Source organism: Amaricoccus sp. (assembly GCF_017995835.1).
GTDB lineage: Bacteria > Pseudomonadota > Alphaproteobacteria > Rhodobacterales > Rhodobacteraceae > Amaricoccus.
On sequence record NZ_JAGOID010000015.1, the window covers coordinates 1 to 41,789 of the forward strand.

The following is a 41,789-nucleotide window of genomic DNA, read 5'->3' on the forward strand; positions in this document are numbered from 1 at the left end:
GTCGAGCACTTCGGAGGTGGAGGGCTTCTTCTTCAGCCCCGGCGTCTCGCGGATCTCGAAGAACTGCGTCAGCGCGGCGCGCACCAGGCTGTGCTTGATGCCGGGGAAGTGGACCGCGACGATGCGCTCCAGCGTCTCGGGGTCGGGAAAGCGGATGTAGTGGAAGAAGCAGCGACGCAGGAAGGCGTCGGGCAGCTCCTTCTCGTTGTTGGAGGTGATCACGACGATGGGGCGGACCTTCGCGACGATGGTCTCGCCGGTTTCGTAGACGAAGAACTCCATCCGGTCGAGCTCCTGGAGGAGGTCGTTCGGGAACTCGATGTCGGCCTTGTCGATCTCGTCGATGAGCAGGACGATCTTCGCCTCGGCCTCGAAGGCGCGCCACAGCGGGCCCTTGCGGATGTAGTTGGCGACGTCGTTCACCCGCTCGTCGCCGAGCTGGCTGTCGCGCAGCCGGCTGACGGCATCGTATTCATAGAGGCCCTGCGCGGCGCGCGTGGTGGACTTCACCGACCATTCGATCAACGGCAGGCCGAGCGCGCGGGCGACCTGGCGGGCGAGCTCGGTCTTGCCGGTGCCCGGCTCGCCCTTGACGAGCAGCGGCCGCTCCAGCGCGATGGAAGCGTTGACGGCCACCGCGAGGTCGGGCGTGGCCACGTAATCGGCGCTACCGGCGAATCTCATTCTTTTTCCGCCCGTTGCCCCGGGTTGCTCGTTGGCAACCTAGCAGGCGTGAGCCGTTAGGCAACATCACAATACTTCCACGTGACATCCGCCAGGAATCCCTATAACGGGGGCGCACGAAGATCGGGGCCAGCCTCCAGCCGGGTCTTGCCGGGGATTTCGGGCAGGCCCTGATCGACCAGAGGTGGCGTAACGCATGAAGCCCGAGACCAAGTTCGACGTCGAGTACCAGCCCAGCGAAGACGAACCCTTCATGAACCCCCGGCAACTGGACTACTTCCGGCGAAAGTTGCTGACATGGAAGGCTTCTATCCTTGCAGAGAGCAAGGGAACGATCGAAACGATGCAGGCGGGGACTCGGAACATCCCCGACGTCGCCGACCGAGCCAGCGAGGAGAGCGACCGCGCGCTCGAACTCCGGACCCGCGACCGCCAGCGCAAGGTCGTCTCCAAGATCGACGCCGCACTGCGTCGGATCGAGGACGGCACTTACGGATATTGCGAGGAGACGGGCGAGCCGATCTCGCTGAAGCGTCTCGACGCCCGCCCGATCGCGACCCTCAGCCTCGAGGCGCAGGAGCGCCACGAGCGCAAGGAGAAGGTCCACCGGGACGATTGAGGCCGGCTGCGCTCGTCGCCCGGAGGCGTCCCGCCGTATCGGCGACGCCGGAATCCCGACAGGCTTTCCACCGATCGGATCGACCCGCCGCCCGAACAGGCGGTCCGTCCGCTTGCGGAGCCAGCCGCTCACGCGGCGCGAGGACGCCTTGGAACTCCGTCGGTGCGGTTTTCGGCACGGCCGAACGAATTGCGCCCCCTCTCGGGGGAAAGAGGGGGCGCGTATCCTGACGAGAAGGTCTGAGGGTCTTGCAAGCAGCAGTCCCTTCCCGGGACGCCCTCTTCCTAACGAGTCAGTGGTTACCGAAACCTTAACGGATCGCCGTTAACTCTCCCATAAGGAGAAAAATGGTGAGGAGGAATCAACCGCCGCCACCGGTCGGTCGGGTCATGGGGAAGACCTCGCGCACGGCGGCGTAGTCGCGGTATCCGAGCCGCGCCAGTGGCGCGTAGCGGGTGACGTCGACCATGCCGTCGACCAGGGCCGCGTCGTCGATGTGGACGCCGACAACCTCTCCGATCGCCAGGACGTTGTGCGCGCCGGGCAGGTCGATCAGCTTCCAGGCGCGGCATTCGAGCGACGCCGGCGCCTCGGCGACACGGGGCGCTCGCACGACGTTGCCGGCGACCGGCGTGAGCCCGGCATGGGCGAACTCGTCCACCTCGGGCGCGAGGCTCGCGGAACTGGCGTTCATCGCCTCGCGAAGCTCGTAGGGCACGATGTTGACCACGAACTCGCCGGTGGCGCGGATGTTGGTTATCGTCTCCTTGGCCTCGTCACGCCCGCCCTTGCGGCCCGTCGTCGCGTACATGACCATCGGCGGCGTGTCGGAGAGCGCGTTGAAGAAGCTGTAGGGCGCGAGGTTCCGCCGACCCTCGGGGTCGAGCGTCGAGATCCAGCCGATGGGGCGCGGGGCGACCAGCGCCTTGAACGGGTTGTGGGCGAGCCCGTGGGAGTCGACGCCGGGACGGTAGAACATGCGGGACTCGCGTCGTTTCGCGTTGGCCGGACCTTAGGAGCGTGCTAGGGGCCTGTCGAGCCGCCCCCCCTCCCGCCCCTCTCCCGCCATGCTCCGAATCCAGTCCGAGACGCCGAAGGACGGCGCCGAAGTCGAAACGCTCTTTGACCTCGCCTTCGCCCCGGGGCGCACGGCGCTGTCGTCCTACCGCCTGCGCGACGGCGTGCCGCCGGAGACGGCGCTGTCGCTCGTCGCGCGCGACGAGTACGACGCTGTCGCGGGGGCGATCCGCTACTGGCGGGTGCGGGTCGGCGTGGCGGGCAGCCCGGCGCTGCTGCTCGGGCCGGTGGCGGTGCACCCGACCCGGCAGGGCGAGGGGCTCGGCGCCCTGCTGATCGCGGACAGTCTCGAACGCGCTGCGGCGCTCGGCTGGACGCGGGTGATCCTGGTCGGCGACGAGCCCTATTACCGCCGCTTCGGCTTCACCCGAGACGCGGGGCGGGCGCTCGAATACCCGCCCCCGACCAACCCCGACCGCCTGCTCGCGCGCGCGCTCGTCCCCGGGGCGCTCGACGGCGTGGCCGGGATCGTGCGGCGGTGGACGGACGAGGGAGAGACCGGGCAGGCGTAGAGCCTCGGCGGGCTGAGGATCGGCGAGAACCGCCGAGCCGACCCGCCCGACTCCCCGACAGGCTCCGGATCGCGCGCCGGTAGTTTTCATCTATGTGGCGGCCGAATGTCGTGGTATGTTTGATCGTTGCCAATCACTGTGCGGTCGTGGCGCAGCTGCTTTAGTATTCGCGCCTGCATTGAGTGAATGTCGCTGCCATAGACAAGAATGGGGGGTGACGTGGATCTCCTCGAACGAAGGCCCGTTCTGGCGCTGGCCTGCATCGTCGTGCTCGCGGGGTGCATGCACGAGCGGACGGGAGGCCCTGTGACCGCCTCGATCGGCCTCGACTACGCCAGCACCAGCCTTGGGTTCCGGAACTCCGGCGCGCTGTCGCCGGGGCGGTTGATGCTGTGGGACACGGCGGAGGGCGAGCTCGTGGACCTCGAGCGCGGCATCCCGATGGCCGTGGGGTCGACGACGACCCCGACCGATATGCAGGCGCGGGACGTCAACGGCGTCACGATCGCGGCGGCCGGCGGCGACATCGGTAGAGCGGCGAACGGCCAGATCCGCGCGGCGGTCTCGCGGGACCTCGAGATCATCGTCCGCGAGGTCGCGACACGGACGGCGCTGTCGCAGGCATATGTCGCTCGCCGGAACGAGGACGCCGACCCGGAGCGCGCCTGGCGCGTCGCGGACGCGACCGGCGATCCGGCGCGGTATCACTACGTCCTGCTCGTCGATCCGGTGCGCGCGTCGAGCGAGCAGGTCCGGTTCGTGACGGAGACGGGCGGGTCGGTCGGCGTAAACATCGTCAACACGGCGCAGGGCGACATCTCGGTCCGCGTCCCCACCGACACACAGGCGAGTTGCGCGCAGTCGAGCGGCGACCGCCCGATCTGCTTCATCAACGCCGAGGTGCTGAAGGTGTTCTTGAACGCCAACCGGAACCTCGACTATGAGCCTGTGGGGTATTCCAGGGCCGCGCTGTCGGACGCCTTGCGCAGGAAGTAGGGCGCCGGCGGGGCGCAGGCCGAGGGACCGCTAGACGACGAACCCCATCCGCCCGAGCAGCGCCTCCAGCGCCGGGCGGGCGGTGGCCGCGGCCTCGTAGCGCGCGGCCTCGATGGCGGCGCGGGCCTCGCTGAGGTCGACCTGACGCAGCAGCGCCTTGACCGGGCCGATGGAGGCCGGGCGCATCGAGAGCTGGCGGAAGCCGATCGCCGCGAAGGCAAGCGCCTCGAGCGGGCGGCCCGCGTCCTCGCCGCAGAACGACACCGGCGTCCCGTGCGCGGCGCAGCGCGCGACGATCCCCTCGAGGAAGCCAAGGTAGCTGATGCTGAGCGCGTCGTAGCGGCGGCGCACCAGCTCGTTCTCGCGATCGGCGGCGAAGAAGAACTGCTTGAGATCGTTGCCGCCTATCGAGACGAAGTCGACCATCTCGAAGAAGCGGGCCGAGGCGAAGGCGAGGCTCGGCGTCTCGAGCATCGCGCCGATCTTGATGTCGGTCGAGACCGGTCGCTCGAGGGCGCGCTCGCGCGCGACTTCCGTCACGATGATCTCGCGGCCCTGCTCGAACTCGACCGCCTCGGCGACGAAGGGGAACATGATCCGGAGCGGCCGGCCTTGGGCGCCCCGAAGCAGCGCCTGCACCTGCATCCGCATGATCCCGGGCCGGTCGAGGCCGACCCGGATCGCGCGCCAGCCGAGCGCGGGATTCGGCTCGTCCTGACGCTTCATGTAGGGCAGCACCTTGTCGGAGCCGATGTCGAGGGTGCGGAACGTCACCGGTTTGCCGCCCGCGCTGTCGAGGATGCGGGCGTAGAGCGCGGCGAGATCGGCGCGCTTCGGCACGGTCGAGCGGATCAGGAACTGCAGCTCGGTGCGAAACAGCCCGACGCCCGCCGCGCCGCATTTCGGCAGGCTCGGCAGGTCGGCCATCAGGCCCGCGTTCATGTAGAGATCGAGCGTCACGCCGTCGCGAGTCGTCGCCGGGCGATCACGCAGCGCCGCGTAGGCCTGTTGCGCGCCGGCCAGCATCTCGACCTTCTCGCGGAAGGCGCGCGCCACGCCTTCCTCGGGCCGGAGATGGACGGCTCCGACGTCGCCGTCGACGAGGATCGGGTCGCCGTTCTTGGCCTCGCGGGTGATGCGTTCGGCGTGGATGACGAGCGGGATCGCCAGCGCGCGCGCCACGATCGCCGCGTGCGAGCCGACGGAGCCTTCCTCCAGCACCACGCCCTTGAGCCTGCGGCCGTAGTCGAGCAACTCGGCCGGGCCGATGTTGCGGGCGACAAGGACGGCGTCGTCGGGAACCTCCCGCCCGCTGATGGCGTCCACCCCGGCGAGCAGTCGCAGCAGCCGGTTCGACAGGTCGTCGAGGTCGTGCAGCCGCTCGCGAATGTAGGGGTCGGCGATCCGGCTCATGCGCGCCCGGGTCGCCGACTGCTCCTTCTCGACGGCGACTTCCGCGGCGAGGCCGCTCTCGATCGAGGCCTCCATGCGGCGGACCCAGCCCTTGTCGTGGGCGAACATGCGGTAGGCCTGCAGCACGTCGCGATGGTCGCCAGCCTTGCTCAGGTAGTCGGCCGCGAGCATCTCGTCGACCTCCTCGCGCAGCCGTTCGATGGCGGCGTGGAGGCGGGCGTATTCGCGGGCCGGGTCATCGCTGACCGGGTTCGAGACGACGATCTGCGGTTCGTGCAGCAGCACGCGACCCTCGGCGACGCCTTCCTGGCCGACGAGGCCGCGCACGAAGAAGGGGAGCCGGTGCTGGGCCGCGATCTCCATGGCGCCGGGGCCGACGAAGGCGCCGAGTTCTGCCATCTCCGCCAGCACCATGGCGATGACCTCGAGCGCGTAGATCTCGTCGTCGCTGTACTCGCGATGGTCACGGTTCTGCACCACGAGGACGCCGAGCACCTCGCCGAGGCGCTGGATCGGCACGCCGAGGAAGGAGGAGAACAGCTCCTCGCCGGTCTCGGGCATGTAGCGGAAGCCGCGGGTGTTCGGGGCGTCGCGGGTGTTGATCGGCTCGGCGCTGTCGGCGATGCGGCCGACGAGACCCTGGCCGACCTTGAGCCGGGTCAGGTGGACCGCCTCCGCCTTGAGCCCGAACGTGGCGCAGAGCTCGAGCCAGTCCTCCTCGCGCTTGAGGTAAACCGAGCAGACGTCGGCGACGAGACCGCCGGCGATCAGCCGGACGATGCTGTCGAGTCGCTCCTGCCCGCCGCCCGGTTCGGCCAGCGTATCACGCAGGCGGCGCAGCAGCACGCGGCTGTCGACGGCCTCGGAATAGGGCATCAGTTCGGCCCCCAGTGATCGCCCGTGGTTTCAGCCGGCCTTGTCGAGATCGAAGGCATCATGCAGCGCCTGCACGGCCAGTTCCAGATATTTGCGGTCGATGAGGACCGACACCTTGATCTCGGAGGTGGTGATCGCCTTGATGTTGACGCCCTCGGCCGCGAGGGCCGCGAACATGCGGTGGGCGACGCCGGAATGGCTGCGCATCCCCACGCCGACGATCGAGACCTTGGCGACGTCGTCGTTGGTCTCGATCTTCGCGAAGCCGAGCCCGGCGTTCTGGCGGGCCGCTTCCAGCGCCCGGGTGGCGCGGGAGATGTCGTCGGCAGGGACCGTGAAGGTCATGTCGGTCTTGCCGTCGGCCGAGACGTTCTGGACGATCATGTCGACGTTGACGCCGGCCTCGGAGAGCGGCCCGAAGATACCGGCGGCGATGCCCGGACGATCCTGGACGCCGGAGACGGTGACACGCGCCTCGTCGCGGGTGAAGGCGATGCCGCTGACGACCCTGCTTTCCATGATATCCTCCTCGTCGCAGACGAGCGTGCCCGGCTCGTCGCTGAAGCTCGACAGAACCTGAAGCGGCACCTTGTAGCGCATGGCCAGTTCGACCGAGCGGGTCTGCAACACCTTGGCCCCCGCGCCGGCGAGCTCCAGCATCTCCTCGTAGGAGACGCGGGCGAGCTTCTGCGCCTTCTTGGTGATGCGCGGGTCGGTGGTGTAGACGCCGTCGACGTCGGTGTAGATGTCGCAGCGCTCTGCCTCGAGCGCCGCGGCGAAGGCCACGGCGGACGTGTCCGAGCCGCCGCGGCCGAGCGTGGTGATCCGCCCCTCCGGACTGATGCCCTGGAAGCCGGCGATCACCGCGTGGAGCCCCTCACCGAACTTCTGCACGAGCCGGGCCGTGTCGATCGACTCGATGCGCGCCGCGCCGTGGGTGGAGTTGGTTCGCAGCGGCACCTGCCAGCCCTGCCAGCTGCGCGCGGGAACGCCCATCTCCTGGAGCGTGAGCGACATGAGGCCGGCGGTGACGTTCTCGCCCGAGGCGACGACCGCGTCATACTCGCGCGCGTCGTAGAGCATGGAGGTGTCGCGCACCCAGCCGACGAGTTCGTTGGTCTTGCCGGCCATGGCGGAGACTACGACGGCTACGTCGTAGCCGCGTTCGACCTCGCGCCGGACCTTCTCGGCCGCGCCGCGGATCCGCGCCAGATCGGCGACGGAGGTGCCGCCGAACTTCATCACGAGACGAGGCATTCCGGCGCGCCCCTCCCCCGGGTCAGCCAAAGACGCGCCCCCTTTATCCGGCGTGCGAGGGGGCTGCAAGGCAGGCGCGGCGCGGGCGCGCGCCATCGGCTTGGCGGCGCGCGCCGCCCGTGGCAGGCTGGTCGGAAAAGCGGAGGAGCGCCCGATGACCCGAGCCCCCGAGCCGCCCCGTCGCCGGGGCGCGGCGATGACCGCCGATCCGGGCGCGGCCCTGCGGGCGCTGCACCGGCCCGGCGCGCCCTTCGTGCTGGCGAACGCCTGGGACCGCGGTTCGGCCCGGGTGCTGGCCGCGCTCGGCGCGCAGGCGATCGGCACCACCTCGGCCGGGTTCGCCTTCACCCGCGGCCTGCCGGACGGCGCGCGGGTCACGCTCGACGACACGCTCGCCCATTGCGCCGACCTCGTCGGCGCGACGCCGCTGCCGGTCAGCGGCGATCTCGAGAACGGCTTCGCCGAGGCGCCTGAGGGCGTCGCCAGGACCGTGCGTCTGGCGGCGGAGGCGGGGCTTGCGGGTTGCTCCATCGAGGACACCGACCTCCCCGGCGACGGCGCCTACGCCTTCTTCCTGGCCACCGAGCGGATCCGCGCCGCCGCGGCGGCAGCGCGGGCGCTGGCGCGCGATTTCGTGCTGGTCGCCAGGGCCGACGGGTTGATGACCGGCGCCTACGGACTCCGGGAGGCGATCTCGCGGGCGCAGGCCTTCGCCGAGGCCGGGGCGGATTGCGTCTACGTGCCGATGCTGCCCGATCTCGGCGCGCTCGCGACCTTCTGCCGGGCGGCGCAGGCCCCGGTGAACGCGCTGGCCGCCGGCCCGCTCGCCGCGGCGACGCTCGCCGACTTCGCCGCTGCCGGCGCGGCGCGGATCAGCATCGGCTCGGGCCTCGCGCGGGTCGCCCACGGCGCACTGGCGGCTGCGGCGCGGGAGATCCTGGCTGACGGCCGTTTCGAGAGCCTCGGCCGCGGCGCGAAGGGCGCCGACATCGAGGCGCTGCTCATCCGCGGGGCCGGCGGCAGCGACGACGATCCGTAGGCGGCCGGGTGACCCCTCACGCCCCGTCCGCCCAGTCTTCGGCGTCGAGGCCGACCGCCTCGGCGACCGAGGCGAAGCCGTCGGCGGCCAGGAGCGCGTCGAGCCCGGTCAGGATCTCCCGCACCAGTCCGAGCCCGGCGTAGACGAGGCCGGTATAGAGCTGTGTCGCCGAGGCGCCGGCGCGAATCTTGGCGTAGGCCTGCGCCGCCGAGGCGACGCCGCCGACCCCCACGAGCGGAACCCGTCCCTCGGTCAGCATGTAGGTCCGGGCGAGGACGCGGGTCGAGCGGGCAAAGAGCGGCGCGCCGGAGAGGCCGCCGGCCTCGCCGCGATGCCGGCTGGAGAGCCCGTCGCGCGCCAGCGTGGTGTTGGTGGCGACGATCCCCGCCACCCCCCGCTCCAGCGCCACCGCGATCAGCTCGACCAGCTCCGCGTCGGACAGATCCGGGGCGATCTTGAGCAGGACCGGGACCGGCCGCGCGAGTGCGGCGTTGGCCGCCATGACGCCGGCGAGGAGCGCGTCGAGCGCGTCCGCCCCCTGCAGGTCGCGCAGTCGTTCGGTGTTCGGCGACGAGACGTTGACCGTGGCGAAGTCGACGAGCCCGCCGACCGCGGCGAGCACCTCGGCGAAGTCGGCGGCGCGGTCGGCGCTTGCCTTGTTGGCCCCGAGGTTCAGTCCGACGATCCCTGGCGGCCGCGGCGCCGCGAGGCGGGCGGCGATGGCGGCGGCGCCGTCGTTGTTGAAGCCGAAGCGGTTGATCGCCGCGCGGTCCTCCGCGAGCCGGAACAGCCGCGGCCGCGGGTTGCCGGGCTGCGGCTTCGGCGTCGCCGCGCCGACCTCGACGAAGCCGAAGCCGATCCGGAGCAGCGCCGGCAGCGCCGTGGCGTTCTTGTCGAACCCGGCGGCGAGCCCGAGCGGGTTCGGCAGCGCGAGCCCGGCGAGCGAGGTGGCGAGGCGCGGGCTCGCGAGCGGGCCGCCGGCCGGCCCGAGCCCGGCGCGCAGCGCCGCGAGCGCGAGCCCGTGCGCGCGTTCCGGGTCTATCCGGCGCAGCGCCGCGAGGCCGACGCGTTCGAGCCGGTCCCTCACGCGAGGTCGTCCGGAAAGACATGGCCGCCAGGCTCGAGCGGCAGCGGCCGCGCCCAGAGCACGTCCGCCCGCCCGAGCCGGCGATGGAGATGCGGGAACAGCGCCCCGTGCCGCGAGGGCTCCCAGCGGACCGCCTCGCCCATGGCGGTCTCGTCGCAGGCGAGCAGCCAGAGCCCGTCCTCGCCGGCGAAGTGGCGCGCCGCGGTCTCGGCGACCTGCGCGGCGGTGGAGAAGTGGACATAGCCGTCGGCGACGTCGACGGGCGCGCCGTCGGTGCTGCCGCGGGCGGCGAAGTCGGCCATCTCGGCGGCGCGGAACAGCTTGTAGATCATGCACTCACCCCTGCGGCGTGATGACCCGGCGCGCCTTCGCCCGCTCGATGCCGAGCCGGTGCTCGCGCCAGATGATGAAGAGCCCGGCGGCGACGATCAACGCCGCGCCGCCCAGCATCGAGGCGGTCGGCGTCTCCGCGAAGATCAGGTAGCCGAACGCCAGCGCGAGCACCATCGAGACGTACTCGAACGGCGCGATGACGGAAGTCTCGGCGTGGCGGTAGCTCTCGGTCAGCAGGATCTGGCCGACCCCGCCGAGCAGGCCGGCCGCGACGAGGAGCCCGGCCTCGCCGGCGGTCGGCCAGGCCCAGCCGAAGGGCAGGGTGGCGAGGGACAGGAGCGCGGCGGTCAGCGAGAAGTAGAACACGATCGCCGAGGTCTGCTCGCTGTGGACGAGCTTGCGCACGAACACCTGGGCGAGCGCGGCGAAGACCGCGCCGAGCAGCGCGGCCATCGCGCCGATGGTCTGGAGCTTGGAGGCCGCATCGACGTCGAGGACGGTCAGGCGCGGCGCGAGCACGATCATGACGCCGGCGAGCCCGAGGGCGACGGCGCCGAGCCGGAAGACCCGGACCTCCTCGCCGAGAAACATCGCCGCGAAGATGACGGTGAGCAGCGGCGCCGCGTAGCCGAGCGCGGTGACCTCCGGCAGCGGCAGGAGGCCGAGCGCCGTGAAGCCGAGACCCATGGCGGTGGTCCCGACGACCCCGCGCCAGACATGGCCCATCGGGTTCACCACGTCGAGCCCGCTCCCGAGCCGGCCGTTCCAGGCCAGCCAGGCGAGGATCACCGGGATCGCAAAGACCGAGCGGAAGAACACCGCCTGGCCCGGCGGCGCCGCGACGGCGACCGCCTTGATGCAGATCGCCATCAGCGTGAACACGGTGACGGACAGGATCTTCAGTGCGATCCCGCGAAGGGGGTTCATCGGGCAGGGTCCGGCTGGCTGAGGGCGCCACCCTGGCCGCGGGGCTCACGGGCGCAGGGGCGGGGCGGAGAGACGGCGCCGCGCGCGCCACGTCGCAGCGCGCCGCGGGCGCAACGGGGCAGCCCGCGCGACGTCGGCGCGGCGCCTCGGTCCGCCGGAGGGCGGCGGCCCTTCAGGGGCGCCGGTCGCCGGGGGAGGCGGCTCAGCGCAGGCAGCCTTCCGCCTTCGCCCAGGCGAGGGTGGCGTCGAGCGCCGCCTCGACGGGCGCGAACATCTCGTCGATCTCGTCCTCAGTGATGATCATCGGCGGGCAGAAGGCGAGCGAGTCGAGGATCGCCCGGGCGATCACCCCGCGCTCGAGCAGCTCCGCTGCAACGCGCGTGGCGACGCGGCCAGTCTCGGCGAAGCCGCGGGGCGACTTGTCGGGCGAGAACTCCAGCGCGCCGACAAGGCCGAGGTGGCGCGCCTCGCCGACGAGCGGATGCTGCGCCAGCCGGTCGAGATGTGCGGCGAAGCGCGGCGCGAGCGCGCGCACCCGGGCGGGCGCGTCGATGCGCTCATAGATCTCGAGCGCCTTGACGCCGACGGCACATCCGACCGGATGGCCGCCATAGGTGAAGCCGTGGCCGAAGGTGCCGATCCTGCCCGAGTTGCCCTCGATCGTCTCGGCCATGTCGCGGTCTATCGCCACCGCGGAAAGCGGGAAGTAGCTGCCGGTGAGCTGCTTTGCCATCGACATCGAGTTGGCGGGCAGTCCAAGGGTCTGGCAGCCGAACCATTCGCCGGTGCGGGCGAAGCCGCAGATGACCTCGTCGGAGATCATCAGCATGTCGTGCCTGCGGCAGACCTCCGCCATGGCCGGGAAGTAGCCCGCCGGCGGCACGATTACGCCGCCCGCGCCCATCACCGGCTCGGCGATGAAGGCGGCGACGGTTTCCGGCCCCTCGGCCTCGACCAGCGCGTCGAGATCGGCCGCGAGCCGCGCCACGAATTCCGCCTCGCTTTCGCCGGGCTCGGCGCCCTTCCAGTAGTGCGGCGTGGTGGTGTGCCGGATGCGGTCGACCGGCAGGTCGAAGTCGCGGTGGTTGTTCGCCAGGCCGGTCAGCGAGGCCGAGACGATGGTGACGCCGTGATAGGCCTTCTGGCGCGAGACGATCTTCTTCTTGTCCGGTCGGCCGCGGGCGTTGTTGTAGTACCAGGCGAGCTTGACCTGGGTCTCGTTCGCCCCGGAGCCGCTCGACTGGTAGAACACTCGCGCCATCCCGGGGGCGAGCGCCTTGATCTTTTCGGCGAGTTCGACCGCCGGCTCGTGGCTCTTGCCGGAGAAGAGGTGGTAGTAGGGGAGCTTCTCCAGCTGCTTCGTCGCCGCCTCGATCAGTTCGGCGTTGCCGAAGCCGAGGCCCGCGCACCAGAGCCCGGAGAGACCCTCGATATAGGACCTGCCCGACTGGTCGAAGACCCGCACGCCCTCGCCACGTTCGATGATCTGCGCGCCGGTCTCGCGAAGCGCCACGGCGTTCGCGTAGGGGTGCAGCAGCGCCTCGGCGTCGCGCATCTGGGAGTTCGACAGCGGTTTCGTCATGGATCGCGCCCCGGCATGGATGAGGCGGCCAACCTACAGGGCGGGCGCCGCAAGGGCAATTCGCGCATGCCTCGCCAAGCGGCCGTCACGGCGTTCGCGCGCTTGCGCGTCGCGTCGCCCGCCTGTCATGGTGGCCGGGCATCCTCGCTCCCGAGCCGCACCCATCCCGAGGGGAATATCGAATGACCCTGCGCACCCTGCTTTTCGCGTCGAGCGCGCTGGCGCTCTCGTCGGAGGCGAGCCTCGCCTTCACGCTCAACATCCTGCACGTCAACGACCAGCATTCCCGCATCGAGTCGGTGACGAAGACGGACTCGACCTGCGACGCCGAAGGCGAGGCCGCGGGCGAGTGCTTTGGCGGCGCTGCGAGGATGAAGGCGGCGATCGACGCGGCCCGGGCGGATCTCGAGGCGAAGGGCGAGGCGGTGATCGTGCTCGACGCCGGCGACGAGTTTTCGGGTTCGCTGTTCTTCACCACCTTCGGCGGCGCGGCCGAGGTCGAGATGATGAACCGCATCGGCTTCGACGCCATGGCGCTCGGCAACCACGAGTTCGACCGCGGGCCGGAGACGCTGGCCGAATTCGTCGCCAAGGCGGACTTCCCCGTGCTCTTCGGCAACGTCGACGCCTCGGGCGACAACCGCCTCGCCCCGCTCGCGAAGGACCACGTGATCCTCGAAGTCGGCGGCGAGAAGGTGGGGATCGTTTCCGGCCTGACCCCGGAGACGGCGGAGATCTCCTCTCCCGGGCCGAGCGTGACGTTCGGCGCGGTGGACGCCCATCTGACCGAGGCGGTCAAGGCGCTGGAGGCGGAGGGCGTGACGCGCATCGTCGCGCTCACCCATCAGGGCGACGTCGCGGACCTCGCGACGGCGGCTGCCGTGCCCGGAATCGACGCGATCGTCGGCGGGCATTCGCACACGCTGTTCTCGAACACGATCGAGGGGGCGGCGCGCCCCTATCCGGTGATGGTCGCGGGCGCGTCGGGCGCCGAGGTTCCGGTGGTTCAGGCCGGGTCCTACTCGAAGTACCTCGGCCACCTGCGGCTGGAGTTCGACGACGCGGGCGTGGTGACGTCGGCCAGCGGCGACACGAAGCTCCTCGACAAGAGCGTGACCCCGGACCCGGAAGTCCTCGCCCGGATCGAGGAGATGCGCGCGCCGATCGCGGCGCTGATGGAGGAGGTGGTGGCCGAGGTCGCCGCGCCGGTCGACGGCAGCCGCGAGACCTGCCGCGCCGGCGAGTGCCAGATGGGCAACCTCGTCGCCGAGGCGATGCTCGACCGGGTCAAGGGGCAGGGCGTCACCATCGCGTTGCAGAACGGCGGCGGCCTGCGCGCCTCGATTGACGCCGGCCCGGTGACCAAGGGCGAGGTGCTGACGGTGCTGCCGTTCCAGAACACGCTCTCGACCTTCAACATCCCCGGTTCGGCGATCGTGTCGGCGCTGGAGAACGGCGTGAGCCAGGTCGAGGAGGGCGGCGGCCGCTTCCCGCAGGTGGCGGGCCTGCGCTTCGCCTGGGACGCCTCGGTCGCGCCCGGCGAGGGGCGGATCAAGTCGGTCGAGGTCCGGGAGGGCGACGCGTGGGTTCCGATCGACCCGGCGAAGACCTACTCGGCGGTGACCAACAACTTCATGCGCAACGGCGGCGACGGGTATTCGGCGCTCCGGGACCAGGGCACCAACGCCTATGACTACGGCCCGGGGCTCGAGGACGTGCTCGGCGACTATCTGGCGGCGCAGGGGGACTACGTTCCCTTCACCGACGGCCGGATCACGAAGGTGGAGTAGCAGGGCCGTTCCACGTCCCGGGCAAGTCGGCGCAAAAGCCGCTTGCCTGGGCGGGGCGGGGCAAGCGGCGGAAAAGGCTGGATTCTATCTGGCCGGAACGCGGCTGGAATCGGGCTGGAATCCGCCTTGCCACTTTTTCAGGATTCGACAAGGATTCGGCGCGAGTCCGGCGGTCGGGCCGTTGGCGTCACCAGCCCGCCGCGGCCTTGACCGGGACGGTCGGATGGTCGACCTGCCAGGCGTCGACGCCGCCGGGGAACCAGGCGACAGCCGTGTAGCCGGCGAGGACGAGGCGCCTGCCGAAGTTCCAGCTCGCCCAGCAATCGGGCAGGCAGAAGACCACGACCGGCCGGGCCTGATCGCCCCCGGTCAGCTCGGCGATCCGGCGCAGCGACTCCGCGGCCCGTTCCGCGGACAGGTCGTCGCCGAGGCCCGCGCCCGGCAGCCAGACGGCGCCGGGGATCGAGCGGTGGGTGGGCAGCCACGGCCGGTCGGCCGGCATGTCGTCGGGCCGGACCGGCACGGGGCCCACGTCGACCAGCACCGCGCCGGCGGCGATCGCCGCCTCGAGCGCGGGAACGTCGAGAACCCGCGCGCCGGCCAGCGTCGCAGGAGTGGGCGCGCGCAGGACGCCGGTGCGATAGCCGGCGGGCTCCGGCGGGGGCGCGTCGCCGCCAAGGCCGGGGCCGGCCGCGAGAACCGCGGCCAGCGCCAGCGCGGCCAGCCGGCCCGCCTTCGGCCGGGACGCGGTCAATTCGCCAGTTCCGGCGCGGCGAAGTCCTGCGACCAGGTATCGCCCTTGCTGTCCGTCACCGAGACCGTGAAGGGCGCGTCCGAGCCGGTGCGGTAGAGGAAGTCGATCACCGGGTCGGTGGCCAGCGAGATGTCGCTCTCCATCGCGAGCACGAGTTCGTCGCCCCGCGTCACCTCGATGTCGGTGACGAAGCGCGGCGGCGTGTAGAGCCGCGAGATCTGGTTCATCTGCATCCCGTTGAAGTTCGGGTGGCGAACCATCAGCGTCGCCTTGCCGGCGCCGTCCGGGCCTTGCGCGAACTTCATCCGCATCTCGCCCATGCCGGCCATCGCCTCCTCGTCGCTGACCCCGATCGGCGCGGAGCAGCCGCCGGCGCCCTTCACGAAGACGGCGTTCCCGACCATCGAGCCATCGGCCAGCGTCGCGACCGCGTGGACGTTGGTGTAGCCGTCGATCCGCACACGCAGACCGAGCGCGCGCGGATCGCCCGCCGGGCCGAAGCGCACCCGGGCCGCGAGCGGTCCGGGGTTCTCGTCGACGATCAGGGCCACCCCGGCGACGGTGGGATCGGCGACCGCGACGGCCACAGGCACGAGCGCGGAGTCGAGCGCCCGCTTTGGCGCCTCGATGGTGACGACGTCCTCCGTCGGCGCGATCTCGGCCTCCTCGCCGAAGATCAGCGCGGTCAGGTCGTCCCAGCGGGCGAGCCGGTCGGGTTCGGTGTTGCCCGCCCCGAGCGCCGGCCCGGCGGCGAGGAGGGCTGCGAGGATCAGGCAAGCTCGCTGCATGGATGTCTCTCCTATTCCCACTCGAGTTCCTTGTAGGCCTGGGTGACGTTCCGGCCATTGTAGTCGTCGAAGAGCGCCCAGTCGCCGCGCTGCGACAACCCGGCGGTCGCCGTCGTCTCGACGAGGGTCCGCCCTTCCGCGATCGCGCGGCGCACGTCGTCGCGCAGCGTCGTGAGGTAGCGTCGCAGCGGCGCGATGGCGGCCGCGGTCTCGACGAGGGTCGGGCCGTGGCCGGGAACGGCGGCGCGGGCGCCGAGGGTCTCCAGCGCGTCCAGCTCGGCGAGCCAGCCCGGGAGGCTGCCGTCGAGCGAGGGGACGCGGCCGACGAAGAGCAGGTCCGCCGGGAAGAGCAGCCCCGCCCCGGCGTCGTGCATCGAGAGGTCCGAGCGCGTGTGCGCCGGCCCATGGCTGCGAAAGGTCAGCCTCCGGTCGCCGAGATCGACCGTCGCGCCCTCCGCGCCTACCGTGCGGGTCGGCATGACCACCGGCCCGGCCCTTTCCGGCCCGAGCAGCGCGGCGAGCTTCTCGCGGTAGAACTCGCCCCGGACCGCCAGCTCGTCGGCCAGCCGGGGATGTCCGATGAATTCCGGCGCGTCGCCGAGGAAGGCGCCGGCGCCGAAGGCGTGGTCGGGGTGGACGTGGTTGATGACCACGTGCCGGATCGGCCGGTCCGTGCGGGCGCGGATCTCGTCGCGGAGCCAGGCGCCGTCGGCGAGGCTGCCGCCCGGGTCGGCGACCAGCACCGCGTCGCGGCCGATGACGAAGCCGGCGTTGCCGATGCCGCCGAGGTTTCCGGCGGTGGCCTCCTGGTCCGGGCCGCGCCGGACGAAGACGCCACGGGCGACCTCGTCGAGGGTCGCGCCGAAGGCGAGGCCCGGCGCGCAACAGAGGGCCGTGGCGCCGACGAGGACGCCGCGGCGGGTCGCTGCGAAGGTTCGCGGTTCCGATGACATCCCAAGGGCCCTGCGCCAGAATCGCCGGTCGGGCCGAGGCGGTCAACTCGGCGGTTGGTATGATACCGGCGAGTCTACCAGGCCACCCGGCGCAGCACGGGCTAACACGCGTGATAGGTAGGGTAACTACCTGAGTACACACGATAAAAGTGCTAAGGCTCAAAAAGGTCCGCGAGTCGTTTCATGAGCCCGCCGGTATGATATGATGCCTTCTCCGCCTGATTGCCTTGGGCGCAACCTGCGGGAGATGCGCCCCGGATCGCAGGAGCGGGGCGCCTGTGGCGCGCCGCGCGATCCGGTCGCTTGGAGCGCGTGAGCGCGGAGAGCGAGGGGGGTTGAGCGTCTCCGTCGGCTTGCAATCGGGGCGCGCCTGCCTGGCGGGCGCGTCTATTGCGCCTGCCAAGGGGCAGGCAGGCGCGCCCCGATTTGTCGACGGACAAATCGGGGAAGTGAATGCGCAGACCGATGCAATCAGCGGATTTCGTACGATGCCGGCCGCCCCGTCGCCGGGCGGGTCGCGGCTATTCGAACGCATAGGCGAAGCCGTCGGCCCCGGCGGTCACCGTCACGCGGGCGAGCGGGCGGCCTTCCAGCGTGCGGGCGAGGACGCCGCGGCTGAGTTCGGGCAGGAGGGTGTTGGTCAGGATCGCGTCGATCATGCGGCCGCCGGACTCAAGTTCGGTGCAGCGGGCGCGGATCGCGTCGATCACGCCGTCGCCGATCACCAGCTCGGCGTCTTGCGTTTCGCGGAGGCGGCGGGAGATGGCGGCGAAGCGGTGGCGCGCGATCGTCTCGATCATCGCTTCGGACAGCGGATAGTAGGGGATCGTCACCACGCGGCCGAGGAAGGCCGCCGGGAAGGTTCCGAGGAGCGGGGGGCGCAGCGCGGCGTCGAGCGCGTCGATCGGGCCGCGGCGGCGGCCCTCGTCGGTGAGCCGCATGATCACCTCGGAGCCGACGTTGGAGGTGAGCAGGATCAGGCAGTTCTTGAAGTCGATGCGGCGGCCCTCGCCGTCGTCCATCATGCCCTTGTCGAAGACCTGGAAGAAGATCTCGTGGACGTCGGGGTGGGCCTTCTCGACCTCGTCGAGGAGGATCACCGAATACGGGCGGCGGCGGACGGCCTCGGTCAGCACCCCGCCCTTGCCGTAGCCGACATAGCCCGGGGGGGCGCCCTTGAGCGTCGAGACGGTGTGCGCCTCCTGGAACTCCGACATGTTGATGGAGATGAGGTTGTCCTCGCCGCCATAGAGCGTCTCGGCCAGCGCCAGCGCCGTTTCGGTCTTGCCGACGCCGGAGGGGCCGCAGAGCAGGAAGACCCCGACCGGCTTCTCGGGCGCGCCGAGACCGGCGCGGCTGGTCTGGACGCGCTTGGCGATCATCTCCATGGCGTGGTCCTGGCCGACGACGCGCTCGGCGAGGATCGAGGCAAGGGCGAGGGCCTTTTCGGTCTGGCTGGTCAGCATCCGCCCGGTGGGGATGCCGGTCCAGTCCTGCACCACCGCGGCGACGGCGTTGCGGTCGACGGAGGGCAGGATCAGCGGCGTCTCGCCCTGGGCCTCGGCGAGATCAATGGTCAGCGCGCGCAGGCGGGCGAGGTCGGCCGCGCGTTCGGCCGCCGGGTCGGGCGCCGGATCGGGCTCGGGTTGCTGCCCGGGCGCAGGTTCGGCGGGCGCCTCCGTCTCCGCGGTCGCGGGTTCCGGGGCGGTCTCGTCGGCGGGCGCGTCGAGGGGGGCGCCTTCGCCACGCAGCTTCGCGCGCAGGGCGAGGATCTCGGTCACGAGGGCGCGCTCGGCCTCCCAGCGGATCTCGGCGGCGGCCAGGGCTTCGTCGACCTCGGCGAGGCCGGCCGCGACCCGGGGGGCGCGCTCGCCGGTGTCGATGCCGATGGCGTCCTCGCGGGCGATGATGCCCTGCTCGACCTCGAGCGCGGCGCGGCGACGGCGGAGATCCTCGACCTCGGCCGGGGTGGCGTGCTGTGAGACCGCGACGCGGGCGCAGGCGGTGTCGAGCAGGCTGACCGCCTTGTCGGGCAGTTGGCGGCCGGGGATGTAGCGATGCGACAGGCGCACGGCGGCCTCGATGGCCTCGTCGAGGACCTGCACGCGGTGATGCGCCTCGAGCGTGGCGGCGACGCCGCGCAGCATCAGGATGGCGGGGGCCTCGTCGGGCTCCTCGATCTTCACCACCTGGAAGCGGCGGGTCAGCGCGGGGTCCTTCTCGATGTGCTGCTTGTACTCGGCCCAGGTGGTGGCGGCGATGGTGCGCAACTCGCCCCGGGCGAGCGCGGGCTTCAGCAGGTTGGCCGCGTCGCCGGTGCCGGCCGCGCCGCCGGCGCCGATCAGCGTGTGGGCCTCGTCGATGAAGAGGATGATCGGGGTTTCCGAGGACTGGACCTCGTCGATGACGGATTTCAGGCGCTTTTCGAACTCGCCCTTCACGCTCGCGCCCGCCTGCATCAGGCCGATGTCGAGAAGGTGCAGGGCGACGTCCCTGAGCGGCGGCGGCACGTCGCCGGCGGCGATGCGCAGCGCGAAGCCCTCGACCACGGCGGTCTTGCCGACGCCGGCCTCGCCGGTGAGGATCGGGTTGTTCTGCCGCCGCCGCATCAGGATGTCGACGATCTGGCGGATCTCGGGGTCGCGGCCGAGGACCGGGTCGATCCTGCCGTCGCGGGCGCGGGCGGTGAGGTTGGTGGCGTATCGGGCCAGCGCGCCGTCGCCGCCCGGTTCGCGCTTCGGGGCCTCGGCCGGCGGGCCGGCGGCGGGCGCGGCGCTCTCGATGGAGCCGTCGAGGACGTCCGGCAGGCGGGCGAGCATCGCCTCGGCGTCGATCCTGTCGAGCTCTGGGCTGATCTTGCCGAGGAGTGCGGCGAGGACGGGCGTGCGCAGGCAGGCGAGCAGGACGTAGGCCGAACGGACGGTCTCGTCGCCCCGCTCCAGCGCGCCGAGGCTCCAAGCCTCCTGGATGGCGTGGAAGATGTGGTCGGAGAACTCCTCGATCGAGGTGGCGCCGTAGGGGAGCCTGTCGATGGCGCGGGTCATGTCGGCGGCGAGGCGGCTGGCGTCGACGCCGGCCTCGGCAAGGATGAACTGCACGTCGGAGCGCACGGTCAGCGCGAGCTGCTCGATCCAGTGCGCGAGCTCGACATAGGGGTTGCCCCGCAGCTTGGCCGCGTCGGCGGCGGCGCGGAAGGCGCGCAGGCAGACTGGATCGAGCTTCGCCAGAAGCTCCTTGCGCTTGTAGGTCGCCGACGCGGGGCGCTGCAACATCGGGGAGCCTCCGGTCCAGCGAGACCAATTCAGTTGATCCGACGCCTCCTGCGCCGTAGCGTGCCATAATCGCGGCGCAATTGATAGCGCGCCGCGCCTCGCGCGTGAGGGCCCAATGGTCGATCCGCTTCCCGGGGACATCTTCCGCAAGGGGCAGGTGCTCAACAACACCTACGAGGTCGAGGGCGTGCTCGGGCGCGGCGGCACCGGCGAGGTCTATCGCGCGCGCAACCAGATCACCGGCCGGGTGGTGGCGATCAAGGCGCTGAACCGGCAGTTCTCGCAGAACGACGCCTATCTCGAGCTGATGAAGCGCGAGGAGGAGATGCGGAGCATCAGCCACGACGCGGTGGTGCATTACACCGACTGCAACCGGGCCGACGGGGGCGCGGTCTACCTGGTGATGGACTATGTCGACGGCGCGCCGCTGTCGGAGCTGATGCAGGGGCGCGGCGTCGGCGCGCGCGATCTCCTGGTGGTGGCGCACCGGGTGGCGGAGGGGCTGGTCGCCACGCATGCGCGCGGCGTGGTGCATCGCGACCTGTCGCCGGACAACATCATCCTGCGCGGCGGCGAGCCGGAGCAGGCGGTGATCATCGACTTCGGCATCGCCAAGGACAGCGGGCCGGGGGCGCGGACCATCGTCGGCAGCGGCTTCGCGGGGAAATACGAATACGCGGCGCCCGAGCAGATGAACGGGCGGGCGGAGCCGCGTTCGGATCTCTATGCGCTCGGGGCGTCGTTGCTTGCGGCGTTCCGGGGGCGTGCGCCTGACGTGGGGGCGAGCCCGGGAGCGACGCTGCGCGCCAAGGAGCGGCCGCTCGACGTCGAGGGCGTGCCGGAGCCGCTGCGGCGGCTGATCGAGGATCTCACCCAGCCGGATCCGGCAAGGCGGCCGCCGTCGGCGGCCGCCGTGGTCGCGGAGATCGACCGAATGCTGCGGCCGGTCTCCGCCGCGGCGGCGCAAGGGGCGCGGCCGCGGCGGCGGCTCGGCCCGGCGCTGGCGGTGCTGGCGCTGGCGCTGCTGGCGGGCGGGCTCTGGGCCGGCGGCGTCTTCGACCGGCTGCTCGCGCCGCCGCTGCCGGTGGCCCGGCCCTACCTGCTGACCGCCGGGGTGGACGTCGACGGCGTGGCGACGCTGACCGGAAACGCGCCAGATGCGGCGGCGCGGGAGGAGATCGCGCGCGGCTTCCGCTCGGTCTCGGGGCGCGCCGCGCCGGCGGACGGGCTGACCCTCGCCGACGGCGCCCCCGTGGCGGGCTGGACGGCGGCGGCGCAGACGCTGCTCGCCGCGGCGCAGGGGCTGGAGGACTGGCGGCTCGAGGTCGTCGACCGCGACGCGGCGCTCACCGGGACCGCGCCGGACCGCGAGGCGCGCGACGCAGCGGTGGCGGCCTTCGGCGCCGCCGCCGATGCGGGCGGGTTCTCCGGCCGAGCGCGCATCGCCGCCGGCCCGCGCTGGCTCGATGTCGAGACGGTGCGGGGATGGCTCGCGCCGCACGCCACCTGCGGGCCGCTGGAGGTGCGCGAGCCCGAGGGCGGACGCTTCCCGCTCGATGCGCGGATCGGCGTCACCGGCCAGGTCGCCGAGGCGGGCGCCGCCGGTCGAATCGAGGCGGCGATCGCGCCGCGCCTCGGCGACCGGACGCTGGCGCTCGACCTCGTCACGATGAACCCGGCATTCTGCGAGGTGGCCTCGGCCGTCCCGGGGACCGCGCCCCGGGTCGGCTCGTTCGCGCTCGGGCTCGGCGGCAGCCCGGAGCCGAACCTGTCCGGGATCTACGAGGTCGGCGACAACCCGGTCATTGACCTGGTGCTGCCCGTCACGCTCGACGCCGGACATCTGTGGGTGGAGATCGCCGACGTCACCGGCAACGCCTACAATCTCGTTCCGAGCGACAGCCGCCCCGACACGCTGCTCGCGAACCTCGGCGAAGTCGCCGGCGGGTTGAGGACGATCCGGGTCGCCTTTGCGGAGGACGAGGCGGGGCCCGGCAGGCCGGCGTTCCGGATCGACGCCACGTTCGGCAAGAGCCTGCTGCTCGCCCTCGTCACGGACCGGCCGCTCTTCGAGGTGGCGCGTCCCGTCGAGGAGACCGCCGCCTTCGGAGAGGCGCTGCGCGCACGGCTCGCGAGCGGAGCGGTCACCGTGCTCGCCGAGACGACGCAAGTTCTCGATTCGCGGAAGTAGCCAGCCGCGCAGGAAACTTGTGCGACTCGGTCGTCTGTGGCACGCTTTTTTCGGTCCCGGGCTTTATTTCGCGGGGTTTCCTGTTGTTCGAGTTGTCGCCTTGGCTTGCTCCCATCGATGGCTCCAATCCGTCCGGGGAGAATCTGCGCAACGATCACCGGTTCCACGAGCTCGAGAGGCTCATGGAGCGCCGCGTCGAGGTGATCCGCGACGAACGCAACGCCCCCGCCGGCCAGACCGTGCTCCCCATCGACTGGGCCGAGGTGCTGCGCCGCGCCGAGGCTCTGCGCGGGCAGGGCCGCGATCTCCGGCTGCTCGTGATAGTCGCACGCGCGCTGACCAACGAGCACGGCCTCGCCGGGCTCGCCGACGGTCTCGCGCTGATCGCCGGCAACATTGACGAGCATTGGGACACGATGCACCCCGACCTTCGCGAGGGGCTGCCGCCCCGCGAGGCGGCATTGCGGCGGATCAACGCGCTGGCCCAGCTCGAGAACGACCAGGACGGCCTCCTCGGAGACATCGCGGTGGCGACCTGGTTCGCGCCGCGCGGGCTCGGGCCCGTGACCGGGCGGGATCTGGAGCGGGGAATGCTGGACGTTCGCGCGGTTCTCGCCGAGGCGCCGGGCGGGTTGAGCCAGGTCGAGCTGGCGAAGATCGGGGCCGAGCAGGAACAGCTCGTGACCCGCGTGCGCGCGGCCTGCCTTGCCGCGCTCGACCAGTCGCCCGAAGAGTTCGCCGCGCTGCGCGCCGATGCGACGGCCGCCGTCGACGCGCTCGGCTCGCTGCAATCGTCGCTGGCGGCGCGGATCGGCGAGGGCGAGACCACGCCGCGGCTCGCGCGTTTCCTTGCGCGCATGACCGCGACGCTGACCCACGACCGGGGCGCGCCGGCGCCCGCGCCCGCCGCCTCGGCGGAGACGCCCGCGACTGACGGCGCGGGCCCGGCCGGTCTTGCGATGGCCGCGGCGGCGACCGGGGCCGGGGCGATCCCCGACCGCCTCGGCAGCCGCGAGGAGGTGATGCGCTGCCTCGATCTCGTCATCGCCTTCTATGACCGCACCGAGCCGGCGAGCCCGATCCCGCACCTGGTGCGGCGGGTGCGGCGCATGGTGCCGATGGACTTCATGCAGCTGATGGAGGAGCTCGCCCCGGCGGGCCTCAAGGAATTCAGGCTTCTCGCCGGGGTCGCCGACGAGAAGAAGAAGGGGCAATCCTGACGAGAGGGCGAACGGATGAGCGAAACCAAGGCCAAGGTGATCGAACGCAACCGCGCGCCGCGCGTGCAGATCGCCTATGAGGTCGAGCATTACGGCAGCCCGACCACCGTCGAGCTTCCCTTCGTCGCGGGCGTGATGGCCGATCTCGCCGGCGCCTCGCAGACGAGCACGGCGTTGAAGCCGGTGCAGGATCGCAAGTTCACCGAACTCGACGCCGGTTCCTTCGGCAAGTTCATGGAGGATCTCGGGCCCCGGGTGAAGGCTCGGGTGAAGAACGTCATGCCCAAACCCGAGGGGGCCGAGGCGGAGGAGGAGATGTTCATCGACCTGACCTTCGGCTCGATGGGCGATTTCGCGCCGGACAAGCTGGCCGAGCAGGTGCCGCAGCTCGCCGAGCTGCTCCGGATGCGCCGCCAGCTCGTCGAACTCCTCGGGTTCATGGATGGCCGGGTCGACGCGGAGAAGCGCATCGCCCAGCTCCTCAACAACGAGCCGCTGCTCCAGCAGGTCGCGGACGCGGCGGTGAAGGCGGAGGAATGAGCCATGGCCGATGACGAGAAGGAAGCGGCGGGCGCCGCGGTCGCCGAGGCCCAGGCCGTCGATCTCGACGAGTTCAGCGATCTCCTCGAGAAGGACTTCCGCGTCAGGAAGGACGACAGCGAGCGGCTGAAGGCGCTGGTCGCCAACCTCGCGATCGCGGCGCGCGCCCGGTCGGAGACGACGACGATCTCCTCGAACGCCATCAAGTCGATCAAGTCGCTGATCGCCGGCATCGACGGGCTCCTGACCGAGCAGGTCAACGAGATCCTGCATGCCCCGGAGGTCCGCGAGATCGAGGGGACGTGGCGGGGCCTGTGGTATCTCGTCAACAACACCGAGACTGATCAGAAGCTCAAGATCAAGGTGATGAACATCTCCAAGACCGAGCTTGCCGACACCCTCGAGGACTACGAGGGGCAGATGTGGGACAAGAGCCCGGTCTTCAGCAAGGTCTACACCGACGAATACTCGATGTTCGGCGGCGAGCCCTTCGGCTATCTGCTCGGGGCCTACGAGTTCTCGAACCATCCCAAGGACGTCGGGCTCTTGCGCAACCTTTCGGGCATCTGCGCCTCGGCGCATGCGCCCTTCATCGGCGCCGCCTCGCCGCGGCTGTTCCGGATGGACAGCTGGCAGGAGCTGCCGAACCCGCAGGACCTGCAGCAGATCGTCTCGAACCCGGCCTATGCCTCGTGGCAGTCGCTGCGCGAGAGCGAGGACAGCCGCTATATCGGGCTGACCATGCCGCGGGTGCTGGCGCGGCTGCCCTACGGCGCCGACACGGTGCCGGTGAAGGGCTTCTCCTTCGAGGAGGAGGTGGGGGGCGACCACGAGAAGTACGTGTGGATGAACGCGGCCTTCCCGATGGGCGTCAACATCAACCGCAGCCACAAGCTGTTCGGCTGGGGCACCCAGATCCGCGGGGTGGAGAACGGCGGCGCCGTCATCAACCTGCCGGTGCACACCTTCCCGACCGACGACGGCTCTATCGCGATGAAATGCCCGACCGAGGTGGCGATCGACGACCGGCGCGAGGCGGAGCTGGCCAAGCTCGGGCTGATGCCGATCCTGCACCGCAAGAACACCGACCTCGCCGCCTTCATCGGCGCGCATTCGTTGCAGGACGACGAGGCGCGGGCGGGGCGGCTGGTCGACCCGGACGCGCAGGCCAACGAGCGGCTGAGCGCGAACCTGCCCTACCTGTTCCCGGTGTCGCGCTTCGCCCATTATCTGAAGGCGATCGCGCGGGACAAGATCGGCTCGTTCAAGGAGCGGTCCGACATGCAGGCGTGGTTGACCGAGTGGATCAACCGCTACGTGCTCGCCAACCCCGCCTTCGCCGACGACAAGGCGCGGGCGAAGCGGCCGCTCGCCGCGGCGGAGGTTGAGGTCAGCAGCGTCGAGGGGCGCCCTGGCTATTACGCGGCGAAGTTCTTCCTGCGACCGCACTACCAGCTCGAGGGGATCAACGCGTCGCTGCGGCTGGTCTCCGAGCTGCCCTCGATGAAGAAGTGAGGCGACCATAAGCAGCAAGGGAATTTGACATGAAGATCGACGGCTTTCTGAAAGTCCCGGACATCCCCGGCCCCAGCACCCGCGACGGGCACGAGGAGGAGATCGAAATCCATGCGATGAAGTTCTCCATGGAAGCGCCCTACGACCCGAACACCTTCGCCCGACGCGGGCGCGTGTCGATGGGGCTGATCACCTTCTGCAAGTACAGCGACATGGCGACGCCGTTCCTCGCCCGCGCTCTCTTCGACGCGAAGGCGCTCGGCGAGGTGGTGTTCTCGGCGCGGCGCACCGTCGACGCCGAGAAGAAGGATTACCTCGTCATCACCCTGACCGACGCGACGGTCCTAAAGTTCGGCATGCGCCAGCCCGAGGAGGAGGCCGAGGCCGACCTGATCGAGGAGGAGGTCTCCTTCGCCTACCAGAAGATCGAATTCGTCTACGACGACGGCGACCCGCAGGAGATGGACGTTCAGGTCGGCGTGTGACGGGCGCGCCCATGGGGAGGCAGCGTGGAAGTAGGTGCTGAGGGCATCCGGGCGACCCGCGAGGCGGCGCAGCCGTCGCTGTGGGATCGGCTGGCCAACGACCTTCCCGGCGTGCAGTCCGAGATCGCCGGGCTGGAGGCCGGGCTCGGCGCGAGGCTGGGCCAGGAGCGCGTGGCGGCGCTCGTGGAAGGCGGGCCGCGGGCGATCGAGGCGGAGGCCGGGATCGGCCCCGAGGAGCGGCGGAGCCTTTTGCGGCTGGTCGGGCTCGGGCGGCGGCGGGCCGAACTGGAGGCGCGCGGCATCGTCGTCTCGGCGGACGTGCTGCGCAAGGCGGTCTGCCGCGACATCGAGGCGCTGTTCAACGCCGAGCGGTTCGACGCGCGGCCGCTCTGGAGCGAGCGCGAGGCGGCGCAGGCCGGCGACGACCCGCCCTCGCTCGCCGACTTTCCCGAGGTGCGCCGCAGCGTCGTCAATTTCGGCGTGCCGCCCTTCGCGGGACGCTCGGTGCGCGATTTCGACCGCGAGGGTCTGGCGCGCGAGATCAAGGCGGTCCTCGCCGCCTTCGAGCCCCGGCTTCGGGAGAGCGCGACGAAGGTCACCGTCTCCACCGGCGACCGCTCGGGTCTCGCCATCGAGATCGACGCGCTCCTCATCATGGCGCCCGCCCCGGAACGGTTGCGGTTGCGCACCATGATCGACCTCGACAGCGGCCACGCCGAGACCCGGCTCGCGGAGGGCTAGGGCGATGGACCGGGTCTTCCTCGAATACTACGAGGACGAACTCGCTCATCTGCGCGGTCTCGCCGTCGAATTCGCCGAGATGCATCCCTCGGTGGCGCGCAACCTGTCCCTCGACACCGTTCCCTGCCCCGACCCCTACGTCGAGCGTCTGCTCGAAGGCGTGGCCTGGCTCGCGGCGCGGACGCGGCTGCGGCTCGACGGCGAGGCGGCGCGTTTCGCCCGCGCCACGCTTGACGCGCTCTATCCCGACCTCGTCGCGCCGGCGCCGGCGGTCGGTCTCGTGAGCCTGAAGCCCGGTCGGCAGGTGCAGGGGATGCCGGGGGGCTACGTGGTCGCGCGGGGGGCGCGGCTGGTGGCGGGGCTGCGGCCGGGGCTCGCGACGCGGGCGAGCTATGTCACCGCGCAGGACGTGACGCTCTGGCCGCTGGAGGTCGCGGGGTGCGACTACCTGCGCGACCGGGCCGGCCTCGCGGCGGCAGGGCTCGCCGCGCCGGGGGCCGAGGCGGCGCTGCGCGTCACGCTGGCGCGGGTCGGGCCGGGGAGCCTCGCCGAGCTGGCGCTCGACCGGCTCGAGCTGCACTTCCGCGGCCACGCTCCGGCGCTCTTCGACACGCTCTTCGGCGCGGTCGTCGCGGTGGGCGCACGCCCGGCGGGCGCGGCGCCGGGCGCGCTCGTCCCGGCCGGAATGCCGGAGATGGTCGGGATCGCCGACGCCGAGGCGCTGCTGCCGCGGACGCGCCCGGGATTCGAGGGATACCGGCTGCTGCGCGAGTATTTCCTGATGCCCGAGCGCTTCCATTTCGCCCGGGTCGCGGGCCTCGGCCCGGCGATGCGCCGCTCCGACCGGGCGGTCGAGTTGGTGTTCCTGCTGCGCCGCCCTGCGCCGGAACTCGCCGAGGTCACGCCCGCCGACCTCGGGCTCTTCGTCACGCCGGTGGTCAACCTCTTCGAGCGCGACTGCGACGTCATCGACGTCGATCCGCGGCGGACCCGGCAGGTCGTCCATGCCGACCGCACCCGGGCGCGCGACTTCGAGATCTGCCGCGTGCTCAAGGTCGAGGACGCCGACGCCGACGGTCCGGCGGCGGAACTGCCGGCGCTGTTCGGGCTCGCCGCGGCGCCGGCCTCGGGCTGGATGCATTCGGCCGAGCGCCGGCCGCGCCGGGCGGCCGAGGACGAGCGGCGGCAGGGCCAGCTTCGCAGCTCCTATGCCGGCGACGACGTCTTCGTCTCGCTGTCGCGGCCGCCCGGCGCATCGACGCGACCGCTGCGCCGGCTCGCGGTGCGGGCGCTGTGCAGCAACCGCGACCTTGCGCTCATCGACGACAGCCCGGCGCTGACGCTCGATTCCGGCGACCCGGTCGAGGCGGTGACGCTGCTCGGAACGCTGCGGCCGCCGCGACCGTCGCTCGCCGCCGCGCCGCCCCGCGCGCTGGCCGGCGAGACGCGGGCCGACGAACTGGCCTGGCGGCTGGTTGCGCAGCTTTCGCTCGATTTCCTCGGTCTCGCCGAGGGGCCGCGCGGGGCCGAGCCCCTGCGGGCGCTGGTCGGGCTCTATGCCGACCGCGGCGATCCGGCGCTGGCGGGCCATGCCCGGGCGCTGGCGCGGGTCGAGGCGCGGCCGGTGCTGGAGCGGCTGCCGATGGCTGGGCCGATGTGCTTCGGCCGCGGCACGGAGGTGACGCTGACCGTGGACGAGGCGGCGCTCTCGGGGCACGCGGCGCTGCTGCTGCCCGCGCTCCTCGCCCAGCTCTTCGCGCGCTACGCGGCGATCAACGCCTTCGTGCGCACCCGCATCCGGCTCGTCCGGCGACAGGAGGAGGCAGCATGGCCGATGACGCCGGGCCGGCGCCCGACGATCTGACCGCCGCCGTGGCCGCCGCCGTCCCGGGCGGGCTGGAGGCGAGCGAGTTGCTGCGTCGGCTGGAGCGTGGCGGCGGCCGTTTCGGACATGCCGGCCCGCCGGCGCGCGAGCCGGCCCGGCTCGGCCAGCACCTGCGACTCGCCTTCGCCACGCGCGACGTCGCCGAGGCGGTTGTGGGCGCGGCGGGCCGGCCGGCGCGGGTCGTCGTCGTCTCGCCCGGGCTGCTCGGACCGGAGGGGCCGCTGCCGCTGCACCTGACCGGCTGGGTGCTGGAGCGGCTGTCGCAGCGCTGGTTCGCCGGCGGCGCCGAGGGCGGCGCGACCAGCGACACCACCTTCCTCGATTTCGCCAACATGCTGCAACATCGCCAGATCGCGCTCTTCTACCGTGCCTGGGCCGATGCGCGGCCCGAGGTGCAGGCCGAGCGCGCCGGCGGCGGTCGGCCGCGGGCGATCGTGGGCGCGCTGGCCGGCATGGGCCTGCCGGGCGCCGAGGATGCGGAGTTCGGGTCGCTCCGGCTGGCGTTCGCGCCGGCGCTGGCGCGGCAGGTGCAGGGACCGGAGCGGCTGACCGGCCTCCTCGCCGCGGCGCTGCGCGTGCCGGTCGCGCTCGGCGAGTTCGTCGGAGCGTGGACGTGGATCCCGGCGCGGTTGCAGACCCGGCTCGGCGGGGCCGGGGCGGCGCTCGGGCGTGGCGCGACGACCGGGCCGCGGACCTTCCGGCGGCAGGACCGGGTCGAGGTCCGGCTCGGGCCGCTCGCGTGGCCCGAATTCGAGCGGTTCCTGCCCGGCGGCCCGGGCCTCGCCACCCTGGCGGCGGCGACGCGGCGCATCCTCGGCGACACGCTGGAGGTGGCGGCGCGGCTGGCACTGCGACCGGGCGAGGTTCCGGCGGCGCGGCTCGGCGCGACGCGGCTGGGGCGGGACGGCTGGCTCGCGCCGCGGGCGGACGCGGGCGCCGAACTCAGGCTCGGCCGGCTGGTCGCTGGCGGGGGGGCGTCATGAGCCTTGTCCTCACCCTCGAGGGCGGATCGCGACCGCAGGCGGTGCGGCAGATGCGGCTCGACACGGGCGCGCTGGTGATCGGCCGCGGCGCCGAGGCGGACTGGCGGATCGACGACCCCGACATGTTCGTGTCGCGGGCGCATTGCACCATCGCCGCCGGCCCCGACGGCTACGTCGTCACCGACACCTCGACCGGCGGGCTCTTCGTCGACCAGGCGCGCGCGCCGCTGGGCAAGGGCAATGCCGCGCCGCTCGTGGACGGGACGCAGCTGCGGCTCGGCGACTACGTGGTGCGCGTGTCGCTGCGCGACGCCGCCGGCGCGGCGCCGGCCGAGCCGCGGCAGACCGCCGCGGCGGGGTTTGACGATTTCTTCACGCCGCGCCCGGCCGAGCCGGCGCCGGCGCGGCCGGCGAGTCTGCCCGACCCGTTCGACGCGCCTTCGCGCCCGGACTACGCCGAGACGGAGGCGCGGGCGGAGCGGTCGGGGCTGCCCAACTTCGACGATCCCTTCAGCCTCGATCCCGTCCCCGCCGGGCAGGCCCCACCGGCGCCGGGGGGCTTCGGCTTCGACTGGGATATGCCTGCGCCCCCGCCCGTCGCGCCGGCTCCCGAGCCGCGCCGCGAGGCGTCGATGCCGCCGCCGGAGTTGCCGCCGGCGCCGGTCGCCCCGGCGCGTCCGGCGTCGCCGCCTTCGCCGGACGCAGGCCGCGCCGCGTTCCGCCGCGGGCTCGGGCTCGACCCGGACGCGCCGGCGGCGGATGTCGAGGCGGAGATGGAGGCGCTGGGGCGGGCGTATCGGCTGATGGTCGAGGGCTACATGCACCTGCTGCGCAAGCGTGCCGAGGAGAAGGGCGAGGCCCGGGTGGCGCAGACGACGATCGGCGCCGTCGAGGTGAACCCGCTCAAGTTCATGCCGAACGCCGATGCGGCGCTCGACGCCATGCTGGCGGGCCGCGCCGGCTTCCTCGGACCGGAGGCGGCGGCGGCGGGCGCGGTGCGCGACCTGGCACAGCACCATGTCGCCGCCTGGCGCGGGGTGCAGGCGGCGCTCCGGCGCATGATCGACCGTTTCGCGCCGGAGGCGCTGGAGGAGGAGCTGAAGCGGCATTCGGCGCTCGAGAAGCTCCTCGCCGGCGGGCGGCGGGCCAAGCTCTGGGAGCTTTACGAGGCGCGCTATCGCGAGATCGCCAGGAGCGCGGAGACGCGCTTCCTCGGCGAGGTGGGGGCCGACTTCCGCGACGCTTACGAGCGGAGCGGGGAGGAGAAGGGGGAATGACGATGATCGACCGTCGGACGATGCTGGTTCTGACCGGGGCGGCAGGGCTCGCCGCCGCCTGCGGCGGCCCGCCGGGGCCGTCGACGGTGTCGCTCGCCTTCACGGGGCAGCCGGGGATGAACCCCGGGCCGGACGGGGCCGACCGGCCGGTGACGGTGCAGATCCTGCGCCTGCGCGACGCCGGGGCGTTCGCGTCGGCGGACATGTTCGCGCTGACCTCCGACCCGGCAGCCGCCCTGCCGACCGACATCGTCGGGTCCGACCAGGTGGCGCTCGCGCCCGGCGGCTCGGCCTCGAAGGCGATCACCGTCGAGCCGGAGGCGACCGCGGTGGGGCTCGTGGCGCTGCTGCGCGAGCCGGGCGGCAAGGTCTGGCGGACGAGCTTCCCGGTCTCGCCGGGCTCGACCGTGAAGGGCACGGTGACGCTCGGGCCGGGCGGCCTCGCGGTCGCGCTCGGCTGACGGGGCAGGGGGCATGGCCGAAGCCGACAAGGTGCTGTGGTCCGAGGGTCTGTTCCTCCGGCCCCAGCATTTCCAGCAACAGGACCGCCACGTCGAGGCGCTGGTGCGCGCGACCCTCGCGGCGGCGCCGCTGCCGGCCTTCGGCTTCCGCGACGTGACGATCGACCGGGCGCTGCTCGAAACCGGTCGCGTCGCCGTGGTCTCCGCGCGCGGCGTCTTCCCCGACGGCACGCCCTTCGCGATCCCCGAAACGATGGACCCGCCCGAGCCGGCGGCGATCCTGCGGCAGACGCCGCCCGGCCCGGTGCTGCTGGCGCTGCCGCTGGAGCCGGCGGGCGGCGCGACCTTCGACCCGGCCCATGCCGCGCCGACCGGCGCGCGCTTTCGCGGCCGGATCGAGCGGCTGCGCGACGCGGTGGCGGGCGGGGCCGAGGCCGAGGAGGTCGAGCTTGCCCGTCCACAGGCGCTGCTCCTGCCGCCCGGCCGCGATCCCGGCGGCTACGCGACCCTGCCGGTCGCGGGGTTGAGCGGGCTGCGGGCCGACGGGGGCGTGGCGCTCGCCGAGGGCTTCCTGCCGCCGGCGCTCGCCATCGCGGCCGCGCCGGACTACGCGAGCCTGCTCACCGAGACCATCGCCGGGCTCGACCGCATCGCCGAGGCACACGGCGCCGTCGTCCTCGGCGGCGCGGGGCGCAGCGTCGAGAACCTGCTCGTCCTCGAACTCGCCAACGCCGCGCGGCCTCGTCTCGCGCATCTGCTGGCGCAGAACGGCTGCCATCCCTCGGAGCTGTTCCTGGAACTCGCCGGCCTCGCCGGGCGGATGGCGACCTACGGCTCGGGGGCGCGGCGCATGGCGGAACTGCCGGCCTACGACCACCTCGCGCCCGGCCCGGCCGTCGCGGCGCTGACCGACACGCTGCGCTCGCTGATCCTGAGCCTGCGCTACGTCGAGCAGAAGTCCCGGGCGCTGGCGGTGATGAAGCACGCGACCAACGTCTGGAAGGTGCGGCTCGAGCCCGACGTCCTCGGCGCCAGCCGCATCGTGCTCCGCGTCGGCTCGGAGCTGTCCGAGGAGGCGCTGCGGCGCATCTTCGTCAACCAGGTCACCGTCGGTTCGGCCGACGAGTTCGAGGGCCTGTGGAAGTCGCGCCTGCCCGGCATCCGGCTGAAGCCGCTGCACTCGCAGCCGCGCGAGATCCCCTACGATGGCGACCGGCTGTGCCTGGAGCTCGACCGGGCGAGCGAACACTTCGCCTCGCTCGCCGAGGCGCCGGGCTTCGTCATCGGCGTCTCGGGCGTTCTGCCGTCCGAGCCGCAGCTCGACTGCTACGCGGTCAGGAGGTGACGGGGTGAGCGGCGAGGATCCGTTCGGCCTGTCCGAGGATTTCGGCCGCACCCGGATCCGGCCGCCGCCGCCTTCGGCCGCGCGCCGCGCCGCCGCGGAGCCGGCCGCGCCGGTGGTGCGCGACCGGGCGCACCCGAACCCCTTCGTCGTCGCCTTCGGCCCGCTCCTCGAGTTCGCGCCCGAGCTCGAGGCCGCGCAGGCCCCCGACGACGCCGACCTGCTGCGGGTCCGGTTGGAGCGCGAACTCGTCGCCGGCCGCGACGCGGCGGTGACGGCGGGCGTTCCGATCGCGCGTGCCGACGCGGCCGCATGGGCGGTCGGGGCGCTCATCGACGACCTCGCCATCAACACGCCATGGGGCGGCGCCAGCGCCTGGCCGCGCCAGCCGCTCCTCGCCACGCCCGACGCGGGGGCGCAGTTCTTCGACCGGCTGGAGGCGCTGGAGCGCCATCCGGGCCGCGATCGCGACCTGCTGGAGCTGCACTACCTCTGCCTCGCCCTCGGGTTCCGCGGCAAGTACCGCGTCCCCGGCCGCGCCGGCGACCGCCCGCTCGCCGCGGTGCGCACGGCGGCCGCCGCGCTCCTGCGCGACCCGGAGGTCGAGGCGGCGCCCCTGTCGCCGCACTGGCGCGGCGTGATCGCCCCCGACGCGCCCCGCCGCTTCGCCGCGCCGATCTGGGTGCTCGCCGTCGTGGCGCTGGCGCTCGCCAGCGCGATCTACGTCGGCCTGTCGCTCCGCCTTTCCGGCCGGGCCGACGAGCTGGCGCTGCTCGCCCGCGCCGTGCCGCCGCCGGAGCGCGCCGAGGTGTTCCGCGCCGAGCGGAAGGGGGTCGCGGCCACGCCCGAGGCGCTGCAGGCGGTCGAGTTCGAGCTGCTGCCCGAGTTTGTCGCCGCCGCGCCCGAGGGCTTGCGCCCCGCGCTCTCCGGCCGCGAGAGCGTTTCGGTCACCAGACTCGTCATCCAGTGGACCGACCCGGAGGTGTTCCAGTCGGCGCGGGCGTCGCTCAGCCCCGGCTTCGAGCCGCTGATCGCCGCGCTGGCGAAGGTGATCGTCGCCAACGCCGACGTGATCGGCGGCGTCGAGGTCGTCGGCCACACCGACTCGGTCCCGCTGCAATCCTCGAACCCGCTCAGCTCGAACCAGCGCCTGTCCGAGGCCCGCGCCGCGACGATCGCCAAGCTCCTCGTCGCCGGCGGCGTGCCTGCCGATCTGGTCCGCGCCGAGGGCCGCGCCGCGACCGAGCCCGTCGCCGACAACCGGACCCGCGAGGGCAGGGCGCTCAACCGCCGCGTCGAGGTGCTGGTGGAGAAGCGGATCTGATGGCCATCCTGCGCTTCATCTGGGCTGTCGTCTCGTCCCGCTGGCTCTGGACCGCGATCGGGCTCGTGCTCCTGTCGGCGCTGGTCTGGTTCTGGGGCCCGCTCCTCGCCTTTGGCGACGCGGCGCCGCTCGCCTCGGAGACCGTCCGCCTCGCGCTGATCGGGGCGCTGGTCTTTCTCTGGCTGCTGTGGATCGTGCTCGCGCGGCGCCGGGCGATGCGGGCGAACCGCCTCTTCGTCGCCGAGCTGGCGCAGGCCCCGGAAAAGCCCAAGGCCCCCGGAGAGGAGAACGTCGCCGCCGTGGGCGCGAAGTTCCAGGAGGTGCTGGCCGAGCTGCGCCGCCGCAAGCTCGGGGGGCGGCGCTTCCTGCGCGAGATGCCGTGGTACGTCATCATCGGCCCGCCGGCGACCGGCAAGACCACGGCGCTGCGCCAGTCGGGGCTGAGCTTCCCGATCGACCTGACCGACGACCTCCAGGGGGTGGGGGGCACCCGCAACTGCGACTGGTTCTTCACCGAGGACGCGGTGCTGATCGACACCGCCGGCCGCTACGTCGTGCAGGAGAGCCAGCCCGAGGTCGACGCCGCCGAGTGGATGGGCTTCCTCGATCTCCTGAAGAAGCATCGCGGCCGGCGCGCGCTCAACGGGGTGATTGTCGCGCTGTCGGTCGAGACGCTGAGCGACGGCGACGCGGCGATCCGCGCCCATGGCCGCGAGATCCGCAAGCGGCTGAACGAGTTGCAGCTCAAGCTGGAGATGCGGCTGCCGGTCTACCTGATGCTGACCAAGGCCGACCTCGTCGCCGGGTTCGAGCCGTTCTTCGGCGACCTGACCACGCCCGAGCGCGAGCAGGTCTGGGGCGCGACCTTCGCCCCCGGCGCCCGCGTCGACGGCGCCGAGGCGGCGCGCGAGCTCGTCGATCTCGCCGGCGAGCTGGAGCGGCGCATCACGCCGCGGCTCGAGGCCGAGGAGCGCACGTCCGTCCGCGCCGAGACCTTCCGCTTCCCCGCCCAGGTCGCGAGCCTCGCCGAGCCGCTGCGGCTCCTCGTTGAAACCGTGTTCAGCGAGACCCGCTACGAGGAGAGCGCCTGGCTGCGCGGGGTCTACCTGACCTCGGCCACCCAGGAGGGCGCGCCGATCGACCGGCTGACCGCGGCGCTCGCCTCGTCCTTCGGCCTCCCCGCCGGCCCGCCGCCGCCGCGCCAGCGCACGGAGCGGCGGAGCTTCTTCCTCAAGGACCTGATGACCGAGGTCATCTTCAAGGAAGCCGGGCTCGGCGTGCTCGACCCGGCGGCGGAGGAGCGGCGCGCCTGGATCTGGCGCGGCGCCGCCGTCGCCTGCGCCGCCGCCGTCCTCGCCGCGGGGCTCGCCTTCACGCTGGCCTACCTCTCGGGCCGCGGCGCGGTCACGGCCCAGGCCGCGGCGCTCGAGCGGCTCCAGGGCACGCTCGCGCCCGTGGCGGCGCGGCAGGCCCCGGTCGATCCGCTCGACCTCGACGTGGCGCTGGAGGCGATGACCGCGATCGGGAACGCCGCCGTCCCGCCGCCCGGCGGGCTCGCCGGCGTGATCGGCCCCTCGCCGGCGGCCGAGATGGCTGCGGCGCAGGCGACGGCCTACGACCGTGGGCTGAGGAACATCCTCGAGCCGCGCATGGTGGCGCTCCTCGAGGCGACGATGTGGCGTCACATCCGCGACCCGGAATTCCTTCTCGACGCGCTCAAGACCTACCGGATGATGACCGGGCTCGCCCAGATGGACCCGGACTTCGCCGCCGAGTGGTGGACGACCCGGCTGCCGGAGTTCGCGCCCCTCGACCCGTTCCCGACCCAGGTCGCCGCCGACCACCAGCTCGCCGCGCTGCGCCGGATGGCGCTCGAGGAGAGCTACGTCGCGCCCGACGAGGCCCTGGTCGGGCAGGCGCTCGCCTCGATCTGCTCGATCCCGCTCGCGGTGCGCGCCTACAACGCGCTCCGGACCGACCCGGCGGCGGTGGCGCTCGATGACTGGATCCCCGCCGTCCCCGCCGGCCCGAACGGGGCGCGCGTCTTCACCCGCATCTCCGGCAAGACGCTCCGGGTCGGGATCGACGGCATCTACACCTATCGCGGCTTCCACGACGTCGTGCTGGCGCGGATCGAGGACGTGGCCGCCCAGGCCGCGCTCGACCGCTCGGTCTTCGCCGGCGGCTGCCCGGAAAGCTCCGACCCCTCGGTGACCGTGCTCGCCGACGACATCATGAAGCTCTACTACGAGGACTTCATCGCGCAGTGGGACGGGTTCCTACGCGACGTCCGCCTCGCGCCGTTCACCGACCTGAGCGTGGCGGGCGAGAACCTCAAGGACCTCTCCAGCGCCGATTCCGCGCTGCGCCGGCTCGTCGTCGCGGTCGCGGCCGAGACCGACCTCGCCCGGCCCCCCGACGCCGCGGCGGCGGGGGGCGCGCCGCCCAAGGCCGCGTCGAAGATCCTCTCCAAGCTCGGCAAGCTCGGCAAGCTCGCCAAGAAGGGCGCGAAGCTCGTCCCCAAGGCCGGCGCGGCGTCGAGTGCTGCGGTCAGCGGCCAGACCGTCTCCGACCATTTCAAGCCGATCCGCGCCGCGGTGCAGGAGACCGACGGCCAGCCGCCGCTCCTGACCGACGTCGAGGCGGCGCTGACCGCGCTATCGAACGTGCTCCAGACCGTCGCGGCGAGCCCCAACCCCGAGGAGGCGATCAAGCAGCAGGGCGGCCTCGCCGAGCTGACCGCGCAGGTGGCGAACCAGGCGGCGATCCTGCCCGACCCGCTCGACGACTGGCTGGCCGGGATCGCCGGCGACACCATCGGCCTGACCGTGACGGCGGTGGTCGAACGGCTGAACGCGATCTGGAAGGCGGACGGCAAACCGCTCTGCGACGCTGCGCTGGGCGGCCGCTATCCCTTCGTGCGCGGCTCGATGATCGACGTGACGCTCCTCGACTTCCAGCGCATGTTCGGTCCGGGCGGCGTGTTCGACGCCTTCACCAACGACGAACTCGCCCCCTACATCGACACCGCGAGCCGCCCCTGGCGCTGGCGCGCCGACCTCGGCCGCGATCCCGCGACCCTCGTCCCCTTCGAGAAGGCGCGCCGCCTCCGCGACGCGCTCTTCCCCGGCGGCTCCGGGCCGGTGATGGACTTCACCGTCGTCCCGATCGACCTCTCGCCCAACCTGAGGCAGGTCGCGCTCAACGTCGGCGGCGCGACGCTGGCCTACATGGGCGCGCCCACCCTGCCGATGCAGATGACCTGGCCCGGCGACGCCGGCGCCTTCGTCTCGGTGACCTTCATGCCGCTGAACGATCCGCGCGACGTCTACTGGACCGAGCCCGGCGACTGGGCCTGGCTGCGCCTCCTTCAGGCGGGACGCCTCTCGCCGACGCAGCAGCCCGAGGTCTTCACCCTGACCCTCGGCCGGGGCGGCTACTCGGCCGTCTACGAGCTGCGCGCCGCCTCGGTCGAGAACGCGCTCGACCTCTCGATCTTCGAGGGCTTCGCATGCCCCGCCCGGCTCTGACCCGCGCCGCCCCCTCGCCCCGCCGAGGCTTGCCGGGAGCCCGCCCGTGACCGGCTTCTTCGGCAAGATCCCGGCTGCGGGCGACTTCGTGAGCTGGAACCTTCCCCGGTCCTTCACCGACCGCTGGGACCGCTGGTTCTCCGCCGAGCTCCTCGCCCGCCCAGACGAGGGCCCCCTCGACCCCCGCGCCTGGCGCTTCGTCGTCCCGGCGGGCGTCTTCGGCGACCAGCCGGTCGCGGGTGTGTGGCGGATGAGCGAGGACCGGGCGGGACGGCGGTATCCGTTCGTGATCGCGGCGGTGGGGGCGGCGCCGGATCCGGGGGATGCGTGGTTCGAGGCTGTGCAGGCCGCCCTCGACGATGCGGTGGATTCGTTCCTGAGCCCCGACCTGGTAGCACGCAGGGTCGGCATGCTTGGTGCCATCGGCTCGGGGTGCGCCATAGCTACGATCCAGTTCTGGCTAGATGACTGGGAAGTGCAGGAGTTTCGGTTCTCTGACGCTCGTGAACTCGCCGCCACTGGACTAGCGGTCATGCGCCGACCACGCCGCGTCGTCGAGGCGTTCTGACGATGGGCAACTCCGTCTACGCAGAGGGGATGGGGTACTTCCACAAGGGAAGCGGGGGTAAGGGGGTCGCACCCGGGGATGCTTGCCTCACGCCGCCGCCGCCGCCCGGCGGTCCCCTCCCGGTCCCCTACGTGAACATGCTTTCTGCCGCCGATCTGGCCAAGGGCAGCAAGACGGTGAAGGTCCAGGGGGAGCCGACCGCGCTCGAGAACGCCTCTCATGTCTCCACCAGCACCGGAAACGAACCCGCGACCCAAGGAGGCGGTGTCATCACGCACAAGACGAAGGGAAAAGGGCACTTCAGTATCTGGTCGTTCGTCGTAAAGGCCGAAGGTAAAGGCGTCGCCCGGCATGGCGACATGATGGAACAGAACACTGCCAGCCCCCTTCCGAACTGCGTCGACAGCGCGGCCTTTGTCAACTTCCTCCTGACGCTTACCGAAAATCAGATGAGAAAAGATTGCCCGCCATACGAATACAGTAAGCATTATACAAAGACCACGAGGAGTCAGAGGAGAAAGGTTAAGAAAAAACCATGCTGGGAGTGTCAGCGTGATCTAGAAAACTATCGAAAACGAAAGAAGACGCCTGAGAACGACAAACTGATTGCCGAGAAGGAGCGGAGGATCAAGAATCAGAAATCGGGAAAGGAGAAGCCGATGATAGCCGACCACCAGCCCCCGCAGAGCGTCGCATGGGAGATGGGTGGCTGTCATATGAGGTTGAAGACCTTCAAGAAGCGGATGCGCAAGCTGTTTGTTCGCCCGCATTGCGAAGAACACAGCAGCGCGCAGGGGACCGAGATGGGCAAGCTGGATCGTCAAGAAATCTATGATGCAATGAACGCGAATGTCCCTGGGCTTAACATCTGAAGAGCAGGTCAAATGTTCGATCCGGAATACGAGACTATCCTTGCAAGATGGATCTCGGACTTGAGGTCAGAGATCCCCCCCATCCAACTTTGGTGGAGCGATCTGCATACGCGGTTGGAGAGCGAGGCCACAGGGTTGACGCGCATTCACTGGCCAGCGGGACCCGTCGGCCATCCTCGGATCATAGCGCTCTACCGGCAGTACTATTTCGAGGTTCGCTCCCTGAACATCCGGGTTGACCAACTTGCGGAGCATGCCGATGACGGCCCGGGGCCCGCGCCACACATGCTTTGGGGCGTGGACGATGCTCAGGACGACGAGGAGGAAGGCGTGGCATCTCCCGTTCCCCCGAACGTTCTACTGCTGTCCGCACTTCGGAGCTACGCTCCGGATGTCGCCGAGTTTATGAAAAAGTTCGACTTCAAACCTATCGGAGAGGATCCTGACCTTGAGGTCTGCTGATCGTGAAACTTCTCACGTCACACAACGTTAAGACGGGCTTCTATCGACTGACGATGGCGCCGAAGGATCTGCGCCCGCGCAAAGGGGCGATCTCCGAGTCGCACGCTTTGGCGACTGCGCCGCTTTCCTATAAGGCTCTGTTCTCCGACTATCTTGCCGAGTTCCACCCCGTGTACGACCTCGCGGCCGCCAGATGGAACGGAGACGTCGAGGATCTGATTTCTCAAGGCCTGACCTTTACCCAAGCCATTCGGACGAAGATCGACGACGGGGTTGCCGGCCCGGCTGGGCATCCAAGGGTTGTTTGGTTGATCAGGAAGTACTGGCTCGCGTGTTGCACCTTGAATAGGGAGGGACGTACCGAGTCGATACTGCCAGAGACCTTCCTTCTGGAATGGCTCGCAGAGACAAGAGAGGACGGTTTCGTCCAACTTCTCACTGCCATGCCCTACTGGCCCATAGGCATCGACGAGAACGGGAACTGGTGCTGATGGCCTTCGCGGTCTGGCTCGAGAACCGGACGCCCTTCGCTGCGGCCACCCATGTGCAGGTGGATGCGGAGGGGCAGGAGGCGCTCGTGCTCATGCTCTCGGCGAGCTTCGAGGAAGAAGGGGGTCTCAGGCCGGCCGGGGAGCAGACGCCGGTCGCGTTCGCGGACGTGCCGGGCGGGGACCCGGCGCTGTCGTCGACGCGCTACGAGGCGGATATCGCGCCGGTGAAGCCGGCCGTCGACGTCATCGTCAACGGGGTCGCCCATGCCCCCGGGGGAAGGGCGGCGGCGGAGGTGCAGGTCGGCCTGCGGGTCGGGCCGGTCAGGAAGGTGCTCCACGTCGTCGGCGACCGGGCGCGGGCCGCCGGGGGGTACAGCGCGCCGCGGCCGTTCGTCACGATGCCCGTCGTCTGGGAGCGGGGCTGGGGCGGCACCGCGGAGGACGGGCAGTGCGAGGTCAGGAACCCGGTCGGGATCGGGTTCCGGGGGGCGCGATCGGCCGATCCGGCGGTGCTGAGCGAGGCGCCGAACGTCCTCTATCCGGCCGAGGCGGCGGCGGGGCCGGGGGATAGGCCGGCGCCGGCGGGGATGGGCGTGGTCGGGCGCGGGTGGCGGCCGCGGATCGGCTTCGCGGGGACCTATGACCAGGCTTGGATCGACAACCAGTGGCCGCTGCCGCCGAAGGACTTCGACCCGCGCCACAACCTCGCGGCGCCGCAGGACCAGCAGGCCCCCGCCCTGCCGCCGGGGACGGTGGCGACGCTCGTCAACCTCACGCCGGAGGGGCGATGGGAGTTCCGCCTGCCGCGGATCGCGGCGCCGGTCAGGCTGATCTACGACGACCGGGTGGAGGAGACGGATTTCGTGCCGGACACGGTGCTGATCGAGCCGGAGATCCGGCGGGTGACGCTGAAGGCGCGGCGGGTGTTCGTCACCCGGCGGAATGCGCCGGCGTTGCGGGAGATCGCCTTCGGGCATGTCTCGCCGGTCTGGCTGAACGCGCGGCGCAAGCGCAAGGCCTATCTCAACCCGCTCGGCGGCGACGGCACGCTGACCGACCGGCCGACATGGTTGCCCTGACCCCCCCGCTCTGGATTTGCGGCGCGGGGGCGGTGACCCCGGCCGGGCTCGACGCGGCCCAGACCTGTGCGGCGATAAGGGCGGCGCTCTCGGCCTTCGAGGAATACATCCGCAGCGATCCCTTCGGCGCGGTGCAGATCGTCGCCCGCATCCCGGCGCACTGGCAGCTGCGGCGGACCGAGGGCGAATGGCTCGTCAACATTGCGGCCCGGGCGCTCGGGGAGGCGCTGGCGAGCGGCGACGTGGCGGCGGAGGAGACGGTGGTGCTGCTCGCGCCGCCGGAGAGCTTCCGCGGGCATCCGGGCTATGAGAACGTGCCGCCGGAGCGGTTCCTCGCGGCGGTGCTGGAGGCGGCGGGGGTGCGGGTCCATCCCGCCTCGCGCGCCGTCGACGGCGGGCCGGCGGCGACCGTCGGGCTCCTCGCTCATGCGCAGGTGGTGCTGGCGCGGGAGGGTGCGGCGCAGGTGGTGCTGGGGGGGGTCGACAGCCTCGTCAACGCGGCGGACCTCGCCCGGCTTGACAAGGCGGGGCGGTTGAAGGGCGATGACAACGCCCAGGGGCTGGTGCCGGGCGAGGGGGCGGTTTTCGTGCGGCTGCGCGCGGTGCGCGAGCCGGGGGCCGCGGCGGCGACGCTCGGAGTGGGGAGTGCGGCCGAGGCGGAGACGGTGATCGGCTCGGAGCGCTACAGCCAGGGCGTCGCGCTGCGCGCCGCGCTGGTCGAGGCGGTCGCGGCCCCGGCGCCGCCGGAGCCGGCGATCGACTTCGTGGTAAGCAACGGGAATGGCGAGCGATATTCGGCATGGGAGGCGATGATCGCCCGGCCGCGGTTCTACCGCACCCGGCGCGAGATGCTGCCGACGGCCT

36 protein-coding genes are annotated in these 41,789 nt (G+C 71.8%); 24 read left to right on the forward strand and 12 right to left on the reverse strand.

The window, feature by feature from the left end; genetic code table 11:
* Positions 1 to 684: MoxR family ATPase (locus KBA23_RS04255; protein ID WP_290737135.1), on the reverse strand; the 684-nt coding region annotated here is incomplete at its 3' end.
* A gap of 196 nt (positions 685 to 880) precedes the next feature.
* Here KBA23_RS04255 and dksA point away from each other — a divergent pair.
* Positions 881 to 1,303, forward strand: a complete 423-nt coding sequence (gene dksA, locus KBA23_RS04260) for an RNA polymerase-binding protein DksA (protein ID WP_290737136.1) — start codon at positions 881 to 883, stop codon at positions 1,301 to 1,303.
* Between the two features lie 361 nt (positions 1,304 to 1,664).
* Here dksA and KBA23_RS04265 read toward each other — a convergent pair whose 3' ends face one another.
* Positions 1,665 to 2,282: a flavin reductase family protein gene (locus tag KBA23_RS04265; RefSeq protein WP_290737137.1), complete on the reverse strand. Its 618-nt coding sequence runs from the start codon at positions 2,280 to 2,282 to the stop codon at positions 1,665 to 1,667.
* Positions 2,283 to 2,370: 88 nt separating this feature from the next.
* Here KBA23_RS04265 and KBA23_RS04270 point away from each other — a divergent pair, with 88 nt between their 5' ends.
* The gene (locus tag KBA23_RS04270; RefSeq protein ID WP_290737138.1) at positions 2,371 to 2,892 is read left to right on the forward strand and encodes a GNAT family N-acetyltransferase; all 522 of its coding nucleotides are present in this window, start codon (positions 2,371 to 2,373) and stop codon (positions 2,890 to 2,892) included.
* Positions 2,893 to 3,111: 219 nt separating this feature from the next.
* Positions 3,112 to 3,888 (forward strand): hypothetical protein, encoded by a 777-nt coding sequence (locus KBA23_RS04275; protein WP_290737139.1) that lies wholly within the window; start codon positions 3,112 to 3,114, stop codon positions 3,886 to 3,888.
* A 30-nt stretch (positions 3,889 to 3,918) separates the two neighbouring features.
* Here the strand turns inward: KBA23_RS04275 and ptsP are convergent, their stop codons facing one another.
* Entirely contained in the window at positions 3,919 to 6,177 is a 2,259-nt protein-coding gene (ptsP, locus tag KBA23_RS04280) for a phosphoenolpyruvate--protein phosphotransferase (RefSeq protein ID WP_290737140.1), read from the reverse strand.
* A gap of 30 nt (positions 6,178 to 6,207) precedes the next feature.
* A complete protein-coding gene (locus tag KBA23_RS04285) occupies positions 6,208 to 7,434 on the reverse strand; it encodes an aspartate kinase (protein WP_290737141.1) in 1,227 nt (408 codons plus the stop codon).
* Between the two features lie 154 nt (positions 7,435 to 7,588).
* On the opposite strand from KBA23_RS04285, the gene KBA23_RS04290 reads away from it, so the two are divergent.
* On the forward strand, positions 7,589 to 8,473 hold the full coding sequence (locus tag KBA23_RS04290) for an isocitrate lyase/phosphoenolpyruvate mutase family protein (protein WP_366935293.1): 885 nt from the start codon (positions 7,589 to 7,591) through the stop codon (positions 8,471 to 8,473).
* Positions 8,474 to 8,489: 16 nt separating this feature from the next.
* On the opposite strand, the gene KBA23_RS04295 is transcribed toward KBA23_RS04290, so the two are convergent.
* The 4 genes from KBA23_RS04295 to KBA23_RS04310 all read right to left on the reverse strand — a co-directional run bounded on the left by KBA23_RS04295 (position 8,490) and on the right by KBA23_RS04310 (position 12,402).
* Positions 8,490 to 9,560, reverse strand: coding sequence for a quinone-dependent dihydroorotate dehydrogenase (locus tag KBA23_RS04295; RefSeq protein ID WP_290737142.1), 1,071 nt, complete (start codon positions 9,558 to 9,560; stop codon positions 8,490 to 8,492).
* Positions 9,557 to 9,892, reverse strand: coding sequence for a DUF952 domain-containing protein (locus KBA23_RS04300; RefSeq protein ID WP_290737143.1), 336 nt, complete (start codon positions 9,890 to 9,892; stop codon positions 9,557 to 9,559). Before KBA23_RS04300 ends, KBA23_RS04295 begins: the two co-directional genes overlap by 4 nt.
* 4 nt (positions 9,893 to 9,896) lie before the next feature.
* Positions 9,897 to 10,820, reverse strand: a complete 924-nt coding sequence (locus KBA23_RS04305) for a DMT family transporter (RefSeq protein ID WP_290737144.1) — start codon at positions 10,818 to 10,820, stop codon at positions 9,897 to 9,899.
* Positions 10,821 to 11,022: 202 nt separating this feature from the next.
* The gene (locus KBA23_RS04310; RefSeq protein WP_290737145.1) at positions 11,023 to 12,402 is read right to left on the reverse strand and encodes an aminotransferase; all 1,380 of its coding nucleotides are present in this window, start codon (positions 12,400 to 12,402) and stop codon (positions 11,023 to 11,025) included.
* A 182-nt stretch (positions 12,403 to 12,584) separates the two neighbouring features.
* On the opposite strand from KBA23_RS04310, the gene KBA23_RS04315 reads away from it, so the two are divergent.
* Positions 12,585 to 14,192: a 5'-nucleotidase C-terminal domain-containing protein gene (locus KBA23_RS04315; RefSeq protein ID WP_290737146.1), complete on the forward strand. Its 1,608-nt coding sequence runs from the start codon at positions 12,585 to 12,587 to the stop codon at positions 14,190 to 14,192.
* Between the two features lie 187 nt (positions 14,193 to 14,379).
* Here the strand turns inward: KBA23_RS04315 and KBA23_RS04320 are convergent, their stop codons facing one another.
* The 4 genes from KBA23_RS04320 to tssH form a co-directional block, all read right to left on the reverse strand.
* The gene (locus tag KBA23_RS04320; RefSeq protein ID WP_290737147.1) at positions 14,380 to 14,946 is read right to left on the reverse strand and encodes a rhodanese-like domain-containing protein; all 567 of its coding nucleotides are present in this window, start codon (positions 14,944 to 14,946) and stop codon (positions 14,380 to 14,382) included.
* Entirely contained in the window at positions 14,943 to 15,734 is a 792-nt protein-coding gene (locus tag KBA23_RS04325) for a quinoprotein dehydrogenase-associated SoxYZ-like carrier (protein WP_290737148.1), read from the reverse strand. The genes KBA23_RS04320 and KBA23_RS04325 overlap by 4 nt, the downstream gene beginning before the upstream one ends.
* A gap of 11 nt (positions 15,735 to 15,745) precedes the next feature.
* A complete protein-coding gene (locus KBA23_RS04330; protein WP_290737149.1) occupies positions 15,746 to 16,687 on the reverse strand; it encodes a quinoprotein relay system zinc metallohydrolase 2 in 942 nt (313 codons plus the stop codon).
* Positions 16,688 to 17,208: 521 nt separating this feature from the next.
* The gene (gene tssH / locus KBA23_RS04335) at positions 17,209 to 19,959 is read right to left on the reverse strand and encodes a type VI secretion system ATPase TssH (RefSeq protein WP_290737150.1); all 2,751 of its coding nucleotides are present in this window, start codon (positions 19,957 to 19,959) and stop codon (positions 17,209 to 17,211) included.
* Between the two features lie 115 nt (positions 19,960 to 20,074).
* Between tssH and KBA23_RS04340 the strand changes: the two genes are divergently transcribed.
* From KBA23_RS04340 to KBA23_RS04430, 19 genes are all read left to right on the forward strand, one after another.
* Complete coding sequence (locus KBA23_RS04340) at positions 20,075 to 22,150, forward strand: serine/threonine-protein kinase (RefSeq protein ID WP_290737151.1); 2,076 nt, start codon at positions 20,075 to 20,077, stop codon at positions 22,148 to 22,150.
* A 92-nt stretch (positions 22,151 to 22,242) separates the two neighbouring features.
* A complete protein-coding gene (tssA, locus tag KBA23_RS04345) occupies positions 22,243 to 23,370 on the forward strand; it encodes a type VI secretion system protein TssA (RefSeq protein ID WP_290737169.1) in 1,128 nt (375 codons plus the stop codon).
* Between the two features lie 15 nt (positions 23,371 to 23,385).
* The gene (gene tssB / locus KBA23_RS04350) at positions 23,386 to 23,910 is read left to right on the forward strand and encodes a type VI secretion system contractile sheath small subunit (protein ID WP_290737152.1); all 525 of its coding nucleotides are present in this window, start codon (positions 23,386 to 23,388) and stop codon (positions 23,908 to 23,910) included.
* 3 nt (positions 23,911 to 23,913) lie between these two features.
* The gene (gene tssC, locus KBA23_RS04355; protein ID WP_290737153.1) at positions 23,914 to 25,425 is read left to right on the forward strand and encodes a type VI secretion system contractile sheath large subunit; all 1,512 of its coding nucleotides are present in this window, start codon (positions 23,914 to 23,916) and stop codon (positions 25,423 to 25,425) included.
* Between the two features lie 29 nt (positions 25,426 to 25,454).
* The gene (gene tssD / locus KBA23_RS04360; protein WP_290737154.1) at positions 25,455 to 25,910 is read left to right on the forward strand and encodes a type VI secretion system tube protein TssD; all 456 of its coding nucleotides are present in this window, start codon (positions 25,455 to 25,457) and stop codon (positions 25,908 to 25,910) included.
* A gap of 24 nt (positions 25,911 to 25,934) precedes the next feature.
* Positions 25,935 to 26,651, forward strand: coding sequence for a type VI secretion system baseplate subunit TssE (gene tssE, locus KBA23_RS04365; protein WP_290737155.1), 717 nt, complete (start codon positions 25,935 to 25,937; stop codon positions 26,649 to 26,651).
* Positions 26,652 to 26,655: 4 nt separating this feature from the next.
* Positions 26,656 to 28,515: a type VI secretion system baseplate subunit TssF gene (tssF, locus tag KBA23_RS04370; RefSeq protein ID WP_290737156.1), complete on the forward strand. Its 1,860-nt coding sequence runs from the start codon at positions 26,656 to 26,658 to the stop codon at positions 28,513 to 28,515.
* Entirely contained in the window at positions 28,479 to 29,519 is a 1,041-nt protein-coding gene (gene tssG, locus KBA23_RS04375; RefSeq protein WP_290737157.1) for a type VI secretion system baseplate subunit TssG, read from the forward strand. Before tssF ends, tssG begins: the two co-directional genes overlap by 37 nt.
* Positions 29,516 to 30,796 carry a type VI secretion system-associated FHA domain protein TagH gene (tagH, locus tag KBA23_RS04380; protein ID WP_290737158.1) on the forward strand — a complete coding sequence of 427 codons (1,281 nt, stop codon included), beginning with the start codon at positions 29,516 to 29,518 and terminating at the stop codon, positions 30,794 to 30,796. Before tssG ends, tagH begins: the two co-directional genes overlap by 4 nt.
* Entirely contained in the window at positions 30,793 to 31,257 is a 465-nt protein-coding gene (gene tssJ, locus KBA23_RS04385) for a type VI secretion system lipoprotein TssJ (protein ID WP_290737159.1), read from the forward strand. The genes tagH and tssJ overlap by 4 nt, the downstream gene beginning before the upstream one ends.
* Positions 31,258 to 31,270: 13 nt before the next feature.
* On the forward strand, positions 31,271 to 32,602 hold the full coding sequence (gene tssK, locus KBA23_RS04390; protein WP_290737160.1) for a type VI secretion system baseplate subunit TssK: 1,332 nt from the start codon (positions 31,271 to 31,273) through the stop codon (positions 32,600 to 32,602).
* Positions 32,603 to 32,606: 4 nt separating this feature from the next.
* Positions 32,607 to 33,923, forward strand: coding sequence for a type IVB secretion system protein IcmH/DotU (gene icmH / locus KBA23_RS04395; protein ID WP_290737161.1), 1,317 nt, complete (start codon positions 32,607 to 32,609; stop codon positions 33,921 to 33,923).
* The gene (gene tssM / locus KBA23_RS04400) at positions 33,923 to 37,453 is read left to right on the forward strand and encodes a type VI secretion system membrane subunit TssM (RefSeq protein ID WP_290737162.1); all 3,531 of its coding nucleotides are present in this window, start codon (positions 33,923 to 33,925) and stop codon (positions 37,451 to 37,453) included. Before icmH ends, tssM begins: the two co-directional genes overlap by 1 nt.
* A gap of 46 nt (positions 37,454 to 37,499) precedes the next feature.
* Complete coding sequence (tagF, locus tag KBA23_RS04405; RefSeq protein ID WP_290737163.1) at positions 37,500 to 38,021, forward strand: type VI secretion system-associated protein TagF; 522 nt, start codon at positions 37,500 to 37,502, stop codon at positions 38,019 to 38,021.
* Positions 38,022 to 38,023: 2 nt separating this feature from the next.
* The gene (locus KBA23_RS04410) at positions 38,024 to 38,893 is read left to right on the forward strand and encodes a DUF4150 domain-containing protein (protein WP_290737164.1); all 870 of its coding nucleotides are present in this window, start codon (positions 38,024 to 38,026) and stop codon (positions 38,891 to 38,893) included.
* 12 nt (positions 38,894 to 38,905) lie between these two features.
* Complete coding sequence (locus KBA23_RS04415) at positions 38,906 to 39,355, forward strand: hypothetical protein (protein ID WP_290737165.1); 450 nt, start codon at positions 38,906 to 38,908, stop codon at positions 39,353 to 39,355.
* A gap of 2 nt (positions 39,356 to 39,357) precedes the next feature.
* Positions 39,358 to 39,846 carry a hypothetical protein gene (locus KBA23_RS04420; protein ID WP_290737166.1) on the forward strand — a complete coding sequence of 163 codons (489 nt, stop codon included), beginning with the start codon at positions 39,358 to 39,360 and terminating at the stop codon, positions 39,844 to 39,846.
* The gene (locus KBA23_RS04425; RefSeq protein ID WP_290737170.1) at positions 39,846 to 40,925 is read left to right on the forward strand and encodes a DUF2169 domain-containing protein; all 1,080 of its coding nucleotides are present in this window, start codon (positions 39,846 to 39,848) and stop codon (positions 40,923 to 40,925) included. The genes KBA23_RS04420 and KBA23_RS04425 overlap by 1 nt, the downstream gene beginning before the upstream one ends.
* The coding region (locus KBA23_RS04430; RefSeq protein WP_290737167.1) for a hypothetical protein at positions 40,913 to 41,789 on the forward strand (877 nt) is incomplete at its 3' end. The genes KBA23_RS04425 and KBA23_RS04430, both read left to right, overlap by 13 nt.

Coding starts and splice junctions, on each gene's coding strand:
- dksA (WP_290737136.1), top strand. CDS start 881: ATGAAGCCCGAGACCAAGTTCGACGTCGAGTACCAGCCCAGCGAAGAC.
- KBA23_RS04265 (WP_290737137.1), bottom strand. CDS start 2,282: ATGTTCTACCGTCCCGGCGTCGACTCCCACGGGCTCGCCCACAACCCG.
- KBA23_RS04270 (WP_290737138.1), top strand. CDS start 2,371: ATGCTCCGAATCCAGTCCGAGACGCCGAAGGACGGCGCCGAAGTCGAA.
- ptsP (WP_290737140.1), bottom strand. CDS start 6,177: ATGCCCTATTCCGAGGCCGTCGACAGCCGCGTGCTGCTGCGCCGCCTG.
- KBA23_RS04285 (WP_290737141.1), bottom strand. CDS start 7,434: ATGCCTCGTCTCGTGATGAAGTTCGGCGGCACCTCCGTCGCCGATCTG.
- KBA23_RS04290 (WP_366935293.1), top strand. CDS start 7,589: ATGACCCGAGCCCCCGAGCCGCCCCGTCGCCGGGGCGCGGCGATGACC.
- KBA23_RS04300 (WP_290737143.1), bottom strand. CDS start 9,892: ATGATCTACAAGCTGTTCCGCGCCGCCGAGATGGCCGACTTCGCCGCC.
- KBA23_RS04305 (WP_290737144.1), bottom strand. CDS start 10,820: ATGAACCCCCTTCGCGGGATCGCACTGAAGATCCTGTCCGTCACCGTG.
- KBA23_RS04310 (WP_290737145.1), bottom strand. CDS start 12,402: ATGACGAAACCGCTGTCGAACTCCCAGATGCGCGACGCCGAGGCGCTG.
- KBA23_RS04315 (WP_290737146.1), top strand. CDS start 12,585: ATGACCCTGCGCACCCTGCTTTTCGCGTCGAGCGCGCTGGCGCTCTCG.
- KBA23_RS04325 (WP_290737148.1), bottom strand. CDS start 15,734: ATGCAGCGAGCTTGCCTGATCCTCGCAGCCCTCCTCGCCGCCGGGCCG.
- KBA23_RS04330 (WP_290737149.1), bottom strand. CDS start 16,687: ATGTCATCGGAACCGCGAACCTTCGCAGCGACCCGCCGCGGCGTCCTC.
- tssH (WP_290737150.1), bottom strand. CDS start 19,959: ATGTTGCAGCGCCCCGCGTCGGCGACCTACAAGCGCAAGGAGCTTCTG.
- KBA23_RS04340 (WP_290737151.1), top strand. CDS start 20,075: ATGGTCGATCCGCTTCCCGGGGACATCTTCCGCAAGGGGCAGGTGCTC.
- tssB (WP_290737152.1), top strand. CDS start 23,386: ATGAGCGAAACCAAGGCCAAGGTGATCGAACGCAACCGCGCGCCGCGC.
- tssC (WP_290737153.1), top strand. CDS start 23,914: ATGGCCGATGACGAGAAGGAAGCGGCGGGCGCCGCGGTCGCCGAGGCC.
- tssD (WP_290737154.1), top strand. CDS start 25,455: ATGAAGATCGACGGCTTTCTGAAAGTCCCGGACATCCCCGGCCCCAGC.
- tssF (WP_290737156.1), top strand. CDS start 26,656: ATGGACCGGGTCTTCCTCGAATACTACGAGGACGAACTCGCTCATCTG.
- tssG (WP_290737157.1), top strand. CDS start 28,479: ATGGCCGATGACGCCGGGCCGGCGCCCGACGATCTGACCGCCGCCGTG.
- tagH (WP_290737158.1), top strand. CDS start 29,516: ATGAGCCTTGTCCTCACCCTCGAGGGCGGATCGCGACCGCAGGCGGTG.
- tssJ (WP_290737159.1), top strand. CDS start 30,793: ATGACGATGATCGACCGTCGGACGATGCTGGTTCTGACCGGGGCGGCA.
- tssK (WP_290737160.1), top strand. CDS start 31,271: ATGGCCGAAGCCGACAAGGTGCTGTGGTCCGAGGGTCTGTTCCTCCGG.
- tssM (WP_290737162.1), top strand. CDS start 33,923: ATGGCCATCCTGCGCTTCATCTGGGCTGTCGTCTCGTCCCGCTGGCTC.
- KBA23_RS04410 (WP_290737164.1), top strand. CDS start 38,024: ATGGGCAACTCCGTCTACGCAGAGGGGATGGGGTACTTCCACAAGGGA.
- KBA23_RS04415 (WP_290737165.1), top strand. CDS start 38,906: ATGTTCGATCCGGAATACGAGACTATCCTTGCAAGATGGATCTCGGAC.
- KBA23_RS04425 (WP_290737170.1), top strand. CDS start 39,846: ATGGCCTTCGCGGTCTGGCTCGAGAACCGGACGCCCTTCGCTGCGGCC.